The 57,671-nt window shown below is 40.2% G+C and carries 59 protein-coding genes, 2 pseudogenes, 1 riboswitch and 1 other annotated feature (1 of these 63 only partly in view); of the genes and pseudogenes, 54 read left to right on the top strand and 7 right to left on the bottom strand.

What is annotated here, in order from left to right:
• Positions 1-1,666: the 3' portion of an LTA synthase family protein gene (locus tag HMPREF3002_RS08080; protein WP_070666073.1), read on the top strand. Its footprint begins 860 nt before the window's first position; only the last 1,666 of its 2,526 coding nucleotides appear in the window; its start codon lies beyond the left edge, outside the window; its stop codon occupies positions 1,664-1,666.
• A 94-nt stretch (positions 1,667-1,760) separates the two neighbouring features.
• The gene (locus HMPREF3002_RS08075) at positions 1,761-2,237 is read left to right on the top strand and encodes an EbsA family protein (protein ID WP_023917814.1); all 477 of its coding nucleotides are present in this window, start codon (positions 1,761-1,763) and stop codon (positions 2,235-2,237) included.
• 9 nt (positions 2,238-2,246) lie between these two features.
• Here the strand turns inward: HMPREF3002_RS08075 and HMPREF3002_RS08070 are convergent, their stop codons facing one another.
• The gene (locus tag HMPREF3002_RS08070; RefSeq protein ID WP_003006690.1) at positions 2,247-2,447 is read right to left on the bottom strand and encodes a ferredoxin; all 201 of its coding nucleotides are present in this window, start codon (positions 2,445-2,447) and stop codon (positions 2,247-2,249) included.
• Positions 2,448-2,492: 45 nt separating this feature from the next.
• Here HMPREF3002_RS08070 and HMPREF3002_RS08065 point away from each other — a divergent pair, with 45 nt between their 5' ends.
• The 17 genes from HMPREF3002_RS08065 to HMPREF3002_RS07985 all read left to right on the top strand — a co-directional run bounded on the left by HMPREF3002_RS08065 (position 2,493) and on the right by HMPREF3002_RS07985 (position 16,569).
• Complete coding sequence (locus HMPREF3002_RS08065) at positions 2,493-2,948, top strand: SAG1386/EF1546 family surface-associated protein (RefSeq protein WP_003006692.1); 456 nt, start codon at positions 2,493-2,495, stop codon at positions 2,946-2,948.
• Between the two features lie 14 nt (positions 2,949-2,962).
• Positions 2,963-3,643, top strand: a complete 681-nt coding sequence (cmk, locus tag HMPREF3002_RS08060) for a (d)CMP kinase (RefSeq protein WP_070666070.1) — start codon at positions 2,963-2,965, stop codon at positions 3,641-3,643.
• Between the two features lie 23 nt (positions 3,644-3,666).
• Positions 3,667-3,795: a sequence feature (ribosomal protein L20 leader region), on the top strand.
• 16 nt (positions 3,796-3,811) lie between these two features.
• Positions 3,812-4,342 (top strand): translation initiation factor IF-3, encoded by a 531-nt coding sequence (gene infC / locus HMPREF3002_RS08055; RefSeq protein WP_003003721.1) that lies wholly within the window; start codon positions 3,812-3,814, stop codon positions 4,340-4,342.
• A gap of 33 nt (positions 4,343-4,375) precedes the next feature.
• On the top strand, positions 4,376-4,576 hold the full coding sequence (gene rpmI, locus HMPREF3002_RS08050) for a 50S ribosomal protein L35 (RefSeq protein ID WP_003003453.1): 201 nt from the start codon (positions 4,376-4,378) through the stop codon (positions 4,574-4,576).
• A 49-nt stretch (positions 4,577-4,625) separates the two neighbouring features.
• Entirely contained in the window at positions 4,626-4,985 is a 360-nt protein-coding gene (rplT, locus tag HMPREF3002_RS08045; protein WP_000124834.1) for a 50S ribosomal protein L20, read from the top strand.
• A 308-nt stretch (positions 4,986-5,293) separates the two neighbouring features.
• A complete protein-coding gene (locus HMPREF3002_RS08040) occupies positions 5,294-5,761 on the top strand; it encodes a deoxycytidylate deaminase (RefSeq protein ID WP_049490930.1) in 468 nt (155 codons plus the stop codon).
• Between the two features lie 171 nt (positions 5,762-5,932).
• Entirely contained in the window at positions 5,933-6,364 is a 432-nt protein-coding gene (locus tag HMPREF3002_RS08035; protein WP_070666067.1) for a hypothetical protein, read from the top strand.
• Between the two features lie 134 nt (positions 6,365-6,498).
• Positions 6,499-6,930 carry a hypothetical protein gene (locus HMPREF3002_RS08030; RefSeq protein WP_070666064.1) on the top strand — a complete coding sequence of 144 codons (432 nt, stop codon included), beginning with the start codon at positions 6,499-6,501 and terminating at the stop codon, positions 6,928-6,930.
• Positions 6,931-7,065: 135 nt separating this feature from the next.
• Complete coding sequence (locus HMPREF3002_RS08025) at positions 7,066-8,292, top strand: ABC transporter permease (protein ID WP_070666061.1); 1,227 nt, start codon at positions 7,066-7,068, stop codon at positions 8,290-8,292.
• Between the two features lie 398 nt (positions 8,293-8,690).
• Positions 8,691-9,881 (top strand): methionine adenosyltransferase, encoded by a 1,191-nt coding sequence (gene metK / locus HMPREF3002_RS08020; RefSeq protein ID WP_049497327.1) that lies wholly within the window; start codon positions 8,691-8,693, stop codon positions 9,879-9,881.
• Positions 9,882-10,073: 192 nt separating this feature from the next.
• Positions 10,074-11,333, top strand: coding sequence for a UDP-N-acetylglucosamine 1-carboxyvinyltransferase (locus HMPREF3002_RS08015; protein WP_070589247.1), 1,260 nt, complete (start codon positions 10,074-10,076; stop codon positions 11,331-11,333).
• A 56-nt stretch (positions 11,334-11,389) separates the two neighbouring features.
• Positions 11,390-11,941, top strand: a complete 552-nt coding sequence (locus HMPREF3002_RS08010) for a GNAT family N-acetyltransferase (protein WP_070666058.1) — start codon at positions 11,390-11,392, stop codon at positions 11,939-11,941.
• A complete protein-coding gene (spxR, locus tag HMPREF3002_RS08005; RefSeq protein ID WP_070666056.1) occupies positions 11,934-13,211 on the top strand; it encodes a CBS-HotDog domain-containing transcription factor SpxR in 1,278 nt (425 codons plus the stop codon). The genes HMPREF3002_RS08010 and spxR overlap by 8 nt, the downstream gene beginning before the upstream one ends.
• A gap of 20 nt (positions 13,212-13,231) precedes the next feature.
• Positions 13,232-14,092, top strand: coding sequence for a methionyl aminopeptidase (locus HMPREF3002_RS08000; RefSeq protein ID WP_070666053.1), 861 nt, complete (start codon positions 13,232-13,234; stop codon positions 14,090-14,092).
• Positions 14,093-14,175: 83 nt separating this feature from the next.
• Positions 14,176-15,147 carry a YihY/virulence factor BrkB family protein gene (locus HMPREF3002_RS07995; RefSeq protein ID WP_070666051.1) on the top strand — a complete coding sequence of 324 codons (972 nt, stop codon included), beginning with the start codon at positions 14,176-14,178 and terminating at the stop codon, positions 15,145-15,147.
• A 253-nt stretch (positions 15,148-15,400) separates the two neighbouring features.
• Positions 15,401-15,865, top strand: coding sequence for a MarR family winged helix-turn-helix transcriptional regulator (locus HMPREF3002_RS07990; RefSeq protein WP_070660317.1), 465 nt, complete (start codon positions 15,401-15,403; stop codon positions 15,863-15,865).
• On the top strand, positions 15,862-16,569 hold the full coding sequence (locus HMPREF3002_RS07985; protein ID WP_070666048.1) for a B3/B4 domain-containing protein: 708 nt from the start codon (positions 15,862-15,864) through the stop codon (positions 16,567-16,569). Before HMPREF3002_RS07990 ends, HMPREF3002_RS07985 begins: the two co-directional genes overlap by 4 nt.
• A gap of 24 nt (positions 16,570-16,593) precedes the next feature.
• Here HMPREF3002_RS07985 and HMPREF3002_RS07980 read toward each other — a convergent pair whose 3' ends face one another.
• Entirely contained in the window at positions 16,594-17,037 is a 444-nt protein-coding gene (locus tag HMPREF3002_RS07980; RefSeq protein WP_070666045.1) for a GtrA family protein, read from the bottom strand.
• Positions 17,038-17,065: 28 nt separating this feature from the next.
• Positions 17,066-17,171: riboswitch (PreQ1 riboswitch) on the top strand.
• Here HMPREF3002_RS07980 and HMPREF3002_RS07975 point away from each other — a divergent pair.
• The 4 genes from HMPREF3002_RS07975 (at position 17,169) to pulA (ending at position 23,070) form a co-directional block, all read left to right on the top strand.
• Positions 17,169-17,678, top strand: coding sequence for a QueT transporter family protein (locus HMPREF3002_RS07975; RefSeq protein ID WP_049471983.1), 510 nt, complete (start codon positions 17,169-17,171; stop codon positions 17,676-17,678). (Overlaps the previous riboswitch by 3 nt.)
• A gap of 85 nt (positions 17,679-17,763) precedes the next feature.
• Positions 17,764-19,722, top strand: a complete 1,959-nt coding sequence (gene ligA, locus HMPREF3002_RS07970; RefSeq protein ID WP_070666042.1) for an NAD-dependent DNA ligase LigA — start codon at positions 17,764-17,766, stop codon at positions 19,720-19,722.
• 9 nt (positions 19,723-19,731) lie between these two features.
• Positions 19,732-20,694, top strand: coding sequence for a diacylglycerol kinase family lipid kinase (locus HMPREF3002_RS07965; protein WP_003014385.1), 963 nt, complete (start codon positions 19,732-19,734; stop codon positions 20,692-20,694).
• 78 nt (positions 20,695-20,772) lie between these two features.
• Positions 20,773-23,070: a type I pullulanase gene (gene pulA, locus HMPREF3002_RS07960; RefSeq protein WP_070666039.1), complete on the top strand. Its 2,298-nt coding sequence runs from the start codon at positions 20,773-20,775 to the stop codon at positions 23,068-23,070.
• A 54-nt stretch (positions 23,071-23,124) separates the two neighbouring features.
• Here pulA and HMPREF3002_RS07955 read toward each other — a convergent pair whose 3' ends face one another.
• Complete coding sequence (locus tag HMPREF3002_RS07955; RefSeq protein ID WP_070586093.1) at positions 23,125-25,284, bottom strand: LTA synthase family protein; 2,160 nt, start codon at positions 25,282-25,284, stop codon at positions 23,125-23,127.
• Between the two features lie 230 nt (positions 25,285-25,514).
• Between HMPREF3002_RS07955 and HMPREF3002_RS07950 the strand changes: the two genes are divergently transcribed.
• The 15 genes from HMPREF3002_RS07950 to msr(D) all read left to right on the top strand — a co-directional run bounded on the left by HMPREF3002_RS07950 (position 25,515) and on the right by msr(D) (position 41,562).
• Entirely contained in the window at positions 25,515-26,678 is a 1,164-nt protein-coding gene (locus tag HMPREF3002_RS07950) for a class I SAM-dependent rRNA methyltransferase (protein ID WP_070666036.1), read from the top strand.
• The gene (gene aroD, locus HMPREF3002_RS07945; RefSeq protein ID WP_070666033.1) at positions 26,675-27,352 is read left to right on the top strand and encodes a type I 3-dehydroquinate dehydratase; all 678 of its coding nucleotides are present in this window, start codon (positions 26,675-26,677) and stop codon (positions 27,350-27,352) included. The genes HMPREF3002_RS07950 and aroD overlap by 4 nt, the downstream gene beginning before the upstream one ends.
• Positions 27,342-28,214, top strand: a complete 873-nt coding sequence (gene aroE / locus HMPREF3002_RS07940; RefSeq protein ID WP_070666030.1) for a shikimate dehydrogenase — start codon at positions 27,342-27,344, stop codon at positions 28,212-28,214. The genes aroD and aroE overlap by 11 nt, the downstream gene beginning before the upstream one ends.
• A gap of 161 nt (positions 28,215-28,375) precedes the next feature.
• Entirely contained in the window at positions 28,376-29,449 is a 1,074-nt protein-coding gene (gene aroB, locus HMPREF3002_RS07935; RefSeq protein WP_070666028.1) for a 3-dehydroquinate synthase, read from the top strand.
• A 6-nt stretch (positions 29,450-29,455) separates the two neighbouring features.
• Complete coding sequence (gene aroC, locus HMPREF3002_RS07930; protein ID WP_070666025.1) at positions 29,456-30,622, top strand: chorismate synthase; 1,167 nt, start codon at positions 29,456-29,458, stop codon at positions 30,620-30,622.
• Between the two features lie 16 nt (positions 30,623-30,638).
• Positions 30,639-31,745, top strand: coding sequence for a prephenate dehydrogenase (locus tag HMPREF3002_RS07925; RefSeq protein ID WP_070666022.1), 1,107 nt, complete (start codon positions 30,639-30,641; stop codon positions 31,743-31,745).
• Positions 31,746-31,845: 100 nt separating this feature from the next.
• A complete protein-coding gene (locus tag HMPREF3002_RS07920; protein ID WP_003014453.1) occupies positions 31,846-32,184 on the top strand; it encodes a YlbF/YmcA family competence regulator in 339 nt (112 codons plus the stop codon).
• Positions 32,185-32,356: 172 nt separating this feature from the next.
• The gene (gene aroA / locus HMPREF3002_RS07915) at positions 32,357-33,640 is read left to right on the top strand and encodes a 3-phosphoshikimate 1-carboxyvinyltransferase (protein WP_070666019.1); all 1,284 of its coding nucleotides are present in this window, start codon (positions 32,357-32,359) and stop codon (positions 33,638-33,640) included.
• Positions 33,633-34,118 (top strand): shikimate kinase, encoded by a 486-nt coding sequence (locus tag HMPREF3002_RS07910; protein ID WP_049472753.1) that lies wholly within the window; start codon positions 33,633-33,635, stop codon positions 34,116-34,118. The genes aroA and HMPREF3002_RS07910 overlap by 8 nt, the downstream gene beginning before the upstream one ends.
• Complete coding sequence (pheA, locus tag HMPREF3002_RS07905) at positions 34,109-34,963, top strand: prephenate dehydratase (protein ID WP_070666016.1); 855 nt, start codon at positions 34,109-34,111, stop codon at positions 34,961-34,963. Before HMPREF3002_RS07910 ends, pheA begins: the two co-directional genes overlap by 10 nt.
• Complete coding sequence (locus tag HMPREF3002_RS07900; RefSeq protein WP_070666013.1) at positions 34,960-36,273, top strand: LCP family protein; 1,314 nt, start codon at positions 34,960-34,962, stop codon at positions 36,271-36,273. Before pheA ends, HMPREF3002_RS07900 begins: the two co-directional genes overlap by 4 nt.
• 62 nt (positions 36,274-36,335) lie before the next feature.
• Positions 36,336-37,691, top strand: coding sequence for a 23S rRNA (uracil(1939)-C(5))-methyltransferase RlmD (rlmD, locus tag HMPREF3002_RS07895; protein WP_070666010.1), 1,356 nt, complete (start codon positions 36,336-36,338; stop codon positions 37,689-37,691).
• A 514-nt stretch (positions 37,692-38,205) separates the two neighbouring features.
• Positions 38,206-38,376, top strand: coding sequence for a hypothetical protein (locus HMPREF3002_RS07890; RefSeq protein ID WP_000873143.1), 171 nt, complete (start codon positions 38,206-38,208; stop codon positions 38,374-38,376).
• A 385-nt stretch (positions 38,377-38,761) separates the two neighbouring features.
• Entirely contained in the window at positions 38,762-39,979 is a 1,218-nt protein-coding gene (gene mef(A) / locus HMPREF3002_RS07885) for a macrolide efflux MFS transporter Mef(A) (protein WP_000417519.1), read from the top strand.
• Positions 39,980-40,098: 119 nt separating this feature from the next.
• A complete protein-coding gene (gene msr(D), locus HMPREF3002_RS07880; protein ID WP_000420313.1) occupies positions 40,099-41,562 on the top strand; it encodes an ABC-F type ribosomal protection protein Msr(D) in 1,464 nt (487 codons plus the stop codon).
• Positions 41,563-41,679: 117 nt separating this feature from the next.
• Here msr(D) and HMPREF3002_RS07875 read toward each other — a convergent pair whose 3' ends face one another.
• From HMPREF3002_RS07875 to HMPREF3002_RS07860, 4 genes are read right to left on the bottom strand one after another with little or no spacing between them, the layout of a single operon-like run.
• Positions 41,680-41,979 carry a DUF5960 family protein gene (locus HMPREF3002_RS07875; protein ID WP_001072467.1) on the bottom strand — a complete coding sequence of 100 codons (300 nt, stop codon included), beginning with the start codon at positions 41,977-41,979 and terminating at the stop codon, positions 41,680-41,682.
• Entirely contained in the window at positions 41,966-42,334 is a 369-nt protein-coding gene (locus HMPREF3002_RS07870) for a hypothetical protein (protein WP_000567222.1), read from the bottom strand. The genes HMPREF3002_RS07875 and HMPREF3002_RS07870 overlap by 14 nt, the downstream gene beginning before the upstream one ends.
• Before the next feature lie 12 nt (positions 42,335-42,346).
• On the bottom strand, positions 42,347-42,682 hold the full coding sequence (locus HMPREF3002_RS07865) for a DinB/UmuC family translesion DNA polymerase (protein WP_000806926.1): 336 nt from the start codon (positions 42,680-42,682) through the stop codon (positions 42,347-42,349).
• Positions 42,679-42,924, bottom strand: a complete 246-nt coding sequence (locus HMPREF3002_RS07860) for a hypothetical protein (protein WP_001813542.1) — start codon at positions 42,922-42,924, stop codon at positions 42,679-42,681. The genes HMPREF3002_RS07865 and HMPREF3002_RS07860 overlap by 4 nt, the downstream gene beginning before the upstream one ends.
• Positions 42,925-43,729: 805 nt before the next feature.
• On the opposite strand from HMPREF3002_RS07860, the gene HMPREF3002_RS07850 reads away from it, so the two are divergent.
• The 16 genes and pseudogenes from HMPREF3002_RS07850 to HMPREF3002_RS07780 all read left to right on the top strand — a co-directional run.
• Positions 43,730-44,452, top strand: a complete 723-nt coding sequence (locus tag HMPREF3002_RS07850; protein WP_070666007.1) for a MurR/RpiR family transcriptional regulator — start codon at positions 43,730-43,732, stop codon at positions 44,450-44,452.
• A gap of 8 nt (positions 44,453-44,460) precedes the next feature.
• The gene (locus HMPREF3002_RS07845; RefSeq protein ID WP_003014478.1) at positions 44,461-45,213 is read left to right on the top strand and encodes a MurR/RpiR family transcriptional regulator; all 753 of its coding nucleotides are present in this window, start codon (positions 44,461-44,463) and stop codon (positions 45,211-45,213) included.
• Positions 45,214-45,361: 148 nt separating this feature from the next.
• Entirely contained in the window at positions 45,362-46,792 is a 1,431-nt protein-coding gene (locus HMPREF3002_RS07840) for a 6-phospho-beta-glucosidase (RefSeq protein ID WP_003003486.1), read from the top strand.
• Positions 46,793-46,804: 12 nt separating this feature from the next.
• Positions 46,805-47,107, top strand: a complete 303-nt coding sequence (locus HMPREF3002_RS07835) for a PTS sugar transporter subunit IIB (RefSeq protein ID WP_001020606.1) — start codon at positions 46,805-46,807, stop codon at positions 47,105-47,107.
• Between the two features lie 10 nt (positions 47,108-47,117).
• The gene (locus HMPREF3002_RS07830; protein WP_041818169.1) at positions 47,118-48,431 is read left to right on the top strand and encodes a PTS sugar transporter subunit IIC; all 1,314 of its coding nucleotides are present in this window, start codon (positions 47,118-47,120) and stop codon (positions 48,429-48,431) included.
• 13 nt (positions 48,432-48,444) lie between these two features.
• Positions 48,445-48,765: a PTS sugar transporter subunit IIA gene (locus HMPREF3002_RS07825; RefSeq protein WP_013903427.1), complete on the top strand. Its 321-nt coding sequence runs from the start codon at positions 48,445-48,447 to the stop codon at positions 48,763-48,765.
• A gap of 29 nt (positions 48,766-48,794) precedes the next feature.
• Positions 48,795-50,189, top strand: a pseudogene (gtfA, locus tag HMPREF3002_RS07820) (sucrose phosphorylase).
• 294 nt (positions 50,190-50,483) lie between these two features.
• Entirely contained in the window at positions 50,484-51,236 is a 753-nt protein-coding gene (locus tag HMPREF3002_RS07815; protein ID WP_070666004.1) for a CPBP family intramembrane glutamic endopeptidase, read from the top strand.
• Between the two features lie 88 nt (positions 51,237-51,324).
• Positions 51,325-51,816 (top strand): nucleotidyltransferase, encoded by a 492-nt coding sequence (locus tag HMPREF3002_RS07810; protein ID WP_070666001.1) that lies wholly within the window; start codon positions 51,325-51,327, stop codon positions 51,814-51,816.
• 93 nt (positions 51,817-51,909) lie between these two features.
• Positions 51,910-52,071: pseudogene (locus HMPREF3002_RS10710) on the top strand (VOC family protein); the annotation flags it as partial.
• Between the two features lie 21 nt (positions 52,072-52,092).
• Positions 52,093-52,416 carry a TfoX/Sxy family protein gene (locus HMPREF3002_RS07805; protein ID WP_070665998.1) on the top strand — a complete coding sequence of 108 codons (324 nt, stop codon included), beginning with the start codon at positions 52,093-52,095 and terminating at the stop codon, positions 52,414-52,416.
• Between the two features lie 245 nt (positions 52,417-52,661).
• Entirely contained in the window at positions 52,662-53,090 is a 429-nt protein-coding gene (gene aac(6'), locus HMPREF3002_RS07800) for an aminoglycoside 6'-N-acetyltransferase (RefSeq protein WP_070665995.1), read from the top strand.
• Positions 53,091-53,147: 57 nt separating this feature from the next.
• Complete coding sequence (locus tag HMPREF3002_RS07795; RefSeq protein ID WP_070665993.1) at positions 53,148-53,756, top strand: Type 1 glutamine amidotransferase-like domain-containing protein; 609 nt, start codon at positions 53,148-53,150, stop codon at positions 53,754-53,756.
• Positions 53,757-53,862: 106 nt separating this feature from the next.
• Positions 53,863-54,738 carry an aminoglycoside phosphotransferase family protein gene (locus HMPREF3002_RS07790; protein WP_070665989.1) on the top strand — a complete coding sequence of 292 codons (876 nt, stop codon included), beginning with the start codon at positions 53,863-53,865 and terminating at the stop codon, positions 54,736-54,738.
• Positions 54,739-54,871: 133 nt separating this feature from the next.
• Positions 54,872-55,489: a DNA alkylation repair protein gene (locus HMPREF3002_RS07785; RefSeq protein ID WP_013903434.1), complete on the top strand. Its 618-nt coding sequence runs from the start codon at positions 54,872-54,874 to the stop codon at positions 55,487-55,489.
• A gap of 683 nt (positions 55,490-56,172) precedes the next feature.
• A partial coding sequence (locus HMPREF3002_RS07780) for a streptosactin export ABC transporter GggC (protein ID WP_070665986.1) occupies positions 56,173-57,671 on the top strand: 1,499 nt, incomplete at its 3' end.

Raw genomic sequence — 57,671 nt, 5'->3', positions numbered from 1 at the left:
CTTATTTCAAATTCTCATTCTGACAGCGATCCTTATCTTTGTTTACATTTGTATCAATCAATATTGGATTGCTACCTGTCTCATTTCCATTGTTTCCATTGCTTTTGTAGTTGCAAATTCCATCAAGTTTGGCATGAGGAATGAGCCGGTTTTACCGAGTGATTTAACTTGGTTAACCAAACCAATGACGCTTTTGAGCTTTATGGACAAAGCGCAAATATTTTACATCTTTTTATTGGTGGTCTTCCTGGTTTGTCTACTGATTGTCGGGAAAAAGTACCTCTTTAATGGAAGAATTATTTCTTCATGGAAAATACAAATCGGAGCTATTGCAGTGATGCTCTTATGTTTTAAGAGTGTCAATGGGATATTCAGTGATAAAGAAAACGGGAAGATCAAGGCTAATGTACCAATTATTAGCACCCTGAACAATTACCAAGATATTAATTGGCTAGGGAATACGACCAATGCTCGTTATAAAGGATTGTCTTATGTTTGGATGAATCAATTGACGACGGAGGTTGTTCCAAAACCGGATGGTTATTCCAAAGAACGTCTTGAGAAAATAGCCCAAAAATATACCAACTTGTCGAATGAGATCAATAAGGAGAGAAGTAACTACTTAAACGATCAAACGGTCATCTATATTCTGAGTGAAAGTTTTTCTGATCCTAGAAAGGTCGAGGGAGTAGAGCTTACGCAAAATCCGATTCCAAATATTGAGAACATCATGAAGACCCACACGAGTGGGCAAATGCAATCGGATGGATATGGCGGCGGAACTGCAAATATGGAGTTCCAGACTCTGACAGGTTTACCATTCTATAATTTATCACAAACTTTATCTGTCTTGTATACGGAAGTTCTTCCTAAGATCCATGATGTGCCGTCTATCAGTAATGCATACTCAAAACAGAATAAGATTGCTGTTCACTTGGCAGGTAAATCAAATTATTCTCGGGATATTGTGTATTCGAGATTGGATTTCAAAGATTTTATTACGACGAATACAAAGGGAATCAAGTACAGAAAAGAAGGAATTAGTCCGAGTGATGAATCCACCTATAATATTGTTTTGGATAATTTAAACGACAAAACAGGACAATTCTTTTCTGTGATGACCATGCAAAATCATACTCCATGGTTAGAAGCAAATCCAGAAACCTTGGATGCCAAAGGTAAAGGTTTTAGTGATGAAGAAAATTCAAAACTAACTTTCTACAGTCGTTTACTTTCACAAACTGACACCGCCACCCAATCCTTCCTTGAAAGTCTTTCTAAAATAGATAAGAAGATTACAGTGGTATTTTATGGGGATCATTTGCCAGGTCTTTATCCTGAGTCCGCCTTTAAGAATAATCCGGAGAGTCAGTATCAGACAGACTACTTCATTTGGAGTAATTTTGATGCACCGAAATTGAACTATCCTTTGGTCAATTCAAGTGATTTCTCTGCTATGGTCTTTGAACAGACCAATTCAAAAGTTTCGCCTTACTATGCTTTGTTGACAGAAGTGCTGAAAAAAGCAAGTGTCGATAAAAAGGCCTTAGAAGGAGAAGCGCAAGAAATTGCAGAGGATTTGAAAATGGTTGAATACGACCTAATTAGTGGGAAAGGTTACCTTTCTAAAGACTTCTTTAAAGTTCCAACCAACAAATCCAATTAAAAGGAGTGCAAGCAGTTAAAAATCTTTGTGATTTTGGCTGTCTGGCTCCCTTTTTTTTGTTTTTTATGCTAAACTATTAGATGGGGGTACGCTCATGATTAAGATATTTGGAAAGGTCCATTATCATTGGCAACCGGACTTATCTATTCTTGTGACTTATTGGTCCATTGCAGTGATTCCGGTCTTTATTGGACTGGCCTTGATGTATGAGAGCTCTAGTGTGCCAACGCTAGTTTTGTTTTCGTTCTTTTTATTTATGGTCTTGCTCGCGATTGGGGTCCATCGTTACTTCACGATCTATGAGGATGGGATCTTGCGGATTATTACTGCCAATCCTTTTACTCCAATCAAGGTGAAGATTGACTCGATTGAAAAGGTCGAAGTAAATAAGAAATCGATCAAGCTCATATTTAATGATGGATCGCGCAGTCGAACATTCTGTATGCGTAAATGGCCGAAAAAATACTTTATCAATGCACTTGCCTTAAATCCTTATTTTAAGGGAGAAGTAATCCTGACGGACAATTTCATCCATGTGGATTACTACGAGATGTATTATGCAAACAAATAAAAAGCCCTCTTAATCTTTTAAGAGAGCATGAGTGGGGCATTCTTTAATAGCCTCGAGAACATCGTTTGTGACAGGGACTTCCTTTTCAAGGAGGTCGTCCTCTTCAGCAGCAAATTTAACGATGCCATTGTCATGGTAATCAAATAATTCAGAATAGGTCTGACAGAGACCGCAAGCGATGCAACGATCTGGAATTAACGTAACTTTCATACTTCTATTGTAATGATTTTTACGAGAAAAAACAAGGAGGAAGTCATGGCAAAAGAACCATGGGAAGAAGATATTTACGATGATGGAGAAGAAACATTGAAAAGAACGAGTAAGTTAAACGGAATCAAGGCAGATCGTCTATTGACGATTTTAGCCATTATTTTCTTTGTAGTAGTAGTGGCGATGGTCTGCTTGTTGATTTTCCTTTCAACAGGTGGCAGCAACAAATCAAAACAAATGTCTGGTTTCTACAATGGAGAGACTAAGGTTGAACAGAAATCATCAGCCCCTGCAGCACAAACTGACCAAGCGGCTAAAGACGATAGTTCAAAAGATGAGAACTCTGAAGAAGGTACGATCACTGTTCAAGCAGGTGAAGGGGAAGCAGCGATTGCTGCGCGTGCTGGTATTTCCATTGCCCAATTGGAACAGTTAAATCCTTCTCATATGTCTACAGGATCATGGTATGCGAATCCTGGCGATGTCGTTAAGATTCAGTAGGAGTTGAGGACAGCATGAAACAAATTCAAATTGCCATTGATGGACCGGCTTCTAGTGGAAAATCTACGGTTGCAAAGATCATTGCCAAGGATCTAGACTATACGTATCTAGATACGGGGGCTATGTATCGTGCAGCGACTTACCTAGCTTTGCAAAATAATCTGACAGCCGAACAGGTAGATGACTTGTTAGCCCTTTTAGATCAATATCCAATTAGTTTTGGTCGTTCGGAAGAAGGAGAGCAACTTGTTTTTGTAGCAGACGTGGATATTACCCATCCAATTCGTGATAACCAAGTGACCAATAATGTTTCGTGGGTCGCAGCGCTTGCGCCTATCCGTGAAAAGTTGGTGGCTCTTCAGCAAGAGATTGCAGAGAAGGGTGGAATCGTCATGGACGGTCGTGATATTGGGACAGTTGTCTTACCAAATGCAGAGCTGAAGATTTTTTTGGTCGCTTCTGTTGAGGAGCGGGCAGAACGTCGCTACAAGGAAAATGTTGAAAAGGGCATCACAGCGGATCTTGAATTGTTAAAAAAAGAAATCGCTGAACGTGACTATAAGGACAGCCACCGTGCTGTGTCTCCTTTGAAACCTGCAGCAGATGCCATTCATTTTGACACAACGGGTGTTGGAATTGCAGAAGTTGTGGCCTTTATTGAAGAAAAAGCAAAAAAACTTCTTGACAAAGAATAAAAAACTTGATATCATATAAAAGTTGAGAAAAGCAGAAGTGAGAACTTCTCGCCTTGTGACGCAAGTTGCCTGGCCCCTACGGATCAAGTTTCAGTAATGAAATACATCATGTAGTTCGGGCCTGTATTGCAGGTCCGTTCTTTGTTTTTCTCGAATAATAAAAAAGAGGTGAAAACCATAGCAAAGCAAGACTTATTCATCAATGATGAAATTCGTGTACGTGAAGTTCGCTTAATCGGTCTTGAAGGTGAGCAATTGGGTATCAAACCACTTAGCGAAGCGCAAGCACTTGCGGACGACGCTAATGTTGACTTGGTTCTCATTCAACCTCAAGCTAAACCTCCTGTTGCGAAAATTATGGACTACGGTAAGTTCAAATTTGAGTACCAGAAGAAGCAAAAAGAACAACGTAAAAAACAAAGCGTTGTGACCGTGAAAGAAGTTCGTTTGAGCCCAGTGATTGACAAGGGTGATTTCGATACAAAACTTCGCAATGCTCGCAAATTCCTTGAAAAAGGAAATAAAGTGAAGGTATCCATTCGCTTTAAGGGTCGTATGATTACCCACAAAGAGATTGGTGCTAAAGTTTTAGCCGACTTCGCTGAAGCGACACAAGATGTGGCGATCATCGAACAACGTGCTAAGATGGATGGACGTCAAATGTTCATGCAATTGGCGCCAGCAACTGACAAGAAATAATCTGTCAGAAAGTTAAAAAAAGGAGAAAATATCATGCCAAAACAAAAAACACACCGCGCATCAGCTAAACGTTTCAAACGTACAGGTTCTGGTGGACTTAAACGTTTCCGTGCTTACACTTCTCACCGTTTCCACGGAAAAACTAAGAAACAACGTCGTCATCTTCGTAAAGCATCTATGGTGCATGCAGGAGATTTCAAACGTATCAAAGCAATGCTTACTCGCTTGAAATAATCGCGTATTCGTAAGTAAAGAATTCTAGGAAATATTGGAGGAAATATAAATGGCACGTGTTAAAGGTGGCGTTGTATCACGCAAACGTCGTAAACGTATTCTTAAATTAGCTAAAGGTTACTATGGAGCTAAACACATCTTGTTCCGTACTGCAAAAGAACAAGTAATGAACTCTTACTACTATGCATATCGTGACCGTCGTCAAAAGAAACGTGACTTCCGCAAATTGTGGATCACACGTATCAATGCGGCAGCTCGTATGAACGGACTTTCATACTCACAATTGATGCATGGTTTGAAATTGGCTGAGATCGAAGTTAACCGTAAAATGCTTGCTGACTTGGCTGTTAACGATGCAGCAGCTTTCACAGCTCTTGCAGATGCAGCTAAAGCAAAACTTGGTAAATAATTTTTACAATAGGCTGGGCAAAAGTTGTCCAGCCTTTGATGTATGATAGAAATAACTGTATGACGCAGTGGTTGATTGGTATCTTTATTCGCTTTTTAAGCTCTAAAGATGACCTATGTTGACGGAAACTATGTTTCCTTTATCTGCAACCTTCAACAGTCTCCCAGACTGTTGAAGCTGTGCGGGGGTGGGAAAACGAACTCTTTTTTACTAGTCAGAGTTCTTTCCCACTCCCTTTTTTTCTTGTTGATTTCATGCTATAATGAAAATAATCGTAAACGATATGAGGAGAGATGGAGGATACAAAGGTGACACACAATCGACTAGCATGGGATGAATATTTTGCAGCACAGGCCTTACTGATTTCGAATCGAGCGACATGTAATCGAGCGAAAGTAGGTGCTGTTCTAGTTAAGGATAATAAGGTCATTGCAACAGGTTATAATGGATCCGTTTCTGGGACAGATCATTGTCTAGAGGATGGCTGCCTCATGGTCGAGGGACATTGTGTCCGGACGATTCATGCGGAAGTCAATGCGATTTTGCAAGGAGCTGAACGTGGAATTCCAAAAGGGTTTACAGCTTATGTGACGCATTTTCCTTGTCTCAATTGTACCAAGCAATTGCTTCAAGTTGGATGCAAGCGAGTGGTATACATTCATCAGTACCGAATCGATGAATATGCCGAATACCTCTACCGCGAAAAAGAAGTAGAACTGGTCAATTTACCAATTGAAGAAGTGAAAAGAGCTATTGCAGAGGCTGATTTTATTTAGGGAAAATTTCCAGCCTATTTCATGATATGTTAGCAATCTAATTGGAAACCTGTCCAAATTAATGTTTAAGAGATAGCATTGAATAGATGGCTATCATGAAAAGAATGATGGAATCAAGAATAATGGTGTTAACGGAAAAACATAAAAATATAAGAAAGGTAGGAGAAAGTGATGACAAACCAAGAGAAACATTTTGAGGAAAATAAAGAGCATCGTAAGATCAGTGAAGATTATCCCAATTCTATATTTGTTCAGAATCCTCCAAAAGAAAATAGCTTACATTCTATTCTTCTTTCAGTTACCTTTTACTTATCCATTATCTATCTTGTATTGTTTGCCTTTTCCTTTAATATTTTGGGATTTTTCGTGTTGTTGATTTTTCTAACACCAAACTTCTTAGGTGTTGCTATTGGGACCATTTTACTTAGACTAGGGATGAAGAAGAGGAATAAAAGCCTTCTCTATGCGAGTTTCGGACTTTATCTGCTGTCTATCATCTTGGGTTATGATCTAGATTGGGAAATTTTTCGAATCGCTCCGTTACTGCTAGGTATTCTGGTTTTGATTGGAACACTCTTAGTTGAAGAAGAAAAAAGCTATTAATTAAAAATGGGTATAGTCAACTCTACTCAATAAAAAGTATTCGGGTCGATCAAAGAGATAGTTAAATCAGTTCATCCGCTCTATTTTTAAGCGCTATTATTTGAAAGAATAACAAAAAATGTTAGAAGAAAGTTATGACAGATCAACAAAAGAATCCTGAAGTAGATAAAGAAAATGAGTCATATGCTTCAGATGAAAGTCTTTTTCCGAACAATGAAATGAAGCCAGAGAAGAGAATTGGAAATTCTGTAATCCTTTCTATTGCTTTGTTCTTGGCCATTGTTTATATAGTTTTACTTTTATTAGGTCTCTTTTCAATGGGAGCGTGGGCTGGTGGCTTTTTGTACTTTTTGGGTATCCATATGATTAGCTTTGTGATTGCAACTATCCTGCTTTGGAATGGAAATGTGAATGGCAATAAAGCAACTCTTTATATAGCAGCAGCTATTTATGTTTTTTCATTTATTGCTGCGGGTGATCCGGATTGGCTGATTAATCATATACCACCGCTTGTGGTAGGAGTGATGGTATTGATTGGAACTGTATTGTTAAAAAATGAAGAGTGATGATAGCAGGTAGGATGTTCAATCCTATCTTTTTTATTAATTCCTGAGAGTAAGCGAGGAAAACGATTACAAACTATGTTATAATTTAAATAAATGAATCGTTAAATACTTTTCTTAGAAAGCGGAGGAGAATCTATGTCTAGAAAAAAATGGTATGGTATACTGCTAATTCTTGAAGCAATTCTTTATCTTGTTTCTTATGGTAGTAGTCTAGTAGAGAGCTATAATGTCCAAAATTTAAATGGAAATACACCACTGTTCACTGTCTCTAGTATTTTTTCTATATGGAATGGAATGATTATTTGCTGGGTAATTTGGAGAATCATGAAGCAGCGTTTAAATGTTGAAGGATTGATAGCTGCTCTTCTCCTCTCAATTACCCAACTACTGATGTTTTTTTTACCACCTTTCTCCCCAACAAATCTGATGAACATTTCCTTTGTGCTAAATATCATTTGTTTAATATGGATTTGCCTGCTTATAAAGAATGTAGAAATGAGGGAGCTTTTAAACAATTGGAAAAGTAAAGATGGTTGGAAATCATCGATAGCTTATTTAGTACTATTTGTTTCCTCTACAAATATTTCTCCACTATTTATATTGGTTGGTATGGATAGAACGAGTGACATTTACGCTTTTACACTTCGATACATTTTAATGGAGTTAATGTTTTTACTTCTGATTAATGCTATGATCACAAGTACAAGTGAGAAACTTCAGAAAGTATTTTCTCTCTTGCTCATTTTATCTTCTCTTGTTGTGATAGGTGCAGTATACTCTTTCATCTCTCGTATAAGCTTTTACGGTCTCTTTTATCTTCTCTTATCGATTTATATTGCTTGTCGTGTTTTTAGTTTACTTGAGAAAGTTGCAGTTAGCTGGGAGTCCAAGGTGAAAGTACAAGATCTATCATCTATTGACACTAAACCAGAGATGGCGGACTCTCAAGTAGAAGGAGACATAGATGTAAACGATCAGTTGAATGCTGATATACAATCAAACAATGATAAAGAAAATTCGCCAAAGAGGATCATTCTTCATTCGTCTTGGTTATGGAGCGCCCTTATAATAGCAGTCTGCCACCTTGGTATTATGATTTTTCCTTTATTTTTAGGAAACCCTATGTATCTACTGATCTTATATATTGGTGCCATCCATTATATTTGTTTTATGATTGCGATTTTCATCCTTTTCATAGCTATGAGGAATGGAAATGTGGGTCTCTTAAATACATCAGCCGTCTTATTTATTGTTTCCATCATAGGTACGCTAGATCCTTATTGGACAGGTCCAAATATTTTATCCTTGGTTTTAGGAGTCCTGGTATTTATTGGAGGTATATTATTTAAAAATGGAGACTGATTAAAGTAGATAGGGTTGAAAATTTTTAAAGAACTGTTATCATTTAAGTAGGTGGTAGGTTTTCGAGTACCCATTGGTACGCGGACGCCTACCATTTTTGAAGATAAAAAAAGCACCGTGTGAGGGTGCTAGATCTTGCTGCTGAACTCGTAAATGATTGATACCCTAAGGGGTATTTTTTTGTGAACTTTTTAGGAACTTTAAGGACTGTATAAGTCAGTTTAACTGGGTAGTGCATAGACCGAAAAAGCTGATTTAATGGGCTTTTTGAAAAATCATTTTCCATATCATATGTAATGTGTTATAATGAAGTGTTATATGGTCCCGATAAGGTGGTAGAAATCTTCTATCAGTACTTTGTAACTCTATAACAATATTTTTTAAGGGGGGACATTTTTATGTCAGAACGTAAACTTTTCACGTCTGAATCAGTATCTGAGGGGCATCCAGATAAGATTGCAGACCAAATTTCAGATGCTATTTTAGATGCTATTTTAGAGCAAGATCCAGAAGCTCACGTAGCTGCCGAAACAGCTGTTTATACTGGTTCCGTGCATGTCTTTGGTGAGATTTCAACGACTGCTTATGTGGATATTAACCGTGTGGTTCGTGATACCATTGCAGAAATTGGTTATACCAATACGGAATATGGATTCTCTGCTGAGACGGTAGGAGTACACCCATCTTTGGTGGAACAATCTCCTGATATTGCCCAAGGGGTTAATGAAGCCTTGGAAGTTCGTGGAAATGCAGATCAAGATCCACTTGATTTGATTGGAGCTGGAGACCAAGGTCTCATGTTTGGTTTTGCGGTGGATGAAACAGAAGAACTCATGCCATTGCCAATTTCACTCAGCCACAAGTTGGTTCGTCGTTTGGCAGAGCTTCGTAAGTCTGGGGAAATCAGCTATCTTCGTCCAGATGCCAAATCACAAGTTACTGTTGAGTACGATGAAAACGACCGCCCAGTACGCGTGGATACAGTGGTTATTTCAACTCAACACGATCCAGATGTCAGCAATGAACAAATCCACGAAGATGTGATTAACAAGGTCATCAAAGAAGTGATTCCAGCTTCTTACCTAGATGAGGAGACTAAATTCTTCATCAACCCAACTGGTCGCTTCGTTATCGGTGGGCCTCAAGGGGACTCAGGTTTGACAGGTCGCAAGATCATTGTTGATACCTATGGTGGTTATTCACGTCACGGTGGTGGTGCCTTTTCTGGTAAGGACGCAACTAAGGTGGACCGTTCCGCTTCTTATGCAGCTCGCTACATTGCCAAGAATATCGTGGCAGCAGGTCTTGCTAAGAAAGCAGAAGTGCAATTGGCTTATGCCATTGGGGTTGCTCAACCTGTCTCTGTTCGTATTGATACCTTTGGTACTGGAACAGTCGCTGAAAGTAAGCTTGAAAAAGCAGCACGTGAGATCTTTGATCTTCGTCCTGCAGGGATTATTCAAATGTTGGATTTGAAACGTCCAATCTACCGTCAAACAGCAGCTTATGGCCATATGGGACGGACAGATATCGACCTTCCATGGGAACGTTTGGACAAGGTAGAAGCCTTGAAAGAAGCTGTAAAATAATTAGTTGAAATGGAAAAGTTAGGGTCAAGTTGATCCTAGCTTTTTTTCGTTTTGAAAATTCCTACAGATGGAAAAATAGGTCGATCTGTGGTATAATAGATGCAGTATTTTGAATACGTTGTCCCTTTTATTTCCGTTTCAAAAAACGATAGTAAAAGGAAAAAGACTTGAAAGAGCTAATAAATTATTAAGATGAAAAAAATTGTAATAAATGGTGGTCGCCCTCTAAAAGGAGAGGTGACCATTAGTGGTGCAAAAAATAGTGTAGTAGCCTTGATTCCGGCGACCATTCTGGCGGATGATATCGTGACCCTTGATGGGGTACCGGATATCTCCGACGTGGCGAGTCTGATTGAAATCATGACCATCATGGGGGCTAAGATCGAGCGCAAAGAAGACAGTTTGATCATTGATCCACGTGGGGTGAAGAATATGCCCATGCCATTTGGAAAAATCAACAGTCTGCGAGCTTCCTATTATTTCTATGGCAGCTTATTAGGACGCTATGGTCAAGCAACTGTTGGGCTTCCTGGTGGGTGTGATCTTGGCCCACGTCCGATTGATTTGCATTTGAAGGCCTTTGAAGCGATGGGAGCCGCTATGACCATGGATGGCTCTAGTATGAAACTTGCGACTGATGGCAAGCCTCTTCAAGGAGCAAACATCTACATGGATACTGTTAGTGTCGGTGCAACGATCAATACGATTTTGGCAGCAGTCAAGGCTGAAGGCCGGACGGTGATCGAAAATGCTGCGCGGGAACCTGAGATTATCGATGTGGTGACCTTGCTCAACAACATGGGAGCCCATATTCGTGGAGCAGGAACAGACATTATTATCATTGATGGTGTTCCACAATTGCATGGAACGAGACATCAGGTGATTCCAGATCGCATCGAAGCTGGAACCTATATTGCCCTTGCAGCTGCTATTGGAGAAGGTATCCAGATCAATAATGTCCTGTATGAGCATTTAGAGAGCTATATTGCTAAGTTAGAGGAAATGGGTGTGCGCATGACCATTTCTGAAGATAGTATCTTTGTAGAAAAGCAGACAGGCTTGAAGGCCATCCAGATCAAAACGTCTCCTTATCCTGGTTTTGCGACTGATTTGCAACAACCGATCACACCTTTGCTCTTAACGGCTGCAGGACGTGGACGCATTGTTGATACAATTTATGAAAAGCGGGTCAACCATGTACCAGAATTGGCTAAAATGGGGGCCAACATTTCGACCTTGAACGACCACATTATTTATGAAGGGCCAAATCAATTGACAGGATCCAGTGTGAAAGCGACGGATCTTCGAGCTGGTGCGGCTTTAGTGATCGCCGGTCTCATGGCTTCTGGAACAACAGAAATTACAAATGTGGAATACATCCTTCGCGGGTATTCAGATATTATTCATAAATTGACCCAACTTGGAGCAGACATCCAGTTGGTAGAGGAATAGTGACAGAACTAGGAATCTGATAGTGGCGGCTGGATACACGAACAATGGAGTTTGAAATGAATATTTGGACGCACTTAGCTGCCTATTCACTAATTGAAACACAAAGGTTGTATTTACGACCTTTTCTCTTTGAGGATGCGGAAGATTTTTATAAGATTGCTTCGAATCCTGATAACCTACAATTTATCTTTCCTGCTCAAGCCGATCTTGCTGAAACTCAATATGTACTAGCCAACTATTTCATGAAAAATCCTTTGGGGGTTTGGGCGATCTGTGATAAGGAAACCAATCAGATGATCGGCTCCATTAAGTTTGAAAAGTTGGATGAGATTAAGGGTGAGGCTGAGTTAGGCTACTTTTTACGCAAAGATTTTTGGGGAAAGGGTCTGATGACAGATGCGGTCAAAGAGTTGGTTTATCTATCATTTGAGAAATTTCAACTGAAGGAGCTTAAGATTGTCACCCATGTTGAAAATGCAGGGAGTCAAAAGGTCGCTTTAAAGGCTGGTTTTCGTCTTTTTCGTCAATTCAAAGGGAGTGACCGATATACGCGTAAAATGCGCGATTATTATGATTTCCGCCTAGGTAGAGGGGACTTCTATGAGTAAACACCAAGAGATTTTAGACTATCTCGAAAAATTGCCGATTGGAAAACGGGTCAGTGTCCGCAGTATTTCCAACTTTTTGAATGTCAGTGATGGGACGGCTTATCGGGCTATTAAAGAAGCTGAAAATCAAGGAATTGTAGAAACGCGTCCTAGAAGCGGGACTATCCGTGTCAAATCGAAAAAAGCTGTACTAGAGCACTTGACCTATCGGGAAATTTTAGAAATCACTGGCTCTGAAATATTAGCAGGTGAGGAAGGTCTCGAAAAAGAATTTAATAAATTTTACATCGGTGCCATGACGGAAAAGCACGTCCTAGACTATGTGTCTGAAGGTGGGCTTTTGATCGTGGGAGACCGCACTAGCATCCAACGATTGGCTCTTAAGCATGACAATGCGGTCTTAGTGACGGGTGGCTTTGAGGTCAGTGAGGATGTGATTGATCTGGCCAATCAGGTGCAAATCCCAGTCATCCGAACTTCACACGATACCTATACCGTCGCGACCATGATCAATAAGGCCTTGTCTAACATGCAGATCAAGACGGATATCTTGACAGTAGAACAGGTCTATCGGCCCTTCCATGAGTACGGCTATCTTTCTGAGACGGATACGGTCCGGGATTATTTAGATTTGGTTCGAAAGAATCGCTTTAGTCGTTTTCCGGTTGTCAATCAGCACCAGATGGTAGTGGGCGTCGTGACCATGAGAGATGCTGGAGATAAGGCGCCTCAGACGACCCTTGATAAGGTGATGTCACGGACCATTTTTACCACTAATTTGTCCACCAGCATTGCGACGATTAGCCAACGGATGATCGCTGAAGATTATGAAATGATTCCTGTTGTTCGTAATAACCAGACCTTGCTGGGTGTTATTACGCGTCGGGATGTCATGGATCGGATTAGCAAGGTGCAGTTTTCGAGCTTACCAACCTTTAGTGAGCAAATTGGTCAAAAGATTCAAACAGAGAACGACCATTACCAATTCACAGTGGAGCCAAGTATGCTGGAGAAAAGCGGTGTTTTGGCCAATGGGATCATGATCGAAGTGCTGATGAAGGTTATTCGCAAGATGATGCAACACAGTGGGCGTAGCTTGATTGTCGAACAGTTGATCATCAATTTTTTACAGGCTGTACAGGTGGATGATGTGATCCGCATTGAACCACAGCTTGTTCGGCGAACCAGACGTTCGGCCTTGGTTGATTTTAGCTTGTATTTAGATCTGCAGCTAGTCGCGAAAGCAACCATTACGATTAAGATTAATTAAACAAAAGAAATGAGGAGACAATGATTACATTAAAATCACAACGTGAAATTGAAGCTATGGATCGTGCGGGAGATTTCCTTGCTAGCATCCATATTGGATTGCGTGACTTGATAAAGCCAGGGCTTGACCTATGGGAAGTAGAAGAATATGTCCGTCGTCGCTGTAAAGAAGCCAATGTCTTGCCGCTTCAAATCGGTGTAGAAGGTAGTCTCATGGACTATCCTTATGCGACTTGCTGTGGTTTGAATGACGAAGTAGCCCATGCTTTTCCACGTCATGTCATTCTCAAAGATGGTGATCTCCTCAAGGTAGACATGGTCTTGTCAGAACCACTGGATAAGTCTGTTTTGGATGTATCGAAACTAGATTTTGATAATGTGGGGCAAATGAAGAAATACACTGAGTCATACAGTGGTGGCTTGGCGGACTCTTGCTGGGCTTATGCGGTGGGAAATGTTTCGCAAGAAGTCAAAGATTTGATGGACGTGACCAAAGAATGTCTCTATAAGGGAATTGAGAAAGCGGTCGTTGGCAATCGCTTGGGGGATATTGGTGCAGCGATTCAAGAGTATGCAGAAAGCAAAGGCTATGGCGTGGTGCGTGATTTGGTCGGACACGGTGTCGGGCCTACCATGCATGAAGAACCAATGGTCCCACATTATGGTCGTGCTGGACGCGGTCTTCGCTTACGTGAAGGGATGGTCTTGACGATTGAGCCAATGATTAATACCGGTACTTGGGAGATTGATACAGATATGGAAACTGGTTGGGCCCATAAGACCCTTGACGGTGGCCTTTCTTGTCAATACGAGCATCAATTTGTGATTACAAAAGATGGTCCAGTGATCTTGACTAGTCAAGGTGAAGAAGGAACATACTAAAAAATAGAGAGGAAAGAATGGAGCTGAAGGCAAGTGTCTGGTTTCGCTCTTTGCTCTTTTTTAGTAAAATGGGGAGGTGACGAATGAAAAAGGTCCTACAAAAAATACTGGGACAGCCATTTATAAAAGGCTTCGTGCGATTTTATCAGAGTGCAGAGTCTGATATCACTAGCATTGCGGTTGCCTATTATTTGCTGATCTCCATTTTCCCTTTGATGCTGATTGCAGCCAATATTCTGCCTTACTTTCATATTCGTCCCACTCAGATTCTTTTAAGCTTACAGAAGGTTTTGCCAGCCTCCTTATATCGAATAGTGGCACAGATGATTTCGAGTGTCTTGACCAAACCTTCGACAGGCTTACTGAGTTTCTCGATTATTTCTGCTTTGTGGATCTTCTCTCAGAGCATTGCCTACCTCCAAAAAGCCTATAACAAGAGTTATGGGGTGGAAAAGGAGCGTGGTATTATCTGGGGGCGACTCTTTAGCTTTCTGATCAGTTTTGCCTTGCAGGGCTTGTTTGGACTCTCGCTGATCCTTTCCATGTTTGGGAAAATGATCGTTCGTTATCTCTATAAGACCTTTTCATTTGATCGGACGATTTATGTGCGCTTACTGAATTTGACAGAGCCGACCATCTATCTCTTACTTTTTGTCAGTCTGGTCTTGCTCTATTACACCCTTCCAAATGTCAAAATTCCGAAATTTAGATATGTATTGCCAGGGGCGACCTTTGTTGTTGCTGTCCTGTATGCGATCTTGAATATCTTTTGGAAATATGTGGATCGTTATGTGAGTCATTTCTTAGATGCTCGTTTCTTCGGTTCGGTCGTCCTAGCGGTCATCATGTTCTGGTTTATCTTGGTGGCAAAAATCATGATTATTGGTTGTATTTTAAATGCCAGTATCCAATTTGCTAGAGAAGCAAAGTTCCAAACGCGCAGTGGAGAAATTGTCTCTAAGTTAAAATCAGAAGAAGTGGACTTTCGGCATAGAGAAGTTTCACAAAAATTAAAGCTTCGGTTACGCTTGATAAAAAAAGAAAAAACGGAATAAGAGAGAGTGGGACAGAAATCGGTAATTCGTTAGAATTCGATTTCGTCGTCCCTCCTCCGCACAGTTGAGTAGGGCTGTAAAAGCTGATGGAATCAGCGTAGTAGAGCCCACTCAACGACTGCGTCTTGCTCGACAATTCAAAAATAATTGAGAGGCTAGGACTTTTGTCCCAGCCTCTTTTTTTCTTATCTATCTTTATTGCATTTGCAACAAAAATGTGTTATGCTATTGTCAATAGGAAAGGAGGAGTAAGATGAGTATTTTGCGTGAGATTGGCATCATTGCGAGAGCACTGGATTCTATAGCAAATATTGAATTTCGAGATTTGGATCTGGCGCGTGGTCAATACCTCTACCTGGTGCGAATTGCCGAGCAACCTGGAATGATTCAGGAAGAACTCTCTGAAGTCTTGAAAGTAGATCGATCCACCGTTGCAAGGTCTGTAAAAAAACTAGAAGAACGAGGACTGATTCAGCAGCGTCCAAGGGGTGAAAACCTTAAAATCAAGGAATGGGAATTAACTGAAAAAGGTAAGCAGATTTACCCCTTCATTTTAGGGGAGCATCTTTACTCTGAAAAAACTGCCTTAAAAGGATTTTCCAAAGAAGAAGTCGCACAGTTAGAGGAGTATCTCATCCGAGTTCGTGAGAATATCACCTTGGATTGGGAGCTAGTCAAAAAAGGTCAAAAAAGAAATTATAGTGAGGTAAAGCAATGAAAGTGACAGTCGATCAAGCATTTTGGGATTTATTTCCAACAGCTAGAATTACAGTGATGTCCTTGTATGGTATTGATAATACAGTAGATGAAGCCAAGGATCCTTATTTCAAAGAATTGTTGGACAAGGGTACCAAGAGAGCATGGGAATTTATTGATGAAGAAAACTATACCCAGAGTGAGTTCGTTCAAGAGTGGCGCCAAGCTTTTAGCAAGTTTAAAACAAAAAAAGGAGCCCGATCTTCAATCGAAGCACTCTTAAAACGGGTTCACCAGGGACGTGAATTCTATCCGATTAATCCTTTGGTGGATCTTTACAATAGCGTGTCGATGGCTTATGCCCTTCCTTGTGGAGGAGAAGATATGGATAAATTGGTGGGTGGCCTCTCTCTAGGTCAAGCGAAAGGAGGCGAACCTTTCTTTCCATTAGGAGCTGACGAAGATGCGCCAGCTTTGGAAGGGGAGATCATCTACTACGACCAAGAAGGCGCCGTTTGCCGTTGTTTGAATTGGCGTGAGGCTCAAAGAACCATGTTAACAGAAGATACCAAGGACGCTATTTTGGTGATTGAAGCCATCAATGAGGAGCAGGCCAAACGGGCCCAAACAGCTATGCAGGAATTGAAAGATCTAGCCAAGGATTATTTTGGGGTTGAAGGCACCATCTATCAATTAAGTGCAGAGCATGCAAGTATAGAAGTTTAAAAGAATAAGGCTGAAACAATCGTTTCAAGCCTTGTTTTTATTTTTAAAGACAAAGAGTTTACTAAAGACGTAATTGAGGACCACAATGGCCACTTGTGCAAAGAGGGTTTCAATCAGATTGATCTGGCTTTTGTTATTGTGGACAAATTGCCCGATAATTCCTGGGAATTGCTTGACAAAAATCTCGGTCAAGGCCATATCCAGTATAAAGGTCCCAGAGCGCGCAATTGCAAATCGGATCAAGCGCTGAAACCAGCCCTTTCTTTCTTGTTTAAAGACAATGGTATCGTTGGTCGCAAAGGCAAAGAGGATCCCAGCAATGTTTCCAATAGCTGTCGCTAATCGTTCATCACGAGACACATGATAGATGAAGAGACGGGTTCCGACAGAAACAATGGTTGTGGCAACTCCAAAAAATAGATAGGATAAAATCTCATTATCAAAAAAATTTTTAATTAGTGTTTTCATAAATTCAGTCTACCATAAAACCTCAAAATATGCTATACTTGAAAGGTTGAAGAAATCAAACTTCAACTCTTGGTGCTTAAGATCCTTTCGCCAAGCATATTACACGCGGGAAAACCGCTAAAGGAGAATAGATGAAACAGTTAACTGCTCGTGATATGGCGCAAATTGCCATTGTTGCTGCGATTTATATCGTATTGACCATTACCCCACCTCTCAACGCTATGGCCTACTATGGCTATCAATTCCGTGTTTCGGAAATGATGAATTTCTTAGCTTTTTACAATAAGAAGTACTTGATTGGGGTGACGCTTGGTTGTATGATTGCTAACTTATTTAGTTTTGGATGGATCGATGTCTTTGTCGGTGGAGGTTCAACCTTTGTCTTCTTAGGACTTGGACTCATTCTATTTGGTCGATTCAAAAACAAGTTCTTGTTTGACGGTCTTATTCGCTTGGACCATTTCTTGTTTGCGATTTTCTTTTCCATCTCCATGTTTACGATTGCCTTGGAACTATACTACCTTCAAGGCCAACCATTCTTCTATAACTGGTTGACTATGGGATTGGGTGAATTCGCATCCTTGATTTTTGGAGCGATTGTGATCAATCAACTTTCTAAACGGATCGATTTTACAAAATAAGAAAAGGGAGCTTTGGCTCCTTTTTTTAATGCTAAGAATGCAGTAAATTCAAGGCTAAATTAAGATTTTATGATAAAATAAGAACATGAAAACCAGAATAAAAGAATTAGTGGAATTACTCAATCGATATGCTTACGAGTATTACACAAAAGACGCTCCATCTGTTTCAGATAGTGAATATGATCAATTATATCGGGAGTTGGTGGAACTAGAAACCGCTCATCCTGATGAGATCTTACCAGAGAGTCCAACTCACCGTGTAGGTGGGGTGGTTTTAAAAGGCTTTACCAAATACCAGCACCAGTATCCCCTTTATAGTTTGCAGGATGCTTTTTTGCGTGAAGAATTAGAAGCCTTTGATCAGCGTGTCCGTAAGGAATTTCCTTCTATCAGCTATGTATGTGAGCTGAAAATCGATGGCTTGTCCATTTCCCTCACCTATGAAAATGGTGTCCTCGTAACGGGGGCGACACGTGGGGATGGTTCTGTCGGTGAGGATATTACAGAGAACCTCAAGCGGGTCAAGGATATTCCTTTGGTGTTACCAGAGCCAGTGAACATCACGGTTCGAGGCGAGTGCTACATGCCACGGGCTTCCTTTGATCGGGTCAATCAAATTCGTCAAGAAAATGGTGAGCCGGAGTTTGCTAATCCGCGGAATGCTGCTGCAGGAACGCTTCGCCAATTGGATACGAAAATCGTGGCCAAGCGAAATCTCGCAACCTTCTTGTATCAAGAAGTGAGTCCAACTGATCAAAGCAGTCAGGAAGGCGTACTTGAGAAATTAGCCCGCTTAGGGTTTGTTGTGAACCAAGAGCGAGTGCTGGCTGAGGATATGGAACAAATTTGGGACTTCATCCAGAAGGTAGCTCAGCTTCGAGAGGATCTTCCCTACGATATCGATGGGATCGTCATCAAGGTCAATGATCTAGCTGTTCAAGAAGAACTAGGCTTTACCGTAAAAGCTCCTAAATGGGCTGTCGCCTATAAGTTTCCAGCTGAAGAAAAAGAAGCGAAAATCTTATCGGTGGATTGGACGGTTGGACGGACCGGAGTTGTGACCCCAACTGCCAATCTAACTCCAGTCCAGCTAGCCGGAACCACTGTTAGTCGGGCAACCTTGCACAATGTGGACTATATTGCTGAAAAAGACATTCATCAGGATGATATCGTCATTGTCTACAAGGCGGGTGATATCATTCCAGCGGTCTTGCGTGTTGTCAAAGATAAGCGAGTCTCTGATCAAGCATTAGCCATTCCAACTCATTGTCCGAGCTGCCAGAGTGAGTTGCTTCATTTTGAGGATGAGGTGGCCCTTCGCTGTATCAATCCGCTCTGTCCAGCACAGATTAAGGAAGGATTGAACCACTTTGCCAGTCGGGATGCTATGAATATCACAGGCTTGGGTCCAGCTGTTGTAGAGAAACTCTTTGCAGCTCAGTTAGTAGAGGATGTGGCAGGGATCTATCGCCTAAGCGTAGAGGATCTATTGACCTTAGAAGGCTTTAAAGAAAAATCTGCTGAAAAACTCCATGAAGCCATTCAAGCTTCAAAAGAGAATTCAGCTGAGAAGTTACTCTTTGGTTTGGGGATCCGCCATGTCGGTAGCAAGGTTAGTCAAATCTTGCTCCAAGAATTCCATGACCTCGATCAATTGGCAACAGCTGATCCAGAACGGATTGCCAGCATTGATAGTCTCGGTATGGTCGTGGCTGAAAGCCTTAAGAGTTATTTCGCGCAAGAAGGATCCAAGCGCCTCTTGCAAGAGCTCAAAGAAGCTGGTGTCAATATGGCTTATCTTGGTGAAAAAGTCGCTGCTGATGCGGCCCTATCAGGAATGACAGTCGTTTTGACTGGGAAGCTAGAGCGACTCACACGTTCAGAAGCAAAGGCAAAATTAGAAAGTCTGGGCGCTAAGGTAACTGGATCGGTTTCCAAAAAAACAGATTTGGTCGTTGCAGGTAGTGACGCTGGTAGCAAGTTAACCAAAGCACAAGAATTAGGAATCCAGGTAGAAGATGAGGCCTGGCTTGAAAGTTTATAGAGGATCTTTATGGTAGAACGAATCAAAAAAGCCCGTTTAATTTATAATCCGACCTCTGGGCAAGAAATTATCAAGAAAAATATTGCGGAAGTCTTGGACGTACTCGAAGACGTGGGCTATGAAACCAGCGCTTATCAAACGACTCCAGAACCATTTTCTGCCCAAAATGAGGCAGAAAGAGCCGCTAAAGCAGGCTTTGATTTAATCATTGCCGCTGGTGGAGATGGTACGATTAACGAAGTGGTCAATGGGGTTGCAGGTCTGGAAAATCGTCCGCAGATGGCCTTTATCCCGACCGGTACCACCAATGACTATGCGCGTGCCTTGAAGATCCCGATGGGAGATCCTGTGGCGGCTGCTCGCATTATCGAAAAAAATCAAACCATTCAGATGGATATTGGTCGTGCCTATGGTAGCAAGTATTTCATCAATATTGCTGCAGCAGGAACCATGACAGAATTGACCTTCAGTGTTCCAAGTAGTGTTAAATCTCGCTTGGGTTACTTTGCCTATGTGGCTGAAGCAGCTAAAATGTTGCCACGAAACAAGGCTCGTAAGGTGCGGATTGAGCACGACAATGGTGTCTTTGAAGGGCCAGCGTCTATGATTTTTGTGGCTCTTACCAACTCGATTGCTGGTTTTGAAAGTGTCGCGCCAGATGCTAAGCTTGATGATGGGAACTTTACCTTGATTATCGTAAAAACTGCTAAGCTCTTTAACATGTTGTCCTTGATGATTCAGGCCATTAATGGAGGCAAGCATGTGCACGATGAAAATGTAGAATATCTCAAGACCAAGAAGTTGACGATCGAAATGTTAGGGAAAAATGCTCAACCATTCCGCATCAATCTAGATGGGGAATACGGAGGAGATACTCCAGTTGAATTGGAAGTCTTTCATAATCACTTGGAATTTTTTGCGAATATTGATGAAATCAACAACGATGCTTTGGTTCACACATCTGAAGAATAAAAACAAATAGTTGGAACCATGTCCGTGTTTCACGAGCGAATGGTTCCTTCGGTATCAAATTGGAAATAGGAAAATGTTATGCGACAATACCATGTAAAGCTTCATTTTCATAAGCAAAAAGGAAATTATTTTGCCTATGATATGTGGCAATGGCAGGATCAAGTAGAAGGAAAATCAGTCTCTTTCTCCAAGTTGGATTATTTTGGAGTAGAGGGAAATCTGGTATACGAGAGTGAGGATGCCTTGAATCGGGGTCATGTCTTGGTTAAAGAAGGAGATTGGCTCACCAAAACCCGTGATTTTGAAATCGAACTCTTACCAGAAGGGCATGTTCGAGAAGTTTGGATTCTCGATGGGGACGATACTGTCTATTATTCTTTGCAAGCTGCTTTGACGAGTCATGCCTACAGCCATCGTCAGCCTCATGCCTACGATATGGCAATGCGTCCTAGAGAGTTTGATGCTAAATGGGCGTATCAAGGCTGGCTTGGTCATCGTGACGAAGAAGGGGAGTATTGCTTTAAGCTGTGGGCCCCTACTGCTAAGAAAGTTGAATTGTTGCTCTATCAATCAACAGAGTTGGATGCGCCTATTTGGAAGACTATTCCAATGATGCGTGGCAAACAAGAGTCTAGCTACCATCCAGAAAACACCCAAGGTGTTTGGATTCTAGATTTTCTAGGAAATTTAAGTGGCATGGCTTATCAATATCGTGTGCATTTTGAACACCAGACTCAAGTGACGCGCGATCCTTATAGCATTGCAACGACAGCCGATGGAATGCGCTCAGCCATTCTCTCAAGAGCAGATCGTCAGTTTGATTGGGGCACTAAAAAAGGCGCCGATGTGACTCCCTGGCGCCTGGATAATCCTTGTCAAGCAGTGATCTATGAGATGCACCTTCGGGATTTGACCAAGTCACCGACATCAGGTGTGGACGAGTCTTTGCGTGGGACCTATCTGGGGGCTTGCCAAGAAGGAACCGTCAATAGCCATGGCGATGCGACTGCCTTTGATTATATCCGTCAGTTAGGGGTCAATGTCGTGCAATTACAGCCGATATCTGATCGCTATAAACAGTACGATGAAGAAGGTCGTGTGACCTACAATTGGGGTTACGACGTTCAGAATCATTCTGCACCAGAAACCAGTTTTTCAACGGATCCATCCAATCCAAAACAAACCATGAAAGAGCTTAAAACGATGATTCGGGCTTATCATGAAGCTGGGATTTCTGTAGTCATAGATGTGGTCTACAATCATACCTACTCAACTGAGCATGGTCCTTTCCAAAATACAGTTCCGGATTATTATTACCGGATGGAGCCAGATGGGCGCTTCCAAAATGGGACAGGTGTCGGTAATGAGACGGCAAGTGAGCATGAAATGTACCGCAAGTACATGATTGATTCCCTTACGCACTGGGTCAAAGAGTACCAGATCGATGGTTTCCGCTTTGATTTGATGGGCATTCACGATGTAAGGACGATGAATGCTATTCGGGAGGCAATGGACGCTCTGGATCCTCGGATTCTTCTTTACGGAGAAGGTTGGGACATGGGAACAGGTCTCGCACCAGAGGACAAGGCTAAGAAGGACAATGCAGCGCAATTGCCCCGAATTGGATTCTTTAATGATACGGAGCGTGATGCTATTAAAGGGGCTGAGGTTTATGGTTCCATCAAACGTGGCTTTGTCAGCCGAAAATCAACAGAGAATATCGTTGCGCGTGCTGTTTTAGGTAGTGCGGAGCTTGGCAATTATTTAAGTCCCAATCAGGTCTTGAATTATGTGGAAGCTCACGATAATTATAATCTTTTTGACTTGCTTCAGACCCTTCATCCGAATGAAGAAGTAGCAGGATTGGTCAAGCGCTCAGAGTTGGCTACGGCCATGAATCTGCTCTTTCAGGGCATGGCCTTCATGCAATTGGGTCAAGAGTTTATGCGGTCCAAATTGGTAGCGACAGGTCCTGATGGAGAAATCACACCTTTGGATCGTGAACGGGCCATGAATTCCTACAATGCTCCAGATTTTGTGAATCAGGTCAATTGGGATCTGGTCAGTCAAAACAAGGAATCAATTGCCTATATCCGAAGCTTGATCAATTTGAAGACAAGTCTTCCTGTCTTAGAGCTTGAAAGCTATGATAAAATCTATCAACAAGTCTTTATTCAATCTGCAACTGATACCAGTGGTCTTGTCATCTATGAACTAACAGGAGACAAGAAGTACTTGGTCATCTTCAACGCCAGCGGACTTCCTTACTACCTCCAAAATTCAAATAAATTGAAATTGATGGTTGGGAATAGTCGTCATAAACGACCATTCTACGTGGAGAATTTAACAGCTTCTGTTTTTGAAGTCCTAGACTAAGTTCTTTTTAAAGAAATCATAAAATCCCTGAGTTTTTAAACTCAGGGATTCTTTTTATTTAGAAGAACTGCTACTGGTCTCTGTTGAGGAAGAACTATCGTCTTCTGGGTGCAATTCTTTATAAGTCGGTGCCTTGAAGAGATCAACGGTAGACTGGTTGCCACGTTGGTTATAAAGGCTGGTTGATTTGTCACCTTTTTCCTTTTCAATCTTCTTCAATGCCTTGAAGGAATTGGTGTAGGAATAATCTTCTGGATTGACTTTTCCAAGATCATTGCCTTTGAAGAAGCGAAGGAGGTCACCGGTCTGGATGCTATCGCTAATCTTCAATTGCAGGTTAGCAGCTTCCCTGATCTTGTCCAGTTCTTCCTTGGTTTTTTCGTCTGGGTTCGTGATTTCCTCACCTGTTTTGGTGTAATAGGTCCGGCCACTATAGCTCGTATACTCTGGAGTAACAAAGTAGTTAGCAGAGCGGAAGGCGACGATTTGATCATGATCTGGTGAGAGCATATCTTGACCAACTTGGAGGAATTTGTTGGATTCAATGCCTAGCAAATGTTCCAAGGTTGGGAGCATATCAATTTCGCCACCATAGGTATCAATGATGCCACCTTTATCCATACCTGGAATGACTACCATATAAGGTACGCGTTGCAACATGGCGTTGTCATAGCTTGACCACGTTTCAGAGTTTTTACCAAGTAGAGGAGCAAGAGCTGGGTTGCGGGAGTTTGAAATTCCGTAGTGGTCCCCATAGAGAACGATGATGGAATTTTTGTAAAGACCAGATTCTTTCAGGTAATCAAAGAATGCTTTGATCGAAGAATCTAGGTAGTTAGCGGTCGCAAAATAGCCATTGATGGTTTCGTCCTGAGTCTTAGCTAGAGGGAATCCAAGATCATCTCCTGACAAGCTGGTCGTATAAGGATAGTGGTTGGAAACCGTAATGAACTTCGTATAGAAAGGTTGTTGCAATCTTTCTAGGTATTTGATGGAATCCTTGAGCATGTATTTGTCATTAAGACCATACTGGAAGGAATTGCTGCTGTTTTGTTTGGTGAAGTAGCTGGCATCAAAGAAGTAATTGTAGCCCCATTGTTTATAGGCGGTATTTCGATTCCAGAAACTTCCAGCATTTCCGTGGAAAACAGCGCTCGAGTTGTAACCATTTTTTGAAAGAATAAATGGTGCAGCCTGTTGGGTATTGGTTCCACCATAGTTCACCATAAAGGAACCTTGGTTGAGTCCGAAGAGGCCTGTTTCAATCATGGTCTCAGCATCGGACGTTTTCCCTGCCTTGACTTGGTTAAAGACGTTTGAAAAGGCAAAGGTTTCCTTCGAGTGGTAAAGTGAGTTTAAGAAAGGTGTCACTTCATATTCTTTATCGTCTACTTTCAACTTGTAATCGATCAAGAATTGTTGGAAACTTTCCAAGTGAATGTAGATGACGTTACGGCCTTTGGCCATTCCAAAGTACTCAGGATTAGGCTTGGCATAATGCTGTTGGATATATTCTTCCACCGGTTTTAAATCTGCTTCGGAAGCTTTGGAACGTTCTTTGTTGGCAGCATAGGTCTGATTAGCACTGTAACCTAGAAAGGCTGGTAAGCCTAGGGCACGAACGACATAGTAGTTTGAGAACCCACGAGTCAAGAGCTCAGGTCGGTCAATTTCTGCAAGGAAAAGGTTGGCCGAAAAGAGCATAGCTGATAAAGAGGTGACCGCAAAACTAGCTCGTTTATTGAAGGGACGATTGTCCATTCGAATCCATTTCTTAAAGAAGAAGAAAGCGAGAATAGGGAAATCTAGAATGTAGATCACATCCCAAGGGCGGAACAATTCTAAAGCAGCGGCTCCGAGACCAGCAGAAACCTTGCTGGAAGCCAACATGGTATTGACCGTTACGAAGTCTGTAAACTCTCGATAATAGATGGAGTTGGAAATCAACCAAATAAATAAGAGAAGGTAGATCCCAAAGGCCAAACTATAAAAGAGCTTGGTTCGTTTGATATAAAGTGCAAGACCAATGAAGAGCAGACTGATCGGCAATGGGTTGATCACTGCTAGAAAAATCTGATAGGGTCCTTGAATGTCTAAATTAAAATCAACTGAATAGGCCCACATGGTTTTGAACCAGTAGAGCAACAGAAGGGTCAAGACAAATCCTAGTCTGGTACTCATGAAATTGAGTATCGAATTCGTAATTTTTTTCACAAAATGTTACTTCCTTGTCTTATTTCCTAAAAATTTTCATATACAAGTATACCACAATTTTATGGAGAAAGAAAAAAATGACTGTAAAGGAGAGGAAAGAAATAGGAAAGATCAGGTATATGAAATCGTAAAAAGCTAAAGGATGAAAGCTTGAATAAAATAGCAAAAAAAGTTCTAGTAAATAAAGCCTCCCTTTGTGAAAAACACAGACTTTTGCTATAATAGAGGATATGAAAAAACTCACAGTCAGTCGCCAAGTCGCAACAAAAATCAAACAAGGGCAATCTCTTCTTGAAAAGCAAGATTTTGACTCACTTCCTGCTTTGGATCAAGCGGTTCAATTACTTTCAGGAGATGGACAATCCCTAGGAGTCGGATACTTATCTGAACAAAATAAAGGGATTGGATGGTTTGTTTCACAAGAGTTGGTCACTTTTGATCAAGACTTTTTTAAAAAGCTTTTCATCAAAGCCAAGCAATACCGTCGTTCTTATTATGCGGATGAAACGACGACAGCCTTTCGTCTCTTTAACCAAGAGGGAGATGGTTTTGGTGGCTTCACGGTTGACTTGTACGGTGAGTTTGTTGTCTTTTCTTGGTACAATCCCTTCGTATTTCAGATCAAGGAAACCATTCTAGCGGCCTTTCAAGAGGCTTTTCCAGAAGTCCGAGGGGGCTATGAAAAGATTCGCTTTAAAGGCTTGGACTATGAATCAGCTCATGTCTATGGAGAAGAAGCTCCGCAAGAATTTTTGATTCTTGAAAATGGGGTCTCTTACCAAGTCTTTCTCAATGATGGCTTGATGACGGGGATCTTTTTGGACCAGCATGAAGTCCGAGGAAGTTTAGTTGAGGGGCTCGCTGCTGGTAAGTCCTTGCTCAATATGTTCTCTTATACAGCTGCTTTTTCTGTTGCAGCTGCCATGGGCGGAGCAGTAGAGACGACTTCGGTCGATCTGGCTAAGAGAAGTAGAGAATTATCAGAAGCGCATTTTGTGGCAAATGGCTTGGCGTTGGATGCTCATCGTTTTGTCGTGATGGATGTCTTTGACTATTACAAATATGCCAAACGCCATGACCTAAGCTATGATGTGATCGTGCTCGATCCGCCTAGCTTTGCGCGGAATAAAAAACGGACATTTTCAGTCGCTAAAGATTATCATCGATTGGTCAGCGAGGCTCTTGAGATTTTAAATCCAGGTGGGACCTTGATTCTCAGTACCAATGCGGCAAATGTGACCAAAGATAAATTTAAAAAACAAATCGAAAAGGGATTTCAAGGCCGTAAGCATCGCTATCTAGCGGAATACGGACTTCCGGGAGATTTTCGATGGAACAAGAAAGAAGAAAGTAGTAATTACTTAAAAGTATTTACGATTAGGGTGGATGTATGAAATTAGTTGTTTCGATTATGCCTCGCTCCTTAGAAGAGGCGCAACAACTAGATAGTTCGCGTTACGAGGATGCAGATGTTATTGAGTGGCGTGCGGACTTTTTAGAAAAAAGCGAGATCTTAACCGTCGCTCCTGCAGTTTTTGAGAAATTTGCTGGACGCGAGATTTTATTCACCTTGCGGACTCGAGCTGAAGGTGGAGGGATGGAGCTGACTAATGAAGAATATGTTGGGATCCTGAAAGATATTCAATCCATCTATCATCCGGATTATATCGATTTCGAGTATTATAGTCACCGTGAAGTCTTTGAAGAGATGTTGGAATTTTCAAATCTTGTTCTCAGCTACCATAACTTCCAAGAAACTCCGGAAAATATGATGGAGATCTTATCGGAATTGACCAGCTTTTCTCCAAAATTAGTCAAAGTATCTGTCATGGCCCACAATGAACAAGATGTCCTTGATTTGATGAATTATACGCGTGGTTTTAAGACACTCAATCCTGAGCAAGAATATGTAACGATTTCCATGGGTAAGGTCGGGAAGATTTCGCGCTTGACAGCTGATTTGACAGGCTCTTCTTGGTCTTATGCTAGAGTCGGAGAAGGAAGTGCGCCTGGTCAAATCCCTCTTGAAAATATGCGAAGAATTCGGGAATTATTAAATGAAGATTGATGGCTACACTCGGATGGCAGCAGTCATTGCCCATCCCATTCGTCATAGTATCTCTCCTTTCATCCATAATCTAGCCTATGAATTAACAGCGACCAATGCTGCTTACCTGGCTTGGGATATTGTCGAAGAAGACTTAGAAAGCACCATCAGCCAAATTCGTAAGTTAGATATGATTGGGGCCAATATCTCCATGCCCTATAAGCAGAAGGTCTTTCCTTATCTAGATGAAGTGGATGAGATGGCCCGAAAGATCGGTTCTGTCAATACCATTGTTCACCGTGATGGCAAGCTTAAGGGCTATAATACGGATGGGATTGGTTTCTTTCGTAGTTTACCTCCAGCTTTCTCCATTAAGGGAAAAACAATGGTTCTCTTAGGAGCAGGTGGTGCAGCTTTAGCGATTATTGCACAGGCAATTCATCTAGGTGTAAAACGAATCCTTGTCTTTGTGAGAGAGGAGAGATTGGTTCATTATCGTTCAATCGTTCAGTTGATTGAAGATGGCTTTGATTTTTTGATAGAATTGTATGCGATTGAGAAAAATGAAGACGTTCAAAGCTCCTTTAAACAAGCCGATCTCATCTTAAATGCCACTGGTGTTGGGATGGATGGTCAGTCTCTTCCGATAGCGAATCACTTGACGTTTCCTCTACATGCCTTAATCGTAGAGATGGCCTACTATCCGGCAGTGACCCCCTTTTTGCAACTAGCAGTGAATCAAGGAAACCAGAGGGTAAATGGGTTGGGAATGCTTTTTTATCAAGCTGAAGCAGCCTTTGAATTGATGACTGGGAAAGTATTTCCTACAGAGTCTGTATGGGAAGCATTGACAACAGAATATCGCCAATTTGTATGTGACTAAGAGAGGGTTTTACCTTTTCCTATTGAAAAAGCTTTATGAGATTAGAACAAGAACTGATTTTAAAAAAACAGTCTTGCTCTAGTCTCTTTTTCATTTTGTTTGAGACATGTGCCTTATTTCATGATAAGATAGAATGAAAGAATAACACGAAGGAGATTCCTATGAACGTATCGGTACCTATTCCAGGACATTCCTATGAGATTGTGATTGAAAGAGGTGGTCTCAATCAGGTTGGAGACTGGTTGCGCACTCTTTGGGGCGATAAAAAAGTCGCTATCATTTCCGATAACCGCGTGGCTAAGCTATATGCAGCTATTGTAGAGAATAGCCTTAAGAAAGCTGGTTTTCAAGTGGTACGCTTTGAGTTTCTTCAAGGGGAAGCCAGTAAGAATCTAACCACTGTTTCAAAAGTCTATGACTTTCTAGCTACCCAGGGCATGACGCGCAGTGATGGAATCGTTGCTCTTGGGGGTGGCGTAGTTGGTGATTTGGCTGGTTTTGCGGCCTCGACCTATATGCGGGGAATTTCCTTTGTTCAGATCCCGACTAGCTTGACCGCACAGGTGGATTCTTCTATCGGGGGAAAGACTGGAGTCAATACAGCACTTGCCAAAAACATGGTAGGGACCTTTGCTCAACCAGATGGTGTGTTTATTGATCCTGAAGTGTTGAGCACGTTGGGGCAACGTGAATTGATCGAGGGGATGGGCGAAGTCATCAAGTACGGCCTCATCCAAGATACGGAACTTTGGGAAGAATTGGAAGCCATGGATGGTTCTGTCCAGAGTATTTTAGAGCATGCAGAGAGCATCATTTCTCATTCTTGCCTGGTGAAGCGAGACCATGTGGTGGCAGATGAGTTGGACAATGGTATTCGACTGTATCTTAATTTTGGTCATACCATTGGTCATGCCATTGAAGCGACAGCTGGTTATGGGCAGGTCATGCATGGAGAAGCCGTCAGTATGGGCATGGTGCAGCTCTCCCGAGTTGCAGAAGAAAAGGGCTTGATGCCAAAGGGAATCACTCAAAAAATCGAAGGAATGTGTCGGAAATTTGGCCTTCCGGTGGACTATGAGAAGTGGGATAAAGAAGCCCTTTATCAAGCCTTGACCCATGACAAAAAAGCGCGTGGGACCAGCTTGAAATTGGTGATTGTTCCAGAGTTAGGGCAAGCAGCGATTCATCAAATCCCTCTTCAAGAAATGAAGGACTTTTTAAAAAGAAAGGAATAAGGTTGTATGAGATATTTAACAGCAGGAGAGTCCCATGGACCTCGACTAACAGCCATCATCGAGGGAGTTCCGGCAGGCCTTCCTTTATCTGAAGAGGATATTAATAAAGAGCTCAAACGTCGACAAGGTGGCTATGGTCGCGGTGCTCGGATGAAAATCGAGAGTGATCGTGTCGAGATCACATCAGGGGTCCGTCATGGCTTGACCATGGGAGGTCCGATTACGCTGAACGTGACCAATCTGGATCACCAAAAATGGCTGGAGATCATGAATGTAGCACCGGTCGAAGAGAAAAAGAAAAATCTGCGTAAGATCACCAAGCCACGTCCTGGTCATGCCGATCTAGTCGGAGGGATCAAATACCGTTTCGATGATCTCCGTAATTCCTTAGAGCGTTCTTCTGCCCGTGAGACAACCATGCGTGTAGCCGTTGGTGCAGTTGCTAAACGGATTTTAGAAGAAATTGGCCTTGAAGTAGCCAGCCACATTGTTAATTTTGGGGGAATCGAGATTGCAATTCCCGAGAATCTAACCGTTTCAGAAATCAAGGAAAAGGCAGCGAAGTCGGAAGTTTCGATCGTTGTGCCAGAACAAGAAGAAGCTGTTAAGGCCTACATTGACCAAGTGAAAAAAGATGGCGATACCATCGGGGGGATTGTGGAAACCTTGGTTGGCGGTGTGCCTGTTGGACTAGGCTCCTATGTACAATGGGACAAGAAATTGGATGCCAAAATCGCTCAAGGAGTAGTCTCTATCAATGCCTTTAAGGGTGTTGAGTTTGGCCTTGGTTTTGACGCAGGTCGCCTAAAAGGTAGTCAAGTCATGGATGAAATCATCTGGTCTCAAGACACCGGTTATACCCGTCGCACCAATAATCTTGGTGGTTTTGAAGGGGGCATGACCAATGGTGAGCCCATTCTGGTACGTGGCGTTATGAAGCCTATTCCGACCCTCTACAAACCCTTGATGAGTGTGGATATTGAAACCCATGAACCCTATAAGGCGACGGTTGAGCGTAGCGACCCAACGGCTCTACCCGCTGCAGGAGTGGTAATGGAAGCAGTGGTCGCTACTGTTCTTGCGACAGAATTGCTTGAAAAATTCTCATCCGATAACTTGGAAGAATTAAAAGAAACTGTTGCTAAGCACCGGGAATTTACGAAGAATTTTTAAGAGAAAGAGTTTTCCTTTGGAGAAGAAAGTTGTTTATATTGCAGGGTTGGGCTTGATTGGTGCATCCCTCGCGCTAGGCATTAAGAGGGCCCACCCACATGTGACTGTTCTTGGGTACAATCGTAGTGAAGCCTCTCGAACCATCGCCCTTGAAAGAGGAATGGTGGATCAAGTGACGGATGATTTCGAAGCCTTTGCTCCTTTAGCGGATATTATTATTTTGGCGCTTCCGATTAAGCAAACCAAGTCTTACTTAGAAACCTTAGCTGGCCTGAATTTGAAAGACCGGGTACTGGTGACAGATGCAGGCTCTACCAAGGCAGAAATTGTCGCACAAGCTGAAAAAGTGTTTACAGATAAGGATGTACGCTTTGTGGGAGGCCACCCCATGGCTGGTAGTCATAAGACAGGTGCTGCAGCAGCAGATGCCACCTTATTTGAAAACGCTTATTATATTTTTACCCCTTCCAGCTTGACCACAGGGGGTGCCATGGAAGAGTTGAAAGAGCTTTTGAGTGGATTGGGATCTCGATTTATTGAAATCGATGCCGAGGAACACGATCGGGTAACCTCCCAGATCAGCCATTTCCCCCATATTTTAGCCTCGACTCTGGTCGAGCAGGCCGTAGCTTATGGGGAAGAGCATGAAATGACTCGCCGTTTTGCGGCTGGTGGCTTTCGGGATATGACACGGATTGCGGAAAGTGAGCCAAGCATGTGGACTTCTATTCTCTTGTCCAACACTCAAGCGATATTAGAGCGGATTGCAGATTTCAAAGAGCGTTTGGATCAGGTGGCTGAGACCATTCAAACAGATAACGAGGAGGCCATTTGGTCCTTTTTCCAAGAAGGGCGCAAGCACCGAAAAGAAATGCAGATCCATCAGCGTGCTGGACGTGATAGTGCCTATGATCTCTTTATCGATGTCCCCGATAAGGAAGGTGTGATCCTCGAAATCTTACAACTCCTAAAAGGGATTTCCTTGGTCAATATTCACATCAATGAAGAGAATCGGGAAGATATCCACGGGATTTTGCAGCTGACCTTTAAAAATGCAGAGGATCAGGAGCGAGCTCAAACATTGATCAGCCAGGCGACGTCTTATACTGTCCTTGCTCGCTAGGTCTACAGAAGGATTTGCGTCAAAATACCTGCTTCATTTTAGGAATATTGAAGGAAAAGCAGTATAATAGAAGTATCTTATCAGTAAAGGAGCCCATAAAATGGCAAATATTTATGATGTAGCAAACGAACTCTCTCGGACCCTGCGAGACCTTCCTGAATACAAGGCTGTCGTAGAAAGCAAGCAAGCGATCGAAGCAAATCCAGAAGCGAAAACGCTATTTGACGAATACGTCGCTTTCCAAAATCAACTGCAAGGCTTGATGCAATCCGGTCAACTTCCAACAGAAGCTGTGCAACAAGAAATGAAGGACTATATGGAAAAAATCCAAGCAAGTCCGATTGTGAATGAATTTTTCACCAAACAACAACAATTGTCTATTTATCTTGCAGATCTTGAAAAGATCATATTTGAGCCAATTCAAGATTTATACAAGTAGAAATTTCTACCAGAGTTGTCATTTCGACTCTGGTATTTTCGTTCGCCACTAGAGGAAAACAAGCTCAAAAAATGCTTGGAAACATTCGTTTTTTGTTCCAAATTTTTGATCAAAAATTGAATTCATGTCCTATTTATGATAGAATATGTGGAAAAGCACTCTGGAGATGGCAATGAAATTAAGAACCAATAGCAAGGGTCTAAAGGGAACCATTCGAGTCCCTGGTGACAAATCCATCAGTCACCGATCGATTATTTTTGGAAGTCTTGCAAAGGGCGAAACCAAGGTCTATGATATCTTGCGAGGCGAAGATGTGCTTTCTACCATCCAGGTGTTTCGAGATTTAGGAGTCTCCATCCAAGATGACGGGGATGTGATTCGGATTCAAGGAGTAGGCTTTCAAGGTCTTCAAGCTCCGACGGCTCCCCTTGATATGGGCAATTCAGGAACGTCTATTCGTTTGATATCAGGTGTCCTAGCAGGTCAGGATTTTGCAGTGACCATGGTCGGAGACGATAGTCTTTCCAAACGGCCCATGGATCGTGTGGCGATCCCACTGCGTCAGATGGGAGTAGAGATTGCTGGTCAGGGAGAGCGCGATTGCCCACCTTTACATGAAGAAGGGACCCATCAGCTACAACCGATTCATTACCGTTTGCCAGTCGCATCGGCTCAAGTCAAGTCGGCTCTCATCTTTGCTGCTCTGCAGGCTGAGGGTAAATCGACGATTATCGAGAAGGAAAAGACCCGTGACCATACAGAGGATATGATTCGCCAATTTGGTGGAGAGATCCAGGTGGATGGAAAAACCATCCGCATCCAAGGGGGACAAGAGTTCCAAGGTCAAACAGTCATTGTTCCTGGAGATATTTCCAGTGCGGCCTTTTGGTTAGTGGCTGGACTCATCCTTCCAGATAGTGTGATCAAGATTGAAAATGTTGGACTCAACCAAACGCGGACAGGGATTCTCGATGTCATCCAGGAAATGGGGGGAGATCTCACTGTTGAGGATCGTGATGAAAAAGCTGTCTCGGCAAGTCTTACCGTCAAGACTTCGTCCTTAAAAGGGATTCGGATTGATGGGGAGTTGATTCCACGCTTAATTGATGAATTGCCGATTATTGCCTTACTTGCGACACAAGCCAATGGTCAGACTGTGATTGCGGATGCTGAAGAGCTTCGTGTGAAAGAAACGGACCGCATCCAGGTCGTGGCAGATAGCCTCAATGCCATGGGAGCCAATGTTGTGCCAATGGAAGACGGAATGATCATCACTGGTCCGACTCCCTTACATGGAGCTGACTTAGAGACCTTTGGAGACCACCGGATTGGGATGATGGCTGCCATTGCTGCCTTATTGGTGAGTGAAGGAAATGTGGTGCTGGATCGAGCAGAGGCCATCAACACCAGTTACCCCGGTTTTTTTGAAGATTTGGAGACCTTACTGCATGGCTAAAATTTTACTTGGTTTTATGGGAGCTGGAAAAACGACCGTTGGCCGGATTCTTGATCCAAAATTTCATGATATGGATGAATTAATTGTTAAAGAGATCGGCATGTCGATCAATGACTATTTCGCAGTAGAAGGAGAAGCTGCCTTTCGTCGCCGTGAGGCTGAGATGTTAGAGCGTTTATTGGAAAACGAGACAGCTATTATTTCCCCTGGTGGCGGGATTGTCGTCAATCCTCATAACCGTGCCCTCTTGGAAAAAAATCCATACAACATTTATTTGCGCGTGGATTTTGAAACCTTGTACAGTCGCATTCAAAATGACAAAGCTATGCAACGTCCCCTCTTTTTAAACAATACCAAAGAAGAATTCAAGAAGATTTTTGATGGCCGTTTGCCTTTGTATGAAGCGATTGCTACTCATATTGTGGATGTTAAGGACAAAACACCTGACGAAATTGCGGAGATTATTCGATGCTTGTAGGCTATCTAGGTCCCAAGGGATCTTTTACTCACGATGTGGTGGCTCATAGTTTTCCAACTTCTGAACGCATCGCTTATCGAACGATCACAGATGTTATTAAGGCCTATGAAAATCAAGAAATTGATTTTGCAGTCGTCCCAGTTGAAAACTCTATCGAAGGCAGTGTCCACGAGACCATCGATTACCTCTTTCACCAAGGGACCATCCAGGCCGTTGCAGAAGTGGTCTATCCCATCAAGCAACAACTCTTGGTGGCTAGAAAAGATCGGCCTATTCGAACGGTCTATTCGCATCCACAGGCCTTGGCCCAAGGGAAGGCTTTTCTAAGGGCCCATTATCCAGATGTGGCCATGGAAATGACGGCTTCAACAGCCTATGCAGCCCGCTATGTGGCAGAACATCCAGAATTGGAGATTGCAGCGATTGCCCCTCTGGCAGCAGCCAGTGAGTACGGTTTGGAAGTCCAGGCCAAAGACATCCAAGAAATCGAGGACAACTACACGCGTTTTTGGATTTTAGGGGCAAAAGAGCCCTTGTTTTCAGAAACTTTGAATCTTTCGAGTCAAAAGATTAGCTTGGCTTTAACCTTGCCAAGTAACTTGGCAGGAGCCCTCTATAAGGGTTTGTCCACCTTTGCTTGGCGGGGAATCAATTTAACCAAGATTGAAAGTCGCCCCCTTAAAACAGCTTTAGGAGAATACTTTTTCATTATTGACCTCCTAAATGAAGCGCCTGATCTAGTGCACTTTGCCTATCAAGAATTAGACAGTCTGGGCATTCAGACAAAAGTCTTGGGTCAGTATCAGGTCTATACCATAAAAGATAACGGAATGGAGAAAAAATGAGTAACGAATCCAACTTTCTATCTCACCATGAGCGAAAGCGATTAGAGTACTTATACTCAAATTTTCATTATTTGAATGAACGAGAACAACTAGAATACAATTACTTGCTCAAAAAGAGCCAAGGAGCTTATGAGGAAGCAGAAGCCCTTCAACCTGAGGTAGACGCTACAGGAGAAGTGCAAGGTGAGATTGCTGAACCGATTGGGGATCTCCCTGTTTACCAATCACGTAGCAAAAAGTCTAAGAAGAAAGCAGTTGCTGCGACGAGCGATATACCTAAGAAACCACGGAAAAAGATCCGCGTCAAACGGATTCTCAAGTGGATTGCTCTCTTTTTCTTGCTCATTATCGGTGGCATGGTCTTCATGTTTGTAAAAGGCCTCAACAGCAAGCCGACAGGTCCAGATGCCAAACCGGCTGTCGTTGAGAAATTTAACGGCAAGAAGTCGCGAGATGGGGTCAATATCCTGATCTTGGGGACAGATGGTCGGATCGGTGAGAAGTCAGATGAGACCCGGACAGACTCCATTATGGTGGTCAATGTCAATAACAAAGAAGGCAAGATCAAGATGGTCAGCTTCATGCGGGATACACTGGTCCATATCGATGGTGTCAGCCAGCAAAATATTCCAGAGTATGATGGCTACTACGACCAGAAGCTCAATACGGCCTTTACCATCGGGGAGCAAAATAACAACCAAGGGGCTGAATTGGTGCGTCAGATGCTCAAAGATAACTTTGACATTGACATCCAATATTACGCCATGGTCGATTTCAAGACCTTTGCGACAGCGATCGATACCCTCTTCCCAAATGGGGTCGAGATGAATGCGCAATTTTCAACAGTTGATGGCGAAAAAGTCAGTGAAGTAGAAGTGCCAGATGATTTGAACATGAAAGACGGTGTCGTTCCGCAGCAAACCATCAAGGTTGGAAAACAACGGATGGATGGCCGGACCCTTCTCAATTACTCGCGTTTCCGCAAGGATGATGAAGGAGACTTTGGTCGGACCCGTCGCCAGCAAGAGGTCATGTCCGCTATCATGCATCAGATCAAGGATCCAACTAAACTCTTTACGGGATCTGAAGCCCTTGGGAAAGTCTTTGCCATGACGTCTACCAATGTTCCCTTCTCCTTCCTATTGACCAATGGACTTGGACTAGTCGGAAGTGCTGGAAAAGGAATTGAACGAGTGACCATCCCAGAAAATGGGGATTGGGTCGATGCCTACGATATGTACGGTGGCCAAGGCTTGCTGGTCGATTTCGATGCTTACAAAAAGAAATTGTACCAAATGGGACTGAGATGATATAATAAGGGGATAGGAGTTTTGAACTCCACCCCTTTTAATTTGTAGAAAGATAGAAAACGATGTTAAAGAAAAATGAAATTGTAACGGTTGAGATTGTCGATTTGACACACGAAGGAGCAGGAGTGGCTAAGGTCGATGGCCTGGTCTTTTTTGTGGAGAATGCCCTGCCAGGAGAAGTCATCCGCATGCGCGTGCTCAAGGTCAATAAGAAGATCGGCTACGGAAAAGTTGAAGAGTATATAGAGAAATCCCCTCACCGCAATGAAGAGCTAGACCTGGCATACTTGCGAAGCGGCATTGCCGACTTGGGGCACCTGGCTTATCCGGAGCAGCTGAAATTCAAGGCCAAACAGGTCAAGGATAGCCTCTACAAGATGGCAGGAATCTCTGATATCGAAGTACCCCTGACCTTGGGGATGGACCATCCTGTCCAGTATCGCAACAAGGCCCAGGTCCCTGTTCGTCGTGTCAATGGTCAGGTGGAGACAGGCTTCTTTCGCAAGAACTCTCATGATTTGATGCCGATTGAAGATTTCTATATCCAAGATCCCGTCATTGACCAAGTGGTCTTGGCTCTTCGGGACTTGATTCGTCGGTTTGACCTCAAGCCTTATGATGAAAAGGAACAATTAGGCTTGATTCGCAATCTGGTGGTCCGCCGAGGTCACCATTCAGGAGAAATTATGGTCATTTTGGTGACCACTCGTCCCAAGGTGTTCCGTGTGGACCAGTTGATCGAGCAGTTGATCAAGCAATTTCCAGCCATCAAATCTGTTATGCAAAATATCAATGACCAGAATACCAATGCGATTTTTGGAAAAGAATGGCGTACGCTTTATGGTCAAGACTATATTACAGATCAAATGTTGGGCAATAGCTTCCAAATCTCTGGGCCAGCCTTTTACCAAGTCAATACCGAAATGGCAGAGAAGCTTTATCAGACAGCTATTGACTTTTCGGAGCTAAGAGCAGAGGATGTCGTGATTGATGCCTACTCAGGAATTGGGACCATTGGCTTGTCAGTTGCCAAGCATGTCAAGGAAGTCTATGGAGTAGAGGTCATCCCCGAAGCAGTAGAGAATAGCCAGAAGAATGCTAGTCTAAATGGCATCACCAATGCCCACTATGTCTGTGATACAGCAGAAAATGCTATGAAAAATTGGCTCAAGGAAGGCATCCAGCCTACTGCCATCCTAGTCGACCCACCACGCAAGGGCTTGACCGAAAGCTTTATCAAAGCAAGTGCCCAAACAGGCGCTGACCGCATCGCCTATATCTCCTGTAACGTCGCCACCATGGCGCGTGATATCAAACTCTATCAAGAATTGGGATACGAATTGAAGAGAGTACAGCCGGTGGATTTGTTTCCGCAAACGCATCATGTTGAGGCGGTAAGTTTGCTAGTCAAGGAGTAAAACGACGAAGATTAGCATTTACTTCCGCCCATGCGATAGCTGTCCGTGATTGACAAGTGCTAGCACGCAGACAGAACGGAGATAGCGAACCGCTGAGTGTGTCGCTCTGCTCGTAAAAGCTTAGAAACCTTTGAACGAAAGGGATAATGAAAGCCTTGATTGCAAGGCTTTTTGCTTTATGGTGGGTAAGTATCAGAGTGAGAAAATTTTTGGAATGAATAGAAGTGATAGCTAGAAATTATCAGTTTCTATTTCCATTTACCCTGTGGGTACGTGTTTGTTTCCATTGACAAGGAGTTTGTGGGAATAGAAATGTACCCACCTTGTTTGAATCAAGTGAAGTGTAGTTGAAGGAAATCTGTTGAAAGCAATACTTCATTTTACCGAATAAGTAATAATTTAGGCAACTTCAAATCGATTAAAAAAAACTATTTTAAAGGTTAAGAGTAGACAAAAATTGTCCACTCTTTTTTGCAAACTCAATTTATCAATAAATGAAATGAGGGAATGTAAAATGAAATATTTTGAGGTTGAGTTAGAAAATCCTGATGAATTTTTAAAACTACAAACAGAAGATTTTGTGAAAGCTAATCGCTTGCTACTAAGGAAGATAATCCAGAGCGTTACAGTCTATGAAGAAAACTTCGTCATATCCTTTAAATCTGGCATCGAATTGGAAGTATGAGTCTCATTCCATAACTTTTATATTGAACATATCATCTTGTTGTGTTATACTATAAATTGATATAAACAAAGATGTAGGAGGAACCGAAACTATGACAGCCTCAATGCGTTTAAGATAAGCTGGCAATAAAAAAAGCAGAATCTATACCCGATGATAGGCTTTTTTGTTGTGCTTATTTATACGATATTGAGCATTCATTAGTTACGGTGAGGATATTGGTTATTTAACTATACCTTTATTTAACTATGTCTTTAATATGAATGTTTCCAAATTGTATGTATGCAGACCAAAAGCCACATTGTGGGGTTTGGCCTGCATTTTTTATTGCCTAGAATGCTATTCAAAATAGAAATTCAAGCAAAATAATATGCAGGAGATAATATAAATGGAAAAATACAACAATTGGAAACGAAAATTTTATGCAATATGGGCAGGGCAAGCAGTATCATTAATCACTAGTGCCATCCTGCAAATGGCGATTATTTTTTACCTTACAGAAAAAACAGGATCTGCGATGGTCTTGTCTATGGCTTCATTAGTAGGTTTTTTACCCTATGCGATTTTGGGACCTGCCATTGGTGTGCTAGTGGATCGTCATGATAGGAAGAAGATAATGATTGGTGCCGATTTAATTATCGCAGCAGCTGGTGCAGTGCTTGCTATTGTTGCATTCTGTATGGAGCTACCTGTCTGGATGATTATGATAGTATTGTTTATCCGTAGCATTGGAACAGCTTTTCATACCCCAGCACTCAATGCGGTTACACCACTTTTAGTACCAGAAGAACAGCTAACGAAATGCGCAGGCTATAGTCAGTCTTTGCAGTCTATAAGCTATATTGTTAGTCCGGCAGTTGCAGCACTCTTATACTCCGTTTGGGATTTAAATGCTATTATTGCCATCGACGTATTGGGTGCTGTGATTGCATCTATTACGGTAGCAATTGTACGTATACCTAAGCTGGGTAATCAAGTGCAAAGTTTAGAACCAAATTTCATAAGGGAGATGAAAGAAGGAGTTGTGGTTCTGAGACAAAACAAAGGATTGTTTGCCTTATTACTCTTAGGAACACTATATACTTTTGTTTATATGCCAATCAATGCACTATTTCCTTTAATAAGCATGGAACACTTTAATGGAACGCCTGTGCATATTTCTATTACGGAAATTTCCTTTGCATTTGGGATGCTAGCAGGAGGCTTATTATTAGGAAGATTAGGGGGCTTCGAAAAGCATGTATTACTAATAACAAGTTCATTTTTTATAATGGGGACCAGTTTAGCCGTTTCGGGAATACTTCCTCCAAATGGATTTGTAATATTCGTAGTTTGCTGTGCAATAATGGGGCTTTCGGTGCCATTTTATAGCGGTGTGCAAACAGCTCTTTTTCAGGAGAAAATTAAGCCTGAATATTTAGGACGTGTATTTTCTTTGATCGGAAGTATCATGTCACTTGCTATGCCAATTGGGTTAATTCTTTCTGGATTCTTTGCTGATAAAATCGGTGTAAATCATTGGTTTTTACTATCAGGTATTTTAATTATTGGCATTGCTATAGTTTGCCAAATGATAACTGAGGTTAGAAAATTAGATTTAAAATAAACAATATTGGAGGAATATTTATGTATCTTATTTTCATGTAACTCTTCCTGCTAAAATCGCAGGGTTTTCCCTGCATACAAGCAAATGAAAGCATGCGATTATAGACAGGAGGAAATGTTATGGAATTAATATTAAAAGCAAAAGACATTCGTGTGGAATTCAAAGGACGCGATGTTTTAGATATAAATGAATTAGAAGTATATGATTATGACCGTATTGGTTTAGTAGGAGCAAATGGTGCTGGAAAAAGCACTTTACTCAGGGTACTTTTAGGAGAATTAACTCCCCCAGGATGTAAAATGAATCGTCTGGGTGAACTTGCCTATATTCCCCAGTTGGACGAAGTAACTCTGCAGGAGGAAAAAGATTTTGCACTTGTAGGCAAGCTAGGTGTTGAGCAATTAAATATACAGACTATGAGCGGTGGTGAAGAAACAAGGCTTAAAATAGCACAGGCCTTATCGGCACAGGTTCATGGTATTTTAGCGGATGAACCTACGAGCCATTTAGACCGTGAAGGAATTGATTTTCTAATAGGACAGCTAAAATATTTTACAGGTGCACTGTTAGTTATTAGCCATGACCGCTATTTTCTTGATGAAATAGTAGATAAAATATGGGAACTGAAAGATGGCAAAATCACTGAGTATTGGGGAAACTATTCTGATTATCTTCGTCAGAAAGAGGAAGAACGTAAGAGCCAAGCTGCAGAATACGAACAATTTATTGCGGAACGTGCCCGATTGGAAAGGGCTGCGGAGGAAAAGCGAAAACAGGCTCGTAAAATAGAACAGAAGGCAAAAGGTTCTTCAAAGAAAAAAAGTACTGAAGACGGAGGGCGTTTAGCTCATCAAAAATCAATAGGAAGTAAGGAAAAAAAGATGTATAATGCTGCTAAAACCCTAGAGCACAGGATTGCGGCCTTAGGAAAAGTAGAAGCTCCGGAAGGCATTCGCAGAATTCGTTTCAGGCAAAGTAAAGCATTGGAGCTCCATAATCCATACCCTATAGTCGGTGCAGAAATTAATAAAGTATTTGGGGATAAGGCTCTGTTTGAAAATGCATCTTTTCAAATTCCGTTAGGAGCAAAAGTGGCGTTAACTGGTGGTAATGGAATCGGAAAAACAACTTTAATCCAAATGATCTTAAACCATGAAGAAGGAATTTCTATTTCGCCTAAGGCAAAAATAGGTTACTTTGCACAGAATGGTTACAAGTACAACAGTAATCAGAATGTTATGGAGTTTATGCAGAAGGATTGTGACTACAATATATCAGAAATTCGTTCAGTGCTAGCATCTATGGGGTTCAAACAGAACGATATTGGAAAAAGTTTATCTGTTTTAAGCGGTGGAGAAATTATAAAATTGTTGCTTGCTAAAATGCTCATGGGTAGATATAACATCCTAATAATGGATGAACCCAGTAACTTCCTTGACATACCAAGTTTAGAGGCTTTGGAAATACTAATGAAGGAGTACACCGGAACTATCGTGTTTATCACCCACGATAAACGATTACTCGAAAATGTAGCAGATGTAGTTTATGAAATTAGAGATAAGAAAATAAATCTGAAACATTAAATTTAAGGTAGTCGCTGGTCAGTATAGTCTGTTCTGGTTGGCGACTCCATTGTTAAAGAGTATAAAGACTTTAGATTTTATGAATATTAAAAATAGGAACAGTCAATTGAACTGCTCCTATTTTTCTGCTAAATATATTGTAGTTTTCTTATATGTATAATGATAGATTAGCGGATTCTCATCTACGGTACTTACTTCAAATATGAAGAAGTGATCGCGGTTATCTCTGGACTTTTCCTTATTGAGGACAAAGTAATTCTTACGTGAAGTCGCCATTGTTTTTAGGATATCATCAGTTAGGAAGGTCAATGGAATATTCATGTTAGAGTAGCGGTAGAAGTCACGTTCAAAATCTTGGTAGCTCTCGCTATAATAGTCCATTTGTAGGTGATTACGCTGAAACTCAAGCTGATTCATAGAGCACCTCCTCGACAAGTTCAATACTAATAATGTCTTTTAATTTCAAATTGATGTGACCTGTTGTAGTTTTTATCAAAATGAAATCTTTGGTCAGACTTGGTATTGTTCCAGTGTAGGAAACACGCTTGTTTTTTTCAATCACTTGAATGCGTGTGCGTAGCTGCCCGGCGTATACTTGACTGAGGAGTAATAATTTCTTCTCTAGTGATAAGTCAGACATGTACGTTACTTTGTTTGTATCATCAGAGAGTGCTGATGCATGTTCAGATAGGAAAAAGCCCATCCATTTTTGCATCTTTGTATCCTGGTACTCTCTTGCTGATTGAAATGGTAAATATGAACGGTCAATCATATCAAATCCTTTCTATGCAGAGGCAAGGGTATTTTTATCAAATTGAATCGTAAAACCTTGAATTCCCCCACCTGTGTAACATTCTTTAAAGCGATTGATTACCTCAGTATAGATTATCACAGATGAGCTTGTTGGCTTAATGCTAAATGTAAATTCCAATGGTAATCGGTTTTCAGATTTAGCATGTACTAGTCGTATCGATATTTCAGTTGTTTTGAGTTTTCTCTGACGAAGTTTTGAAGTTGCTGTTTCAACGATTCCATGTAAAAATCTTTCAAGCATTTCAATATCATTACATCCTTTGCTACGGATTTCTGAAAATTGTACTGTATTTTTTTCTTGTTTCATTTTAATCCCTCCAATCCACCCGCGGAATGACCACCGATAAGTTTACTGCGTTCAATATTTCTGGAACCTTCAGTTAGGACGGTTCCTTTTTGTATGGCTAAAAAACCAAACTGTTCTCTGACAACATCAATAGCTGTCTGAAGTCTATTATCTTTTTCAATTTGTTCTACATCATCAAAGAGTGATAGTAGAGTATAGCTTTCATCTACGAAGCCACTATAAGATACACCAATTTGTCTCACTGCACCAGAGGTGTATTTTTTCGGAATAATACAAGTACATGACTCACCATTGTTTTGGGGAGATTTGCGGGTTCAATTTTATTCTGAGCATTTATAGATTTTTTCATCTCAGTCCTAGAATAGCCAATATGAATAGAAACGACAGTAGTCAATACTAGGGCTACTGTTCCGTTCCACAGTATCATTTAAAAATCATTTTCACACCCTTTCGTCTATTAGTATAGAAGAAAGCTCTCAGCACATGTGGAGTGTGTTGCTCTGCTCGTAAAAACCTAGAAACCTTTGAATGAAAGGGATCATGAAAAGCCTTGATTGCAAGGCTTTTTGTATTGGCGTGGGGAAGTATCAGAGTGAGAAAATTTTTGGAATGAATAGAAGTGATAGCTAGAAATTATCAGTTTCTATTTCCATTTACCCTGTGGGTACGTGTTTGTTTCCATTGACAAGGAGTTTGTGGGAATAGAAACGTCCCCACCTTACATATCTCCAGAATGGGCGATTGAAATTGAGACAATTTAATAGAGATAAGCTCTTGTTATGTTTCTTTTAAGTCAATAAACTAACAATACTCAAAGTATGCTCAAAAATATGATATAATCTAGGACATAAGGCAATACTGTTTTAAAGTATTTTCTCTTAACCATGTCTCGTTAGACAAATCTGATTCGTCTGGTTTTCTAATAGATTTTAATGCTGACTTGGTTTTATAGCCATTATGCTCTCCATTATTTTAGTGTAGAACACTTTGGTTATTAGTTTTTTGTTATATTGTAAGCAAATCAATAGAGATAGAAAAAGGGATTATATGTTTAGTTATGAGGTTGTAGCAAGTTTTAACGACATAGAAAATGCTATTTATACAACTATTTTAGAAAATGAAAATATATCCTCTATGACAATCAAGGAATTGGCCCAACTTGCACATGTATCAGTTGGAACCGTACAACGATTTTGCAAGCATCTAGGATTTGATGGATATAGCCATTTTAAGATTGCTTATAAAGAATATTTAAAAAATGAGCAAATTATTTTAAACAATCAAGACAATAATTCTTTGAAGCTATTCATTGATTATACTGAGCAAGATACTTTTTTGCAGCTGATTATGGAGGCTGTGGCAATCTTAAAGAACGTTGAACAGATTGTTTTTGTCGGAATTGGTTCCTCTGGAACTTTAGGTCGATATGGAGCGCGCTATTTTTCAAATATTGGCAAATTTAGTATGTGTATTGAAGATCCTTGGCAACCAGTGCTACAAAACAGTATGGAAAAAACTTGTGTCATTGCCTTATCCGAATCTGGTGAGACTTCTCAAACATTGAAAATTGTACAAAAATTAAAGGAAAAAGGTTGTCCAGTTATTGCCATCACAAATACATTGGAATCAACATTGTCAAGGCTATCTGATTGCTCCATAACCTATCATGTTCCTCAATTATTTTTAAATGGGTTTAATATTACGACGCAGGTACCTGTTATTCTCATTATTGAAATGTTAATGAAACAACTATATACTACAAAAGCATAAGGGTGTCTATGAATTTATTTGATTATCATAAAGCAAAAGGGCTAAATAATAGTGAATTAAGCGTGTATAATTTTATATTGCAACATAGAGATAAAGTTGCTACGATGACTATCAGAGAGCTATCGACATCTATAAATCTATCGACAACAACCATCATTCGTTTTGCGAAAAAGATGGGATTTGATAGCTACAATGATTTAAAATATGCCTTGTCAAGGTCGGAAGATAAGGAAAATAAACATCGTCACTACTTTCCTATTGATATTCCAGCAATACAATTTTTACAGACTAGTGTCCAAGATGAAGCTTTAAAAAAACAACTATCAGAGATAGCAGACTTGATCGTTCAAGCCAAACAAGTTATCTTTTTAGGGGTGGGTACTAGTCTAAGTTTGGCAGAATATGGCTCATATCTTTTTTCTGGAATCGGTATTCTTAGCTTTGCTATTACTAACCCATTTTATTCTCTGAAATTGCATCATTCTAATTTGGAGGATGTTTTGGTTATTGCTCTAAGTGTCAGCGGTGAGACAGAAGAAGTTCTAACTCTGGTACAGGGATTCAAAGAAAGAAATGCTAAGATTGTTAGTCTGACAAATACAGATATTTCCACTTTATCACAGCTATCGGATATAAATTTATCCTACTTTATGCCAGTTGCCTACGCAGATTCCTCGCTACGTTCCACTAATTTGACCACTCAGATTCCAGTTGTCTATTTTTTAGAATCCTTACGTTACCAAGTTTATTTAAAAAAATAGGAGTGAAAACTCTTGTTTTTTTTATGTAACAAATATTGTTCGACTGTACATATATTTTCTATCTCAATATCTATTGTCAGCAGGTACAGTATGTTATAAAATAGACTTGTTCATAGCGCTAGTACAAAATACAGAAAGGATAGGTAAAATGGCAAAAATACCAGAAGGCTTTTTATGGGGTGGGGCAGTTGCTGCTCACCAAATTGAAGGAGGGTATGATAAAGGTGGAAAAGGCATTTCGATAGCCGATGTGATGACGGTTGGAAGTGCTAGCCACTCTCGACAGATTACTGATGGCGTCTTACCTGACGAATATTATCCGAATCATGATGCAATAGATTTTTACAGAACCTATAAGGACGATATACAATTATTCGCTGAGATGGGATTTAAGTGTTTTCGAACTTCGATTGCCTGGACTCGTATCTTCCCAAATGGAGATGAAGAAGAACCTAACGAAGAAGGGTTGAAATTTTATGATGATTTATTTGATCAGCTGCTAGCTCATCAAATTGAACCGGTCATCACACTCAGTCACTTTGAAATGCCCTATCATCTAGTTACTAAGTATGGTGCTTGGCGTAATCGCAAGTTGATTGATTTCTTTGTTCGTTTTGCGGAAGTCGTCATGGAACGATATAAGGACAAAGTTAAGTATTGGATGACCTTTAACGAGATCAATAATCAAGGTGCAATTAATGTTCCTTGGTGCTCATGGACTAATTCTGGTGTCATTTATCAAGAAGATGAAAATCCAGTTGAGGTACTACAGCAGGTTATCCATTATCAGTCAGTGGCTTCTGCAAAAGTTGTACAATTAGGTCGGAAAATCAATAAAAATTTCAAAATTGGTTGTATGCTGGCAATGGTACCATTTTACCCGAATACATGTGATACAAAAGATATACTTGCTAGCCAGAAGGCAATGGAGCATCGTTTATTTCACTATGGAGATCTTCATGTTTTTGGAGAGCGTCCTTACTATATCGAGGCCTTTTGTCGAAAAAATAATATCAAACTGGATATTTTACCAGAAGATCTAGAAACTCTAAAAGAAGGTTGTGTAGATTATATTGGCTTGAGTTACTATATGAGTGATACAGTGACTGCTACAGCATCTGAGGAAACAGAAGAACTTTTCAAAGATGTTTATACTAAGAAAAATCCCTATATTGAATCAAGCGATTGGGGTTGGCAGATTGACCCTGAGGGATTACGCTATAGCTTAAATCTTTTATACGATCGCTATCACTGTCCGCTTTTTATAGTTGAAAATGGATTCGGTGCTTATGATAAGGTAGAGCCTGATGGAATACATGATTCTTACCGCATTGATTACCTCAAACAACACATTGAACAAATGATGTTAGCGATTGAAGAAGATGGCGTAAATGTCATTGGTTATACCCCTTGGGGCTGTATCGATATTGTTAGTGCTGGTACAGGTGAAATGGAGAAGCGTTATGGCTTTATCTATGTCGATAAGAATAATAATGGCGAAGGAACTTTGCAACGAATGAAGAAAGATTCCTTTACATGGTATCAAAAAGTGATTACATCAAATGGAAACGAATTATAAGGAGTAATTAAAATGAATATTGGATTGTTTTGTGCAGCAGGTATGTCAACAAGTATTTTGGTTGAGCGTATGAAAGAAGCGGCTCAGAAAAAAGGGAAAGATGCAACAATTGCAGCTTATTCCATCAGTGAATTGGAACAAAGAGTTGGAGATATTGATGTGGCTCTATTAGGCCCACAGGTTGGTTTCCAACTTGAAAAAGCAAAAGAAATTTGTGCTTCTCACAATGTTCCTGTAGAAGTGATTGCAATGGCTGATTATGGCACTGCAAACGGTATGGCAGTTCTTAAACAAGCTTACATGATGAAAAAATAAGGAGAAGATGATGAAGGATAAACTGATTAAAAAGTTTGTTGATAGGATGATGGCCTTTGTCAATACCAAAGGTGTAACAGCGATAAAAGATGGTATTGTTTTCTCTATGCCATTGTTGATTGTTGGCTCCATCTTTCTTATCTTGGCCAATCTTCCAGTTCCAGCTCTAGCAACGATGTTAGAAACTAGTGGTATTACCCCTGTTCTCAATCAAGCAATTGGTGCAACCTTTAATATCAGTGCGATTGTAACAGTCATTGGGATTGCGTATACCTATGCTAAGCTAGAAAAACAGGAGCCACTTGGGGCAGGTGTCATTGCCCTAGCAGTTTTCTTGCTAATCCAGCCTTCCAGTTTGATTTCTAAAAATGGGGATGTAGTTGGTAACATTATTCTGAAGGATTGGACTTCCGGGAAAGGGATGATTGGTGCCATTATCGTTGGTTTGATTGTAGGAGCAAGCTATTCTTGGTTTTTGAAGAAAAATATCAAAATCAAAATGCCAGATGGCGTACCAACTGGTGTAGCCAACGCATTTTCAGCCTTGATTCCTGCTACTGTTATCATCACAGCGGCAACGATCTTTGTCGGACTTGTTGAACAATTGTTTAAGGTCACAACGATTGAAGTGATTTATAATCTTATTCAAACACCAATGCAAGGCTTGACTGACTCATTGTTTGGTGCGGTGCTTATGTGTTTCCTTGTACCATTCTTATGGATGTTTGGGGTGCACGGCTCAACTGTAGTTGGTGGCATCATGAGTGGCTTGCTACAGGCGAATGCTTTGGAAAACCAAGCCATTTTAGATAAGGGCCTTGAATTAAATCTAGCCAATGGTGGTCATATTGTGACGATTCAATTTTTTGATCAATTTATCAATGTTACAGGTGCCGGGATTACGATTGGTTTGGTAGTTTACATGGTTGCATTTGCAAAATCAAAACAACTAAAAATTCTTGGACGTCTTGAAATGGTTCCAGCCATCTTTAATATCAATGAGCCGGTGCTCTTTGGTTTGCCGATTGTAATGAATCCAGTTTTAGCAATTCCCTTTATATTAACGCCTATTTTATCTTGTATCATCCAGTATTCAGCGATTTATTTTGGACTGACACCTATGTATGGTGCCGTTCAAGTTCCGTGGACTTGTCCTCCAATTATTTCAGGATTTATCATCGGTGGTTGGAAAACAGCCTTGTTGCAAACACTTATTTTGGTTATGTCTTTCTTTGTTTATTATCCGTTTATTAAACAGATGGATAAACAAGATTTACAAGCTGAAATACAAGAAACAAGCGATTTAGAAGACGAAGATTGGTAAGAGAGGTATTAAAATGGACGAAAAAGTACTCGAAGTGTGTTTTCAAATTATCACCTATGTAGGAACAGCAAAATCTATGTACATCGATGCTATTCAATTGGCTAGGCAGGGTGAATTCGAGCAGGCTAAAGATAGAATTAAACAAGGCGAAGAAGCATATGTACAGGGACACAATGCTCACCACTCACTTTTGACAAAAGAAATGAATGGGGAATTAAGCCAAACAGGTCTACTTCTGATGCACGCTGAGGATCAGTTAATGAGTGCAGAAGGTTTTCGAACGATTGCTGAGGAATTTATAGCAGTCTATAAACGCTTTGAGGAAGGTAAATAGAGCAAGTTATGAAAGTAAAAAATTAAGCAATGTTAATTACCTATTCAGACAGTCTTGGAAAAAATCTGAAAGACTTGAAGTAGGTCTTAGAAGGCCCTTTGAAAGATGTGGTCGGTGGTGTCCACATTCTTCCCTTCTTTCCATCGTCAGGCGACCGCGGGTTTGCACCCATGGACTATAGCAAGGTTGATGAGGCTTTTGGAGATTGGAGCGATATTGAGGCACTCAGTCAAGACTACTACCTCATGTTTGATTTCATGATTAACCATATCTCAGCCAAGTCGCCTTATTTCCTTGATTTCCTAGAAAAGAAAGATGAGTCTGCCTATGCGGATTTGTTTATCCGCTACAAAAACTTTTGGCCAAACGGTGAGTCGACTCAGGAAGATGTAGACCTGATTTACAAACGGAAGCCACGTGCTCCCTATCGCATTGCCAAGTTTGCTGATGGTAGTGAGGAAAAAGTTTGGTGTACCTTTGATGAGCAACAGATCGACCTCGATGTGACAACAGAAACAACTCGTCGCTTTATTCAGGAAAATCTGGAACAGCTAGCGGACCACGGAGCTTCCATTATTCGCTTGGACGCCTTTGCCTACGCCAATAAGAAAATCGGCACCAACTGTTTCTTTGTTGAGCCAGATATTTGGGAAACGCTTCATTTTCCGCGTCAGCTATTGGCACCAAAAAGAGTGGAAATTCTTCCAGAAATTCATGAACATTACACCATTCAGCAAAAAATCGCTGAGCAAGACTACTATGTCTATGACTTTGCCCTTCCGATGCTGGTTCTTCATGCTCTTTATTCAGGTAATGTCAACCGTCTTGTTCACTGGATGGAAATCTGCCATCGGAAGCAATTTACAACCTTGGACACGCACGATGGTATCGGAGTGGCCCATGTCAAGGACTTGCTGACAGATGAGGAAACAGAGGCGACAAGAGAAGCCCTCTATGCCCAAGGAGCAAATGTCAAAAAGATTTACAGCTCAGAGGCCTACAACAATTTGGATATTTATAAGATAAATTGTACCTACTATTCAGCTTTAGGAAATGATGACCAAGCCTATCTCTTGGCACGTGTGCTTCAATGTTTTGCACCAGGTAGTCCGCAGATTTACTACGTTGGCTTGTTGGCAGGAGAAAATGATATCGAATTGCTCGAATCAACCAAAGAAGGCCGCAACATCAACCGTCACTATTATGATTTGGAAGAAATTGAGCGAGAAGTTCAACGCCCAGTTGTGCAGTCCTTGTTCAATCTGCTCAAATTCCGTAATACCAGCGCAGCATTTGATGGAGAGTTTGCTGTTGACATGGAAGACTCTAATACTATCCACATCAGCTGGACCAATACCGATGCCAATACAGTGGCAGAATTAAGAACTAATCTAAAAGATAAATCATTTGAAATTACAGAGTAAATAGATAGTGATAGAACATCGATTTATCTATAATAGAATACAAAAGAGTGGTGGAAACGTTTGATTTCCTCACTCTTTTTGTTAGCTAGTTAGTAACAAAATAGTACTTAAACGTAAACTATGAATTATATTCTGTTGTGACGATAATTGTTCGAGAATATTTGTAATAAAAAACAGGAACAATCAATTAAACTGCTCCTATTTTTGTGATAGAATATGGTTAGTTATAAAGCGAGAACAACTAAGAAGTAGTAAAAATATTAGATATAAATTAATCAAGATAAGGAAGATAAAATGACAGAAATTGATAAAAAGAATTTAAAAAATTATCTTTGTTTTACATTTGGAATTACTTATATAGCTTGGGGGATTCTTGCCATCTTTACGCAATCTCATATTTTTGGATTAGAAACAATTATAGGAAGAACATTACATATAGTAGGTGCACTTGGACCAGCTATTGCAAGTGGCTTTTATTTGAAAAGGAATAATATAAAATTTCAACATTTTCTATTTAGTAAGAAAGGAAATAGTAGTATTTATTTCATTATTCATTTGTTAGCAATTTTGATACTATTTTCTGTATCTTCCTTAGAATTAAACGGAGTATCCATTTATCTGATGCCATTATTCTTTATACAACTAATTTTTTTTGGTGGTGGACATGAAGAATTAGGATGGAGAGGAATATTACAGCCGTTACTTGATAAAAAATATACTTATTGGCAATCTAATTTGATTGTAGGTTCAATCTGGGGAATTTGGCATCTGCCTTTATGGTTTATAGTTGGAGAAAGTCATCAAGGATTTCCTTTCATTTTATTTTTTATATATACATTATTTTTAAGTTTTGTTTTAGGGCTTTTTTACCGTCAAACGAAATCTGTGGGATACTGTATATTATTTCATGTGTTCGCAAATTTGTTAAATCTCTATTTTGTGTTAAAAATTAATCTTATTTTTATTATCATTTTTATTGGTTATTTGATTTATACAATATTGGCGAGTAATAGAATTAGTAAGGAAAAGAATTTGTATCCAAAATAACTGGATATACTCTAGAAAATGAAGATGATTTTGTTCAAGGTAATAAAGTATAAATAACGAACATTTATATGAAAGGTTTAGAGTATACATGAGTCTCTTATTTGAAGAATTTAAAACCATTTGTTTCCATTTAAATCGAGTCGGAATTACACCGACACTGATGGGTTCTTTGGGATTGGAGTTTAGAACGAAAGAAAATTGGGAGCCGTCTGACATTGACATTCATGTGCCTGGTGACCCTAGAGGTTGGGAAGCACCTGATTATCTCAGAATTTATGACTGGGATAAGATAATGAAAGTGATGAAAGACTTAGGCTACGTCTTAATAGATATTCATGAGCATGAATTCAAAAAGGATCGAGTGAGTATTGAATTTGGAAGTATCGATTCCTTACCTGATTTTGCAGGAGTCTCGGAATCGGATATAGAGCTTATTCACATTGAAGGCATCACTTTTCGTCTTCCAAGTCTGGAGCAGTATCTAAGTATTTACAAAGCTTCTTCTCAAGACTCCTATCGAAATGATCACAATAACAATAAGGATTTTAAAAAGATCGAGTGGCTGGAAAGACATTTGTAAATTATCATATGAAAAGTAGTAAGTTGTAAGACTGGCTGCTATGTTATTTTTATTATCATTTTATTGCTTATTTAATTTATACTATATTGGCTAGTAATAGAATTAGTAAAATCAGGTGGAAAAATTGTAAAAGAGCCACAGGGACTTTTCTGGGGTAGATATCAAGCATATTTTTCGGATTTAGATGGATATTATTGGGAAGTTTCTTGGGGACCCAATTTTCAATTTGATGAAAATGGACTATTGAAATTTTAGTAATTAAGTGAGATAGCAAAAATGGCTTCAAGTAAAGAATATTTAGATTTCATTTTAGAACAATTGTCTGAGTTGGAAGAAATATCATATAGAGCAATGATGGGTGAATATATAATTTATTATCAAGGGAAAATCATGGGTGGGATTTATGATGATAGATTTTTAGTGAAGCCTGTCAAAACTGCAATAGCGTATATGCCGAATGTAGAATACGAATTGCCGTATGAAGGTGCAAAGGAAATGCTATTGGTAGATGATGTTGACAACAAAGAATATTTAACCGGCTTATTTAATTCAATGTATGATGAGTTACCTGCACCAAAACCAAAGAAAAAGAAATTATGAAATCTCAGTTTATCTAGGTTATACCATTTAACGATAACCTTATGCTATCGTTAAAAAGTTTATAGAACAGACAAGACTATCTAGCATAATTAGTGTTCACTCGTTTCATGTTGAGGTCGTACCACTGCTCTTTCAATCTGAGACAGTCGAAAAGTAGAAGGGGATGGTATTGGTATCAATCAATGAGTAACAAAGTAACAGCATGATTCGTAACATTTGCTTGTAATTTGCGGAGGAACATCAGTATGGATGGAATAACAAAAGATTCTATAAAAACGGCTAAACTAATGAAACAATTATGGCCCCAATTGACCGATAAAGAAGCTATTGATGAAGTAAAAAAATATACGAATGGCAAAAATACTGCAATCTTTACTGAAGTTGAAGGTGACACAATTGTAGGTCTAGCACTATGTTCACTCAGATTTGATTATGTTGAAGGTTGTAAATATAGTCCTGTTGGATTCTTAGAAGGAATTATTGTCGACGAGGAATATCGTTTAAAGGATATTGCTAAAAATCTCTGTACAAAATGTGAGGAATGGGCGGAAAATAAAGGATGTAAGGAATTTGCAAGTGACTGCACTTTAACGAATACGGATTCTATAAGATTTCATCTTAATATTGGATTTCAGGAGGCAAATAGAATTATTCATTTTAAGAAAAAATTATAATTTCGAAACGTGAATAAACTTGTTTAAACTTTATGTATCTTTAGAAAGTGTGAAAGATTGGACGAACAAATTTTTTTGATGGGTGGAAATCCGCCGATAAAGAACCATACGATTGTTAATAAAATTGTGTTATCAAGGAAGATCGAAAGAATTATCATTTTTACAGTTTATCGAGAAAATTGGCAACCCTATATGAAAAAGTACACGGAAGTTTTCCAAAGCCATTTTCCTAACCTAAACACTGATTACTTACTCTTGGACACTGAGCAGATTGATTTTGATAGCTATATAGATGCTGATATCATCATCATCGGTGGTGGAAATACGGAAAAGTATTTAGCTACTTACGTCAATCAGCAGTTCAAAAATTATATCGATCGTATGCTGAATAAAGGGGCAAAAGTTATGGGATTTTCTGCAGGAGCCCTATTATTAGGAGAAAAAGTCTATGTCTCACCAAATGATAATTCAGATCATCAGATAAAGATAAAGAATGGATTAGGACTCTTTAGTCAGTTTTTAATTAGTGTCCATTATGATTCCTGGAATGATAAAGCTAATAAGGATAGAGCTGAAGAACTTGTTGATGTTCCCATAATTCCACTAAATGATCATTCCTGTCTTGTATTAGATAAACTTGGAAACATTATTGAGAAAATTGACTAGTTTTCATTATCTAAATCTGGATCTAGGATACTAAAGTGTAGACGAACTGGATGGGTTACTAGTGAAAATTGCAAGAAGTGTTGGAAAGTGAATCGGAGAGTGCTTGATGAATTTTATTAGTAAGATAGCCATAAATAAAGGCTGGTCAGATGATAAAAAATATTGTGTGACAGATCAAAATCAGCAAAAATATTTCTTGCGTGTTTCTGATAAGGAGAAGTTAGATTCTAAAAAATTTGAATTTGATATGATGAAGAAAGTAGCTTATCTTGGAGTTCCGATGTGTAAACCAATTAGCATTGAACTCTGCGATGACGAAGTACATTCTTTACACGAATGGATAGACGGGAAAGATGCAAGAGAAACCATTTTAACTGTTTCGAAAGAACAACAATACACTTACGGAGTAGAAGCAGGAAATATACTTCGAAAAATTCATTCACTTCCTGTTACAGAAGTTCGTGAAAATTGGGAACCCTTTTATAATCGAAAAATTGATGACAAAATCAAAAAATACAAAGAATGTCCCGTTCAATACGAAAATGGTCAGATTTTTATTGATTATTTAAATGCAAATCGAGAATGGTTAAAAGATAGACCTCAGGTTTTCCAACATGGGGATTATCATATCGGAAATTTCATGATTGGAAAAGATGGTAAAATTTATGTCATTGACTTTGATCGATTTGATCTTGGAGATCCTTGGGAGGAGTTCAATCGTATTGTATGGTCTGCTCAAGTTTCTCCCTCTTTTACGTCTGGTATGATAGATGGATATTTTGATCATAAGGTTCCGGATTTATTTTGGAAGCTTCTCGCTATCTATATTCTAAATAACATAGTTGGTGCACTGCCATGGGCTGTACCATACGGAGCTGAAGAAATATCAGTAATGCAACATCAAGCTAAGGAAATTTTAGAATGGTATGATGATATGAAGCAAATCATTCCTAGTTGGTATTTGATTGAGAAAAAGGCTTAATAATAAAAGAGTTTAAATATCAATTTGAAAAAATGTCAAGATTATTTGCTCATATTATAACGAATTCAATTCTTTATTAATACCTATCGAGAATTATCTTGAAACTTGGAATGTTGTTTTGGAGTCAAGTTACATGAAAGAATATATTTTAAATTTAGAAAAAGAATTCTCTTTAATAGAAAATGGATTTAAAGAAGAAGAGAAAAGAGCTCTTGCTGATTATCTATCAAACGATAATGTGTATACCAAAGAATTAGCATTTTTAGCTTTTAAATCCAATGTATATCAAGTTAGAATGTACAGTGTATTTCTCTTTGGCCATTTGTCATCGTATGAAGAAATTTTGATCTTTATGAGGGATGAGGTTTCAAAGGATGACAATTGGAGAGTTCAAGAAGTATTAGCAAAAGCATTTGATGAATTTTGTAAGCAAACAGGTTATGAAAAATCTCTTCCGGTTATTGACGACTGGCTACAAAATAATAATCCAAATGTCAGAAGAGCTGTTACAGAAGGTTTGAGAATATGGACGAGTAGACCATATTTCAAGGATAATCCAGATGAAGCTATTAAACGAATCGCAACATTAAAAGAAGATTCTAGTGAATATGTTAGAAAATCAGTTGGTAATGCTTTGAGGGATATTGGCAAAAAATTTCCAGAGTTGATCAAAGAAGAACTTGATAGTTGGGATGTTAAGAGTAAAGAGATTCAAAAAGTTTACAAGTTAGCAAGTAAATTTATTAAGTGACAATTATCAGCTATAAAGCTTGAAAAATGCTAACTATAAAATAGTTTCATTCTAAAGTTTAATTTTAAACAACAACTTAGTCATTTTCGTTCTATAATATAGAAGTTTACTAGCACCATACGTAGAGTGTGTGAGTTTGTTAGTGAAACGTAGCTAATCCTCAAAAGGTTCACTGAACCTTTTGAGTCCGCACATGCGAGAAGGTGCCCTGGGGTATAGCTGTCGTAGAGTAAGGAGTGTACGACGAAACGGTAGGTAAAAGCGTAAAAACCTTGTAATGAAAGGGATTGTAAAAAGCCTTGAGGTCAAGGCTTTTCTCGTGTACATAGGAAATATTAGAGAAAGAGTATAAGTTTAGTATCTTGGTTTGATAGATGGAATTGTTAGGATTCAATTTCCATTTACCCTTTTATTTTTCTATGTTATAATATTTTAGAGTAGACATAATCAGCTTTTAACTCTTCTCTTAGATTGATAAATTCGCTCAATAATCTAATAACAAAGCCAGACTAGTTGCTTTTGTTCTATAATAAAGATGCTTTCCAGCACCACGTTGCATCTGTAGTTCTGCTGGTAAAGCATAAAAATCTTTGAATGAAATATTTTTAAAGTGTTTGTATCCCAGCAAAGAGTTAAAGAGCGACAATCTAAGTTGGTAAATAACTTTAGGAGGTTTATACGTTATGCTTAGATCTTATGTAACCAAGAAGCACTTATTCTTCTATTTTGTGGCGATTATGATTACTTGGCTGGAGGCTATCATTACACCAGCTTTGATTCAGTATATTGTCTCTAGTTTTACCACTCACCAGTTGCATTTGCTATGGCAGGTCTTGTTTTGGGGGATTGTTGGAAATCTGATTCTCTTGCTGGGTTTGGCGGGGAAACGTTATTACTATGCACGAGTGCTGACAGACTTCAAGTCGGGTATTAAGAAGGCTATCTTTCAGACTTTTCTATATAGCCGTCGGATAGCGGATGAAGAAGTTTTGTCAGACTTGGAAAATGATGTAAAACAGCTAGAAGATAATTATATTGAGCCGACTGTTATTATCATTTCTTCTTTGGGATTTACAACAGTTTCTATCTGTTATGCTCTTTGGACTAATTTTTATCTTGGCTTACTCTTTATCATTTTTTATTCGATACCTGTTCTTTGTAGTGGAATTGGCTCTAAACGTTTGGATGAAATTACGAAGGAGAAGTCCTTAGCTAATCAAGCCTATGTCTCTCAAGCAACCAATATGATCGCAGGTGCTCGTTCCATACGGTATTATAGGGGACAAAGCTTGTTTTACAAACTGTTCTCTAAAGATTTGCACAAGGCTCTTAAGGAAGAAATCGCCTATGAAAAGCAGCGGACTATAAATAGTCTCTTTATCAATGGAATTGATGCATTTTGCTCTGTTGCGCCTATTGTCATTGGTGGTTTCATGACCTATTATAACTACCTATCTGCAGCCAGCTTTGTAGGGATTTACCTCGTATCGTATAATATTGGCTATCAATTTCAGGAGTTATCTTACTTTATCAATACTAGAAAATCAGCCAAGTCTCTCTGTGATAAATATCAAAAATTGTTGGGAGTAGACTTGGATATGCCTTCTGTTCTCGAAGGTTCCGTCTTTCCTATCCAGATAGAGAAAGTCAGTGTTGAGCGTGATGGTCAAGAAATCCTAGCCTCTTGTGACCTTACTATTGAGGAAGGGGAAAAGATTGCCATTATCGGAGAAAGTGGTTCTGGAAAAACAACCTTACTGAACCTAATCTATGGTGAAATTGAACCTAGCCATGGTCGGATTCGCTACCATGGGCAAGAACTAACCTCGGATGAACTCTATCAGGCAGGAGCTTACATTCTCCAGTCTAGTCATATCTTTGATGGTTTGAGCCTAGAGGAAAATATTGCTTTGGGACAAGAACTTGATACTGTAAGGATGGATGAAATCCTGCAACAAACTGGTTTGAAAGCTCTTCAAAACAAAAATCTTAGCAACCAGACTCTGTCAGGTGGTGAGAAGCAGCGCTTGGAAATTGCCCGTGCTCTCTATCACAATCGCCAATTTATCCTAGCTGATGAGGTTAAAGCCAATTTGGACTTTAAAAATCAAGAGAGAATCAGTCACCTTCTCTTCTCCCTCCCTCAAGCACTCGTAGAAGTGATTCATCACTATAGTGAAGA

The sequence above is a fragment of the Streptococcus sp. HMSC065E03 genome (assembly GCF_001815045.1).
GTDB lineage: Bacteria > Bacillota > Bacilli > Lactobacillales > Streptococcaceae > Streptococcus > Streptococcus parasanguinis_AD.
This window is presented reverse-complemented; position numbering and strand designations above follow the sequence as displayed.

Coding starts and splice junctions, on each gene's coding strand:
- pulA (WP_070666039.1), top strand. CDS start 20,773: ATGCGACAATACCATGTAAAGCTTCATTTTCATAAGCAAAAAGGAAAT.
- HMPREF3002_RS07975 (WP_049471983.1), top strand. CDS start 17,169: ATGAAACAGTTAACTGCTCGTGATATGGCGCAAATTGCCATTGTTGCT.
- aroD (WP_070666033.1), top strand. CDS start 26,675: ATGAAATTAGTTGTTTCGATTATGCCTCGCTCCTTAGAAGAGGCGCAA.
- HMPREF3002_RS07870 (WP_000567222.1), bottom strand. CDS start 42,334: ATGATTGACCGTTCATATTTACCATTTCAATCAGCAAGAGAGTACCAG.
- HMPREF3002_RS07805 (WP_070665998.1), top strand. CDS start 52,093: ATGGCTTCAAGTAAAGAATATTTAGATTTCATTTTAGAACAATTGTCT.
- HMPREF3002_RS07950 (WP_070666036.1), top strand. CDS start 25,515: ATGAAAAAACTCACAGTCAGTCGCCAAGTCGCAACAAAAATCAAACAA.
- aroB (WP_070666028.1), top strand. CDS start 28,376: ATGAACGTATCGGTACCTATTCCAGGACATTCCTATGAGATTGTGATT.
- aroA (WP_070666019.1), top strand. CDS start 32,357: ATGAAATTAAGAACCAATAGCAAGGGTCTAAAGGGAACCATTCGAGTC.
- HMPREF3002_RS07900 (WP_070666013.1), top strand. CDS start 34,960: ATGAGTAACGAATCCAACTTTCTATCTCACCATGAGCGAAAGCGATTA.
- HMPREF3002_RS08035 (WP_070666067.1), top strand. CDS start 5,933: ATGACAAACCAAGAGAAACATTTTGAGGAAAATAAAGAGCATCGTAAG.
- HMPREF3002_RS07890 (WP_000873143.1), top strand. CDS start 38,206: ATGAAATATTTTGAGGTTGAGTTAGAAAATCCTGATGAATTTTTAAAA.
- HMPREF3002_RS07965 (WP_003014385.1), top strand. CDS start 19,732: ATGGTAGAACGAATCAAAAAAGCCCGTTTAATTTATAATCCGACCTCT.
- HMPREF3002_RS07830 (WP_041818169.1), top strand. CDS start 47,118: ATGAAGGATAAACTGATTAAAAAGTTTGTTGATAGGATGATGGCCTTT.
- HMPREF3002_RS08030 (WP_070666064.1), top strand. CDS start 6,499: ATGACAGATCAACAAAAGAATCCTGAAGTAGATAAAGAAAATGAGTCA.
- HMPREF3002_RS07815 (WP_070666004.1), top strand. CDS start 50,484: ATGACAGAAATTGATAAAAAGAATTTAAAAAATTATCTTTGTTTTACA.
- HMPREF3002_RS08010 (WP_070666058.1), top strand. CDS start 11,390: ATGAATATTTGGACGCACTTAGCTGCCTATTCACTAATTGAAACACAA.
- HMPREF3002_RS08065 (WP_003006692.1), top strand. CDS start 2,493: ATGGCAAAAGAACCATGGGAAGAAGATATTTACGATGATGGAGAAGAA.
- HMPREF3002_RS07810 (WP_070666001.1), top strand. CDS start 51,325: ATGAGTCTCTTATTTGAAGAATTTAAAACCATTTGTTTCCATTTAAAT.
- HMPREF3002_RS08025 (WP_070666061.1), top strand. CDS start 7,066: ATGTCTAGAAAAAAATGGTATGGTATACTGCTAATTCTTGAAGCAATT.
- HMPREF3002_RS07910 (WP_049472753.1), top strand. CDS start 33,633: ATGGCTAAAATTTTACTTGGTTTTATGGGAGCTGGAAAAACGACCGTT.
- HMPREF3002_RS07920 (WP_003014453.1), top strand. CDS start 31,846: ATGGCAAATATTTATGATGTAGCAAACGAACTCTCTCGGACCCTGCGA.
- HMPREF3002_RS07995 (WP_070666051.1), top strand. CDS start 14,176: ATGAAAAAGGTCCTACAAAAAATACTGGGACAGCCATTTATAAAAGGC.
- HMPREF3002_RS07980 (WP_070666045.1), bottom strand. CDS start 17,037: ATGAAAACACTAATTAAAAATTTTTTTGATAATGAGATTTTATCCTAT.
- cmk (WP_070666070.1), top strand. CDS start 2,963: ATGAAACAAATTCAAATTGCCATTGATGGACCGGCTTCTAGTGGAAAA.
- aroC (WP_070666025.1), top strand. CDS start 29,456: ATGAGATATTTAACAGCAGGAGAGTCCCATGGACCTCGACTAACAGCC.
- HMPREF3002_RS07865 (WP_000806926.1), bottom strand. CDS start 42,682: ATGAAACAAGAAAAAAATACAGTACAATTTTCAGAAATCCGTAGCAAA.
- HMPREF3002_RS07825 (WP_013903427.1), top strand. CDS start 48,445: ATGGACGAAAAAGTACTCGAAGTGTGTTTTCAAATTATCACCTATGTA.
- HMPREF3002_RS07990 (WP_070660317.1), top strand. CDS start 15,401: ATGAGTATTTTGCGTGAGATTGGCATCATTGCGAGAGCACTGGATTCT.
- HMPREF3002_RS07850 (WP_070666007.1), top strand. CDS start 43,730: ATGTTTAGTTATGAGGTTGTAGCAAGTTTTAACGACATAGAAAATGCT.
- pheA (WP_070666016.1), top strand. CDS start 34,109: ATGCTTGTAGGCTATCTAGGTCCCAAGGGATCTTTTACTCACGATGTG.
- HMPREF3002_RS07840 (WP_003003486.1), top strand. CDS start 45,362: ATGGCAAAAATACCAGAAGGCTTTTTATGGGGTGGGGCAGTTGCTGCT.
- metK (WP_049497327.1), top strand. CDS start 8,691: ATGTCAGAACGTAAACTTTTCACGTCTGAATCAGTATCTGAGGGGCAT.
- HMPREF3002_RS07790 (WP_070665989.1), top strand. CDS start 53,863: ATGAATTTTATTAGTAAGATAGCCATAAATAAAGGCTGGTCAGATGAT.
- rlmD (WP_070666010.1), top strand. CDS start 36,336: ATGTTAAAGAAAAATGAAATTGTAACGGTTGAGATTGTCGATTTGACA.
- HMPREF3002_RS07845 (WP_003014478.1), top strand. CDS start 44,461: ATGAATTTATTTGATTATCATAAAGCAAAAGGGCTAAATAATAGTGAA.
- HMPREF3002_RS07835 (WP_001020606.1), top strand. CDS start 46,805: ATGAATATTGGATTGTTTTGTGCAGCAGGTATGTCAACAAGTATTTTG.
- aroE (WP_070666030.1), top strand. CDS start 27,342: ATGAAGATTGATGGCTACACTCGGATGGCAGCAGTCATTGCCCATCCC.
- HMPREF3002_RS08000 (WP_070666053.1), top strand. CDS start 13,232: ATGATTACATTAAAATCACAACGTGAAATTGAAGCTATGGATCGTGCG.
- HMPREF3002_RS07785 (WP_013903434.1), top strand. CDS start 54,872: ATGAAAGAATATATTTTAAATTTAGAAAAAGAATTCTCTTTAATAGAA.
- ligA (WP_070666042.1), top strand. CDS start 17,764: ATGAAAACCAGAATAAAAGAATTAGTGGAATTACTCAATCGATATGCT.
- HMPREF3002_RS08075 (WP_023917814.1), top strand. CDS start 1,761: ATGATTAAGATATTTGGAAAGGTCCATTATCATTGGCAACCGGACTTA.
- spxR (WP_070666056.1), top strand. CDS start 11,934: ATGAGTAAACACCAAGAGATTTTAGACTATCTCGAAAAATTGCCGATT.
- rpmI (WP_003003453.1), top strand. CDS start 4,376: ATGCCAAAACAAAAAACACACCGCGCATCAGCTAAACGTTTCAAACGT.
- HMPREF3002_RS08070 (WP_003006690.1), bottom strand. CDS start 2,447: ATGAAAGTTACGTTAATTCCAGATCGTTGCATCGCTTGCGGTCTCTGT.
- HMPREF3002_RS07985 (WP_070666048.1), top strand. CDS start 15,862: ATGAAAGTGACAGTCGATCAAGCATTTTGGGATTTATTTCCAACAGCT.
- HMPREF3002_RS07875 (WP_001072467.1), bottom strand. CDS start 41,979: ATGAATCAGCTTGAGTTTCAGCGTAATCACCTACAAATGGACTATTAT.
- rplT (WP_000124834.1), top strand. CDS start 4,626: ATGGCACGTGTTAAAGGTGGCGTTGTATCACGCAAACGTCGTAAACGT.
- HMPREF3002_RS08015 (WP_070589247.1), top strand. CDS start 10,074: ATGAAAAAAATTGTAATAAATGGTGGTCGCCCTCTAAAAGGAGAGGTG.